The 53047-nt window shown below is 65.4% G+C and carries 69 protein-coding genes and 4 pseudogenes (2 of these 73 cut by a window edge); 50 read left to right on the top strand and 23 right to left on the bottom strand.

From position 1 onward, the window contains the following. The 32 genes and pseudogenes from FOB47_RS26065 to FOB47_RS02750 form a co-directional block, all read left to right on the top strand. Positions 1–911, top strand: the 3' portion of a protein-coding gene (locus FOB47_RS26065; RefSeq protein ID WP_244959260.1) for a DUF551 domain-containing protein. 385 nt of this gene lie to the left of the window's left edge; only the last 911 of its 1296 coding nucleotides appear in the window; its start codon lies off the left edge, out of view; the stop codon is at positions 909–911. Then, on the top strand, positions 908–1180 hold the full coding sequence (locus FOB47_RS02605) for a hypothetical protein (RefSeq protein ID WP_151023581.1): 273 nt from the start codon (positions 908–910) through the stop codon (positions 1178–1180). Before FOB47_RS26065 ends, FOB47_RS02605 begins: the two co-directional genes overlap by 4 nt. Further along, positions 1173–1370, top strand: a complete 198-nt coding sequence (locus FOB47_RS02610) for a hypothetical protein (RefSeq protein ID WP_144425985.1) — start codon at positions 1173–1175, stop codon at positions 1368–1370. The genes FOB47_RS02605 and FOB47_RS02610 overlap by 8 nt, the downstream gene beginning before the upstream one ends. Further along, positions 1363–1782, top strand: a complete 420-nt coding sequence (locus FOB47_RS02615) for a hypothetical protein (protein WP_174779856.1) — start codon at positions 1363–1365, stop codon at positions 1780–1782. The genes FOB47_RS02610 and FOB47_RS02615 overlap by 8 nt, the downstream gene beginning before the upstream one ends. After that, positions 1775–2029 carry a Lar family restriction alleviation protein gene (locus tag FOB47_RS02620; protein WP_174779857.1) on the top strand — a complete coding sequence of 85 codons (255 nt, stop codon included), beginning with the start codon at positions 1775–1777 and terminating at the stop codon, positions 2027–2029. Before FOB47_RS02615 ends, FOB47_RS02620 begins: the two co-directional genes overlap by 8 nt. Before the next feature lie 56 nt (positions 2030–2085). Further along, a complete protein-coding gene (locus tag FOB47_RS02625; protein ID WP_174779858.1) occupies positions 2086–2697 on the top strand; it encodes a helix-turn-helix domain-containing protein in 612 nt (203 codons plus the stop codon). 139 nt (positions 2698–2836) lie between these two features. Further along, positions 2837–3115 carry a hypothetical protein gene (locus FOB47_RS02630; RefSeq protein ID WP_174779859.1) on the top strand — a complete coding sequence of 93 codons (279 nt, stop codon included), beginning with the start codon at positions 2837–2839 and terminating at the stop codon, positions 3113–3115. Beyond that, on the top strand, positions 3105–3536 hold the full coding sequence (locus FOB47_RS02635; protein ID WP_174779860.1) for a hypothetical protein: 432 nt from the start codon (positions 3105–3107) through the stop codon (positions 3534–3536). The genes FOB47_RS02630 and FOB47_RS02635 overlap by 11 nt, the downstream gene beginning before the upstream one ends. 51 nt (positions 3537–3587) lie before the next feature. Further along, the gene (locus FOB47_RS02640) at positions 3588–4016 is read left to right on the top strand and encodes a hypothetical protein (RefSeq protein WP_053824302.1); all 429 of its coding nucleotides are present in this window, start codon (positions 3588–3590) and stop codon (positions 4014–4016) included. Between the two features lie 332 nt (positions 4017–4348). Beyond that, entirely contained in the window at positions 4349–4789 is a 441-nt protein-coding gene (locus tag FOB47_RS02645; RefSeq protein ID WP_174779861.1) for a terminase small subunit-like protein, read from the top strand. Continuing rightward, positions 4740–4907: pseudogene (locus FOB47_RS26400) on the top strand (phage terminase large subunit); the annotation flags it as partial. The gene FOB47_RS02645 and the pseudogene FOB47_RS26400, both read left to right, overlap by 50 nt. Positions 4908–4962: 55 nt before the next feature. Next, entirely contained in the window at positions 4963–6051 is a 1089-nt protein-coding gene (locus FOB47_RS02650; RefSeq protein ID WP_244959261.1) for a DUF1073 domain-containing protein, read from the top strand. Beyond that, positions 5993–6634 carry a phage head morphogenesis protein gene (locus FOB47_RS02655; RefSeq protein WP_244959262.1) on the top strand — a complete coding sequence of 214 codons (642 nt, stop codon included), beginning with the start codon at positions 5993–5995 and terminating at the stop codon, positions 6632–6634. Before FOB47_RS02650 ends, FOB47_RS02655 begins: the two co-directional genes overlap by 59 nt. A 1-nt stretch (position 6635) precedes the next feature. Further along, positions 6636–6815 (top strand): hypothetical protein, encoded by a 180-nt coding sequence (locus tag FOB47_RS02660; protein ID WP_174779863.1) that lies wholly within the window; start codon positions 6636–6638, stop codon positions 6813–6815. Beyond that, entirely contained in the window at positions 6812–8128 is a 1317-nt protein-coding gene (locus FOB47_RS02665; protein WP_174779864.1) for a DUF2213 domain-containing protein, read from the top strand. Before FOB47_RS02660 ends, FOB47_RS02665 begins: the two co-directional genes overlap by 4 nt. Before the next feature lie 10 nt (positions 8129–8138). Beyond that, the gene (locus FOB47_RS02670) at positions 8139–8633 is read left to right on the top strand and encodes a structural cement protein Gp24 (RefSeq protein ID WP_151023563.1); all 495 of its coding nucleotides are present in this window, start codon (positions 8139–8141) and stop codon (positions 8631–8633) included. A 13-nt stretch (positions 8634–8646) separates the two neighbouring features. Continuing rightward, positions 8647–9681: a DUF2184 domain-containing protein gene (locus FOB47_RS02675; RefSeq protein WP_053824297.1), complete on the top strand. Its 1035-nt coding sequence runs from the start codon at positions 8647–8649 to the stop codon at positions 9679–9681. Positions 9682–9690: 9 nt separating this feature from the next. Further along, positions 9691–10065, top strand: a complete 375-nt coding sequence (locus FOB47_RS02680) for an STY1053 family phage-associated protein (RefSeq protein ID WP_053824296.1) — start codon at positions 9691–9693, stop codon at positions 10063–10065. An 8-nt stretch (positions 10066–10073) separates the two neighbouring features. Next, positions 10074–10460, top strand: coding sequence for a DUF4054 domain-containing protein (locus FOB47_RS02685; RefSeq protein WP_174779865.1), 387 nt, complete (start codon positions 10074–10076; stop codon positions 10458–10460). Beyond that, entirely contained in the window at positions 10457–11110 is a 654-nt protein-coding gene (locus FOB47_RS02690) for an LEM-3-like GIY-YIG domain-containing protein (RefSeq protein ID WP_174779866.1), read from the top strand. Before FOB47_RS02685 ends, FOB47_RS02690 begins: the two co-directional genes overlap by 4 nt. A 4-nt stretch (positions 11111–11114) precedes the next feature. After that, entirely contained in the window at positions 11115–11594 is a 480-nt protein-coding gene (locus tag FOB47_RS02695) for a phage virion morphogenesis protein (protein ID WP_151023561.1), read from the top strand. Between the two features lie 2 nt (positions 11595–11596). Then, on the top strand, positions 11597–11968 hold the full coding sequence (locus FOB47_RS02700; RefSeq protein ID WP_174779867.1) for a hypothetical protein: 372 nt from the start codon (positions 11597–11599) through the stop codon (positions 11966–11968). A gap of 3 nt (positions 11969–11971) precedes the next feature. Continuing rightward, a complete protein-coding gene (locus tag FOB47_RS02705) occupies positions 11972–12565 on the top strand; it encodes a phage neck terminator protein (RefSeq protein ID WP_174779868.1) in 594 nt (197 codons plus the stop codon). 9 nt (positions 12566–12574) lie between these two features. Further along, the gene (locus FOB47_RS02710) at positions 12575–14050 is read left to right on the top strand and encodes a DUF3383 domain-containing protein (RefSeq protein ID WP_174779869.1); all 1476 of its coding nucleotides are present in this window, start codon (positions 12575–12577) and stop codon (positions 14048–14050) included. Positions 14051–14052: 2 nt separating this feature from the next. Continuing rightward, a complete protein-coding gene (locus tag FOB47_RS02715) occupies positions 14053–14589 on the top strand; it encodes an HNH endonuclease (RefSeq protein ID WP_174779870.1) in 537 nt (178 codons plus the stop codon). A gap of 11 nt (positions 14590–14600) precedes the next feature. Beyond that, positions 14601–15044: a tail tube family protein gene (locus tag FOB47_RS02720; RefSeq protein ID WP_174779871.1), complete on the top strand. Its 444-nt coding sequence runs from the start codon at positions 14601–14603 to the stop codon at positions 15042–15044. 2 nt (positions 15045–15046) lie between these two features. After that, a complete protein-coding gene (locus FOB47_RS02725) occupies positions 15047–15487 on the top strand; it encodes a phage tail assembly chaperone (RefSeq protein ID WP_174779872.1) in 441 nt (146 codons plus the stop codon). 38 nt (positions 15488–15525) lie between these two features. Then, entirely contained in the window at positions 15526–15669 is a 144-nt protein-coding gene (locus tag FOB47_RS02730; protein ID WP_420839243.1) for a DUF6889 family protein, read from the top strand. Beyond that, a complete protein-coding gene (locus tag FOB47_RS02735) occupies positions 15659–17494 on the top strand; it encodes a mannosyl-glycoprotein endo-beta-N-acetylglucosamidase (protein ID WP_174779873.1) in 1836 nt (611 codons plus the stop codon). Before FOB47_RS02730 ends, FOB47_RS02735 begins: the two co-directional genes overlap by 11 nt. Next, the gene (locus FOB47_RS02740) at positions 17494–18069 is read left to right on the top strand and encodes a phage baseplate protein (protein ID WP_053821600.1); all 576 of its coding nucleotides are present in this window, start codon (positions 17494–17496) and stop codon (positions 18067–18069) included. Before FOB47_RS02735 ends, FOB47_RS02740 begins: the two co-directional genes overlap by 1 nt. Next, positions 18069–18386, top strand: a complete 318-nt coding sequence (locus FOB47_RS02745) for a phage baseplate plug family protein (protein WP_174779874.1) — start codon at positions 18069–18071, stop codon at positions 18384–18386. Before FOB47_RS02740 ends, FOB47_RS02745 begins: the two co-directional genes overlap by 1 nt. Continuing rightward, positions 18383–19351 carry a phage protein gene (locus tag FOB47_RS02750; RefSeq protein ID WP_174779875.1) on the top strand — a complete coding sequence of 323 codons (969 nt, stop codon included), beginning with the start codon at positions 18383–18385 and terminating at the stop codon, positions 19349–19351. The genes FOB47_RS02745 and FOB47_RS02750 overlap by 4 nt, the downstream gene beginning before the upstream one ends. Here the strand turns inward: FOB47_RS02750 and FOB47_RS02755 are convergent. After that, a complete protein-coding gene (locus tag FOB47_RS02755; protein WP_151023616.1) occupies positions 19348–19893 on the bottom strand; it encodes a hypothetical protein in 546 nt (181 codons plus the stop codon). The genes FOB47_RS02750 and FOB47_RS02755 overlap by 4 nt on opposite strands. Positions 19894–19902: 9 nt before the next feature. On the opposite strand from FOB47_RS02755, the gene FOB47_RS02760 reads away from it, so the two are divergent. Further along, positions 19903–20649 (top strand): Gp138 family membrane-puncturing spike protein, encoded by a 747-nt coding sequence (locus tag FOB47_RS02760; protein WP_174779876.1) that lies wholly within the window; start codon positions 19903–19905, stop codon positions 20647–20649. Here the strand turns inward: FOB47_RS02760 and FOB47_RS26350 are convergent. After that, positions 20646–21110, bottom strand: coding sequence for an AP2 domain-containing protein (locus FOB47_RS26350; protein ID WP_174779877.1), 465 nt, complete (start codon positions 21108–21110; stop codon positions 20646–20648). The genes FOB47_RS02760 and FOB47_RS26350 overlap by 4 nt on opposite strands. Positions 21111–21135: 25 nt before the next feature. On the opposite strand from FOB47_RS26350, the gene FOB47_RS02770 reads away from it, so the two are divergent. The 7 genes and pseudogenes from FOB47_RS02770 to FOB47_RS02790 all read left to right on the top strand — a co-directional run bounded on the left by FOB47_RS02770 (position 21136) and on the right by FOB47_RS02790 (position 25398). Beyond that, the gene (locus FOB47_RS02770) at positions 21136–21489 is read left to right on the top strand and encodes a contractile injection system sheath initiator (RefSeq protein ID WP_174780835.1); all 354 of its coding nucleotides are present in this window, start codon (positions 21136–21138) and stop codon (positions 21487–21489) included. Continuing rightward, positions 21489–22670: a baseplate J/gp47 family protein gene (locus FOB47_RS02775; RefSeq protein WP_174779878.1), complete on the top strand. Its 1182-nt coding sequence runs from the start codon at positions 21489–21491 to the stop codon at positions 22668–22670. Before FOB47_RS02770 ends, FOB47_RS02775 begins: the two co-directional genes overlap by 1 nt. Before the next feature lie 2 nt (positions 22671–22672). Then, positions 22673–23086 (top strand): annotated as a pseudogene (locus FOB47_RS26070) (baseplate wedge 1 family protein); the annotation flags it as partial. Beyond that, positions 23081–23770, top strand: a pseudogene (locus FOB47_RS26355) (phage head spike fiber domain-containing protein); the annotation flags it as partial. The pseudogenes FOB47_RS26070 and FOB47_RS26355, both read left to right, overlap by 6 nt. 168 nt (positions 23771–23938) lie before the next feature. Further along, positions 23939–24178 (top strand): annotated as a pseudogene (locus tag FOB47_RS26075) (baseplate wedge 1 family protein); the annotation flags it as partial. A 9-nt stretch (positions 24179–24187) separates the two neighbouring features. Next, positions 24188–25198 carry a hypothetical protein gene (locus FOB47_RS02785; protein WP_174779880.1) on the top strand — a complete coding sequence of 337 codons (1011 nt, stop codon included), beginning with the start codon at positions 24188–24190 and terminating at the stop codon, positions 25196–25198. Between the two features lie 2 nt (positions 25199–25200). Beyond that, entirely contained in the window at positions 25201–25398 is a 198-nt protein-coding gene (locus tag FOB47_RS02790; RefSeq protein WP_174779881.1) for a hypothetical protein, read from the top strand. Here the strand turns inward: FOB47_RS02790 and FOB47_RS02795 are convergent. The 3 genes from FOB47_RS02795 to FOB47_RS02805 form a co-directional block, all read right to left on the bottom strand. Beyond that, positions 25395–26384: a class I SAM-dependent methyltransferase gene (locus FOB47_RS02795; RefSeq protein WP_174779882.1), complete on the bottom strand. Its 990-nt coding sequence runs from the start codon at positions 26382–26384 to the stop codon at positions 25395–25397. The genes FOB47_RS02790 and FOB47_RS02795 overlap by 4 nt on opposite strands. A 68-nt stretch (positions 26385–26452) precedes the next feature. Then, on the bottom strand, positions 26453–27091 hold the full coding sequence (locus FOB47_RS02800) for a hypothetical protein (protein WP_174779883.1): 639 nt from the start codon (positions 27089–27091) through the stop codon (positions 26453–26455). 65 nt (positions 27092–27156) lie between these two features. After that, positions 27157–27450, bottom strand: coding sequence for a hypothetical protein (locus FOB47_RS02805; RefSeq protein WP_053824277.1), 294 nt, complete (start codon positions 27448–27450; stop codon positions 27157–27159). A 99-nt stretch (positions 27451–27549) separates the two neighbouring features. Between FOB47_RS02805 and FOB47_RS02810 the strand changes: the two genes are divergently transcribed. Genes FOB47_RS02810 through FOB47_RS02825 form a run of 4 tightly spaced genes read left to right on the top strand, consistent with a single transcriptional unit; the run spans position 27550 to position 29027 of the window. Then, complete coding sequence (locus FOB47_RS02810) at positions 27550–27855, top strand: phage holin family protein (protein ID WP_226994974.1); 306 nt, start codon at positions 27550–27552, stop codon at positions 27853–27855. Continuing rightward, positions 27845–28300 (top strand): lysozyme, encoded by a 456-nt coding sequence (locus FOB47_RS02815; RefSeq protein ID WP_174779884.1) that lies wholly within the window; start codon positions 27845–27847, stop codon positions 28298–28300. The genes FOB47_RS02810 and FOB47_RS02815 overlap by 11 nt, the downstream gene beginning before the upstream one ends. Then, positions 28288–28785, top strand: coding sequence for a DUF2514 family protein (locus FOB47_RS02820; RefSeq protein ID WP_174779885.1), 498 nt, complete (start codon positions 28288–28290; stop codon positions 28783–28785). The genes FOB47_RS02815 and FOB47_RS02820 overlap by 13 nt, the downstream gene beginning before the upstream one ends. 20 nt (positions 28786–28805) lie before the next feature. Further along, the gene (locus tag FOB47_RS02825) at positions 28806–29027 is read left to right on the top strand and encodes a hypothetical protein (protein WP_174779886.1); all 222 of its coding nucleotides are present in this window, start codon (positions 28806–28808) and stop codon (positions 29025–29027) included. Between the two features lie 7 nt (positions 29028–29034). On the opposite strand, the gene FOB47_RS02830 is transcribed toward FOB47_RS02825, so the two are convergent. Continuing rightward, positions 29035–29967 carry a DUF72 domain-containing protein gene (locus tag FOB47_RS02830; RefSeq protein ID WP_244959264.1) on the bottom strand — a complete coding sequence of 311 codons (933 nt, stop codon included), beginning with the start codon at positions 29965–29967 and terminating at the stop codon, positions 29035–29037. A 253-nt stretch (positions 29968–30220) separates the two neighbouring features. Between FOB47_RS02830 and FOB47_RS02835 the strand changes: the two genes are divergently transcribed. Continuing rightward, positions 30221–30391, top strand: coding sequence for a hypothetical protein (locus tag FOB47_RS02835; RefSeq protein WP_006576660.1), 171 nt, complete (start codon positions 30221–30223; stop codon positions 30389–30391). A gap of 60 nt (positions 30392–30451) precedes the next feature. Here the strand turns inward: FOB47_RS02835 and FOB47_RS02840 are convergent, their stop codons facing one another. Then, a complete protein-coding gene (locus FOB47_RS02840) occupies positions 30452–31333 on the bottom strand; it encodes an EamA family transporter (protein ID WP_174779887.1) in 882 nt (293 codons plus the stop codon). A 10-nt stretch (positions 31334–31343) separates the two neighbouring features. Further along, the gene (locus FOB47_RS02845; RefSeq protein ID WP_174779888.1) at positions 31344–31961 is read right to left on the bottom strand and encodes a nitroreductase family protein; all 618 of its coding nucleotides are present in this window, start codon (positions 31959–31961) and stop codon (positions 31344–31346) included. Positions 31962–32157: 196 nt separating this feature from the next. On the opposite strand from FOB47_RS02845, the gene FOB47_RS02850 reads away from it, so the two are divergent. Then, positions 32158–33054: a LysR family transcriptional regulator gene (locus FOB47_RS02850; RefSeq protein ID WP_174779889.1), complete on the top strand. Its 897-nt coding sequence runs from the start codon at positions 32158–32160 to the stop codon at positions 33052–33054. Positions 33055–33071: 17 nt separating this feature from the next. Here FOB47_RS02850 and FOB47_RS02855 read toward each other — a convergent pair whose 3' ends face one another. Next, entirely contained in the window at positions 33072–33458 is a 387-nt protein-coding gene (locus FOB47_RS02855) for a VOC family protein (RefSeq protein ID WP_174779890.1), read from the bottom strand. 555 nt (positions 33459–34013) lie between these two features. On the opposite strand from FOB47_RS02855, the gene FOB47_RS02860 reads away from it, so the two are divergent. The 3 genes from FOB47_RS02860 (at position 34014) to FOB47_RS02870 (ending at position 36935) form a co-directional block, all read left to right on the top strand. Further along, positions 34014–35009, top strand: a complete 996-nt coding sequence (locus FOB47_RS02860; RefSeq protein WP_053824269.1) for a phosphotransferase enzyme family protein — start codon at positions 34014–34016, stop codon at positions 35007–35009. Between the two features lie 13 nt (positions 35010–35022). After that, the gene (locus FOB47_RS02865; RefSeq protein ID WP_174779891.1) at positions 35023–35850 is read left to right on the top strand and encodes an AraC family transcriptional regulator; all 828 of its coding nucleotides are present in this window, start codon (positions 35023–35025) and stop codon (positions 35848–35850) included. 101 nt (positions 35851–35951) lie between these two features. After that, on the top strand, positions 35952–36935 hold the full coding sequence (locus FOB47_RS02870) for a DMT family transporter (protein ID WP_174779892.1): 984 nt from the start codon (positions 35952–35954) through the stop codon (positions 36933–36935). On the opposite strand, the gene FOB47_RS02875 is transcribed toward FOB47_RS02870, so the two are convergent. After that, positions 36918–37676 (bottom strand): AraC family transcriptional regulator, encoded by a 759-nt coding sequence (locus FOB47_RS02875; protein WP_174779893.1) that lies wholly within the window; start codon positions 37674–37676, stop codon positions 36918–36920. The two genes, FOB47_RS02870 and FOB47_RS02875, sit on opposite strands and share 18 nt — an antisense overlap. Positions 37677–37838: 162 nt before the next feature. Between FOB47_RS02875 and FOB47_RS02880 the strand changes: the two genes are divergently transcribed. Further along, positions 37839–38102, top strand: coding sequence for a hypothetical protein (locus FOB47_RS02880; protein ID WP_174779894.1), 264 nt, complete (start codon positions 37839–37841; stop codon positions 38100–38102). Between the two features lie 47 nt (positions 38103–38149). Here FOB47_RS02880 and FOB47_RS02885 read toward each other — a convergent pair whose 3' ends face one another. The 13 genes from FOB47_RS02885 to nirB form a co-directional block, all read right to left on the bottom strand. Next, a complete protein-coding gene (locus FOB47_RS02885) occupies positions 38150–38575 on the bottom strand; it encodes an organic hydroperoxide resistance protein (protein ID WP_053824264.1) in 426 nt (141 codons plus the stop codon). Positions 38576–38685: 110 nt separating this feature from the next. Further along, complete coding sequence (locus FOB47_RS02890) at positions 38686–39156, bottom strand: MarR family winged helix-turn-helix transcriptional regulator (RefSeq protein WP_174779895.1); 471 nt, start codon at positions 39154–39156, stop codon at positions 38686–38688. 85 nt (positions 39157–39241) lie between these two features. Next, positions 39242–41338, bottom strand: a complete 2097-nt coding sequence (locus FOB47_RS02895) for an acetate--CoA ligase family protein (protein ID WP_174779896.1) — start codon at positions 41336–41338, stop codon at positions 39242–39244. 54 nt (positions 41339–41392) lie between these two features. Further along, a complete protein-coding gene (locus FOB47_RS02900; RefSeq protein WP_232963433.1) occupies positions 41393–42343 on the bottom strand; it encodes a tripartite tricarboxylate transporter substrate binding protein in 951 nt (316 codons plus the stop codon). Positions 42344–42528: 185 nt separating this feature from the next. Continuing rightward, on the bottom strand, positions 42529–42936 hold the full coding sequence (locus FOB47_RS02905) for a Zn-ribbon domain-containing OB-fold protein (RefSeq protein WP_174779897.1): 408 nt from the start codon (positions 42934–42936) through the stop codon (positions 42529–42531). Continuing rightward, positions 42936–44090, bottom strand: a complete 1155-nt coding sequence (locus FOB47_RS02910) for a thiolase family protein (RefSeq protein ID WP_174779898.1) — start codon at positions 44088–44090, stop codon at positions 42936–42938. The genes FOB47_RS02905 and FOB47_RS02910 overlap by 1 nt, the downstream gene beginning before the upstream one ends. A gap of 12 nt (positions 44091–44102) precedes the next feature. After that, complete coding sequence (locus FOB47_RS02915; RefSeq protein ID WP_174780837.1) at positions 44103–45311, bottom strand: ABC transporter substrate-binding protein; 1209 nt, start codon at positions 45309–45311, stop codon at positions 44103–44105. Between the two features lie 95 nt (positions 45312–45406). Further along, complete coding sequence (locus FOB47_RS02920) at positions 45407–46459, bottom strand: cyclase family protein (RefSeq protein WP_053824259.1); 1053 nt, start codon at positions 46457–46459, stop codon at positions 45407–45409. 105 nt (positions 46460–46564) lie between these two features. After that, positions 46565–47401: an IclR family transcriptional regulator gene (locus tag FOB47_RS02925; protein ID WP_174779899.1), complete on the bottom strand. Its 837-nt coding sequence runs from the start codon at positions 47399–47401 to the stop codon at positions 46565–46567. Positions 47402–47675: 274 nt separating this feature from the next. Beyond that, positions 47676–50456: a molybdopterin-dependent oxidoreductase gene (locus tag FOB47_RS02930; RefSeq protein ID WP_390884823.1), complete on the bottom strand. Its 2781-nt coding sequence runs from the start codon at positions 50454–50456 to the stop codon at positions 47676–47678. Between the two features lie 95 nt (positions 50457–50551). Next, positions 50552–51781, bottom strand: a complete 1230-nt coding sequence (locus tag FOB47_RS02935; protein WP_174779900.1) for an NAD(P)/FAD-dependent oxidoreductase — start codon at positions 51779–51781, stop codon at positions 50552–50554. Further along, complete coding sequence (nirD, locus tag FOB47_RS02940; protein WP_053824691.1) at positions 51778–52131, bottom strand: nitrite reductase small subunit NirD; 354 nt, start codon at positions 52129–52131, stop codon at positions 51778–51780. Before nirD ends, FOB47_RS02935 begins: the two co-directional genes overlap by 4 nt. Before the next feature lie 75 nt (positions 52132–52206). Beyond that, positions 52207–53047 carry the final stretch of a nitrite reductase large subunit NirB gene (gene nirB / locus FOB47_RS02945; RefSeq protein WP_174779901.1) on the bottom strand. Its footprint extends 1766 nt past the window's final position, so the window shows 841 of its 2607 coding nt (coding positions 1767–2607); its start codon lies beyond the right edge, outside the window — the gene reads right to left on this strand; it ends in the stop codon at positions 52207–52209.

Genomic DNA, 53047 nt, shown 5'->3' on the forward strand with positions numbered 1-53047 from the left:
TTGGGCCGGAGCCGGCTGGTATTTCTGCACAGCGAGAAAGCGATTTCGTCGCCGGGTGGAACGCGGCCATCGCCCGCGCCGCGTCGAGCGGGGAGCTTCGACAGAAACTGCACCACTTCCTGAATGCGGCTGCTGGCGAGGGACTTCAAATGGACGGGGTTGACGCCGATGACCTGTATATCGCTCTGTTCCCTGCCGAGTATGCGCGCGCTGTTGCTTCCCTCGACGGTGACTCCGCCCCGCAGCCGAGCGCGCAGCAGGCCGAGCCGATGATCCACTACGGCGGCGGATTGGCCGGCAATGTCAGTTTCGAGCAGCCCGCCGAGGAAGCGCTAGGCCCGTTCAATACCGCAGATGAAGCTATTGCAGCATTGCGTGTCGAGGAAGCGCGCGGGGTGGATGGTGGCCTGATGGAGGCCATTCGACGCTATGCCTTCCTATTTGCTCTGCACACACAGAACAACACCGACGCAAGCAGAGCCGAGGCTGACGCCGCATTGGCCCGCATTCGGTCCCTACTCGCCGCGCCCGCCGCAGGGGCGGCGCAAGATGAGCCGTTCGGATGGGCCAGCGCCAGTAACGGCAACTATTTCACTCGCACCGAGCGGATTGCCAAGCGTATCGGCGGGCTGATCCCGGTCTACACCAAGCCGCAAGCCGCTACCGGGGCGCAGGGGCTGACGTGGATATCCGTGAATGACCGCCTGCCGCCGATTGGCACCGGCGAGCGCGTGCTCATCTACACAGAAGGAGCGGATTTCGCGGGCGAGCAGTTCTTCGACATCAAGGCCGATGACCTGTATCCGACCCCGGATGGCGAGCAGGATGCGCGCACCGAAGTCGCAGCCGCTGCTACGCACTGGATGCCGCTGCCATATCCTGGCATCACACCCAACCAAAAGGACGCATGATGAAAGAGTTGAAGCCACACGACCCGAATCACCCTTACGTGCGCACGATGAAAGGCTGCGGGCATGGCGTGCCATTCACTGAATATTGCGTCGATTGCGAAGTGGTATCCCTGCACGAGCAATACAAACGCGCCGTCCGCACGGTGCAGTCTACGCGCAATAACCTGCGGCGCCTTGGCTATCCGCTTCCAGGCTGCACCAGCACGCCGCACCCCATCAATGGCCAGCACGCCAGCGAGACAGGCAAGGAGAGTGGCAGCCATGAGTGAACACCTGTTGCCGTGCCCGTTCTGGAGGAATTGCTTTGGTGCCGGGCGATGTCTTCGCGCGTGCACGGCGCAGAAGAAGCGCGACGAGGAAAAGCGTGTGGCGGACCTTGAGCAGCGCGTCCGCTGGTTGGAGCAAGCGTACTACCGCTTGACCGGGAAGGCGGCAGAGGGGGAGCGCAATCATGGGTGAGCTGAACCTGGACGAGCTGGGGCGGCTGGCGAAGGCGGCAACGCCGGGGCCGTGGGAATGGTGGACCAGCAATAGCTTCCTGCGCCTTAGTGGCTCGGATGGACGCGATGGCGGCGTGCTGTATGCCTGCAATATCCGGAACGAGTACGCAACCGTCGTGGTGTCCGAGGCGGATCGCCGCTTCATCGCGGAAGCACGTACCGCGTTGCCGGCCCTGATCGCCCGCATCCGCGAGCTGGAGCAGGAGAACGCCGCACTGCGGACCATTGCGGAGCGGTATCGATTCCTGCGGGATGAACATATCGGGGACGACCCCGACATGATTAATCTGGCACGGGGTAAGCGCCGGGGACTAGACGCCGCTATCGACGCCGCTATCGACGCGGCACGCAAGGAGAAAGGACATGGGTGAACTGAAATCCTGCCCGTTCTGTGGGGCAACTCCCATCATTGAGCGGCGCGACGTCGAACCGCAGGGCGATCCTTGGTACGGCGACAAAGTTGTCCGGTTCGTACTGTGCGAATGCGGCGTTTCCCTGTTCGATAGGTACTTTCACGAAGGCTTCGATAGCAACGAAGAAGCCATTGCCGCATGGAATCACCGCGCCCCGGACGGGCAGCGGGCGGGAGTGCCGGAGGAATGCGATGCGCGCGATTGACACGGGGATTTCATGTCGGCATATCACGCAGACCGAACCTGGGGTGGCAAATGACTATGAGCGAACAGATCAAGAACGGTGAGGCGCCCCTTCGTATGGACGCCTACTACTACGGCTTCGATCCGACGGGAGTGCGCGAGATCGATTTGGTCCTGTCGGCGATCGCATGTGCCGGCAAAGCGTACCACCACACCGAATGCTGGAACGACCAATGCGAGTGGCCTCCGCATACCGGAAAGAGCCCGGTGGAGTGGATCCAGAACGCTGCCAATGCGGCCGCGACCGCCATGCTCGCCGCCGCGCCCGCGCCGCCAGCGCGAGTCAGCATCAAGGACCGCCAGGGCTTCAAGGCCGGGCCGCTGGAGCCAGCCGGCGATGCGGGGCAGCAGTCCCCCGAGGATCGAATCGAGGCATTGTTCCGCAACCGCATGACGCCATACGGGATGCTTGTACGTGCCCTGCGCATCGTTGCTGGGTCGACTTTGATGAACATGGCCGAGCGTCTCGGCAAGACACCGGCCGAACTATCCGCAGTCGAAATGGGGCGCAAGCCTGCTACGCCTGAACTCGCATCGCTCACAGCCAAGTTCTTTGCCGACAAGGGTATCTACGGCACGCAGCCGGCGCTCATGGTCGCAGTTGAGGCCAGCAAGGGGGAGAAGGGATGAAGATTGTTTTAGACATCCTTGCCGTCACAGTTGTTTGTGTAATCGTCGGCAATAAGTTGGGCTTTAACGCCATCGAGACATTCATTGTGGCGGCATCCGTATCGTGGATGTATGGGTGCTGCTCGCGGGAGAAGAAGCAATGACCAATGACCATGTGCGCGAGGCGTTCGAGGCCCGCGATGCGTGGATGGCGGAGATCAAGGCGATGGGCCACCCGCCGCCAAGCGTTGCGGAGCGCGCCTGCTTCATCGACGGCTTCGCCCGAGGTCGCGCCGCTGGCATGGAGCGGGCGGCGGGGATTTGCGATCAGAACTCTAAACAGTGGGATACCCCCGCGAATGGAACGGCTGCCTACGCTGCGGGGCGATGCGCCGAAGCCATCCGCGCGGAGATCAAAGGGGCCGACCATGAAGGTTAAGCGCATCCGCAAAGCGGCCGCGCGTCGCAACCGCGTCGTCACCGACACGCTGCGCATCACGCCCGGCTGGGTGCCGTCGGCGAAGAACGTCAATGCACTGCCCCGGCCTCTGCGTGACTACATCATGCGGCTCGTGGCATTCGACCCGCAGCACTACGTCCAGAAGGTGGCCATGCTGCAGGACCACATCCGCATGGTCGAGGCCGACAACAAGCGGTTGCGTCAGATGATCGAATGGGAGCGGGATGCGGTCGCGCGGGAGGTCAAGCCCGCTGCGCCCACCTTCGCCGACTGGCAGGCGTTCCACGATTCCATGTGCCAGGCCGGTGCCGCCCAGCAGGACGTGGCTCGAGCAGCGGCGGAGCGGGATGAGGCCGGGCTGGGGATGTTAGTGGCAGTGACGAGCGGTAGAGCAGGGTAGGGACGGTCAATGACCGGGAAATCGGAAGCAAGAGTGACGACGGGGGCCTCGATGGATCTGGAAAAGCGGTTGGAGAATTGGGCGAAGGCGAACCGAGTGGGAGGGCCGCGGCCCGGGTACTGTGCCCCGTGGGCCAAGCTGGCGGACATCCTCGCGAACGGGCCGCACGTCCCGGAGATCGTCGAGATCGATCAGGCGGACGCTGAACGAGTCACGAGGGCTTGGCGCCTGCTGGATCGCCACCAGCAGCTCCTGCTGAAGCTGTCCTATGTCACCAACATGCCGCCGTGGCTGGTCTGCCGGAAGCTCGGCATCCGCCAGCGCCCCCACAGCGTCTTTGATCTGGAGATGGCCCGGGCCAAACACATGCTGCGGCAACACCTCGCGCGAATCGACGACGAGGGTGTTGTAAACCGGAAAAAGATGCCCTATACTGCGCCGGACAACTTGATTCCGGCCCTTGCCGAGACCGCCGCCTAGTGGGCGGCGCTCGCCCGGAAGAAAGAGAGGCCCGCCAATGAGCGGGCTTTTGCGTTTACTCACGCATGGCACCTCATCCGCTGCGGACCGCGGCGGTGAACTGACCCGGCCGGGTACGAGGTGTCAGCCGTGAGGGAAATGCTGACGCAGCGCTGAGAATACTCGCGCCGAGCGTCGCAGGAGATCAGCGCCTGCCCCTCAACCAGTCTCCTCTCGCGCCCACCGCGAGTTCGCCCAGCCATCCGCTGGGCTTTTTCTTTTCCACAGCGCCGATGTCGAACGAGACGCCTAACCTCCGCTCCGACGACGGATCGTGGGATAGGGTTGCCGTCATGGCCGTCGTCTGCGAGCGAATCGCAGGCGGCGATAGCGTTCGGAAGATCTGCTCCGATCCCGATATGCCGGATCGCCGGCTCATCAACCGGTGGATCGGCACCGACCCTGATCTGCAGTCGCAGTACCGCGCTGCATGCGTGGCGCGGACCTTCCATCATCTCGAGGAAATCATCGAGATCGCCGACGACGGGCTCAACGATACCTACATCGATCCGGAGACCGGAGAAAAGAAGACCGATCACGATGTGATCGCGCGCTCTCGCCTTCGCATCGATGCCCGCAAATGGGTGATGGCCCGCATGAATCGCGTGGACTTCGGCGACCGGGTAACCCAGGAGCACGTCGGTAAGGACGGCGGTCCAATCGAACAGAAGACGACGGTGGTCGATGAACGCGAAGTCCGAGACATCGTCGACCGAATCGAGGGCGAATACTGACCTCGAGCTGGCGGTCATCAGAGCGAAGTGCGAGCGGGATCATCTGTTCTTTAGCCGCTACTTCTTCAAGCACCGCCAGGGGATCAAGTTCCGGGTCAACTGGCACCATGCGCTGATCGACGCCGCTGAACCCCGAGAGCATCGGTCCGGGGCAGTTCAAGGGCCTGTTCGTCATGGATCGGTGGCTGGTGCAGCCGACCCTGACGGACCTGGTCAAGGAAATGGGCCCGGACATGGGCATGCCGCGCTACTACGACGTGGTGGCGGACAGCATGGCCCTGTCGCGGCAGCGGATCCACTACAGCCGCGTGCTGCGGATCGATGGGGTCGAGCTGCCGTACTGGCAGAAGATCGCTGAGAACCTGTGGGGCCAATCGGTCATCGAGCGGTTGATTGACCGCCTGGTGGCGTTCGATAGCACCACCGTGGGCGCTTCGCAGCTGGTCTACAAAGCCCACCTGCGCACGCTCAGCGTCGACAAGCTGCGCGAGATCATCGCGGCCGGCGGTCCGGCGATGGAAGGGCTGCTGAAGAACGTCGACATGATCCGTCGGTTCCAGTCGAACGAGGGCATGACCCTGATCGACGCCGCGGACAAGTTCGAGGCGCACCAGTACAGCTTCTCGGGGCTGGACAACGTCCTGATGCAGTTCGGACAGCAGTTGTCCGGTGCGCTGGGCATCCCGCTGGTGCGGCTGTTCGGCCAATCGCCTGCGGGTCTGAACTCCAGCGGCGAGTCTGACCTGCGGACCTACTACGACAACATCAAGCAGCAGCAGGAGCGCCGACTGCGTGCGCCCCTGACGCGGCTGTTTGATGTGCTGATCCGGTCCGAGATCGGTACCGAGCCGCCGGAAGGCTTCGCTTACAGCTTCACGTCGCTGTGGCAGCTCTCCGACACCGAGAAGGCGAACAACGCCAAGACGACGACGGAAGCGGTGGTAGCCGCCTACGACGCCGACCTGATCGACCGGCCCACCGCCATGAAGGAGCTGCGGCAAGCAAGCCACAGCACTGGCGTGTTCACCAGCATCTCGGACGAAGCGATCGAGGAAGCGGAGAACGAGCCGCCGCCCGCGCCTGAACTGGAACTGCCCAATGCTGATGACCCGAACAAACGACAGGAAGCGTCGGAAGAATCCGGTGAGGCTCAGCGGGCCGGAAAGGCTGTACAGGACGCGGCTACGGCAAGTCGCCCAGCAGGTGGGCGCGCTCGTCAATGGCTTTCCGCCTGGCGATCCAAGCGCCACGCCGACGATTGAGCAGCTACTGCGGCGGTATGCCGAGGCCCTGACACCGTGGGCCGAAGCGACCGCCGCTCAGATGCTGGCGGACGTCAACCGACGGGACGAACAGGCGTGGATGACCCACGCCAAGGAACTGTCCCGGGCGCTGCAGCAGGAGATCCGCTCGGCGCCGACCGGCGAGACGATGCGCGCGCTCATGGCCGAACAGGTTGGGCTCATCAAGTCCATCCCGATCGAGGCCGCAGAGCGCGTCCACAAGCTGACGATCGAGGGGCTGGAGAGCAGCTCCCGGGCGTCGGAGATATCGAAGGCCATCCAGGCATCGGGCGAGGTGGCCAAGAGCCGCGCCGACCTGATTGCCCGCACCGAGGTTGCCCGGACCGCTTCGGCACTGACCGAGGCGCGTGCTCTGCATGTTGGCTCGCCGGGATACATCTGGAAGACCTCCGGCGACTCGGACGTCCGCGACTCGCACCGAAAGATGAACGGCCAGTTCGTGCGCTGGGACGACCCGCCGACGCTGGACGGGATGACCGGGCACGCCGGGCAGTTTCCGAACTGCCGGTGCTACCCCGAACCAGTGATTCCCGAGGATTGATATGGCGAAAGAAGACGTCACGGTGATCGCCACGATGAGGGTCAAGTTCGCCTGGTGGTTGCCGCTCTATCTGCGGGCTGCGACCCTGGTCGCGTGGCTGACGGCCCAAGAGCCCGACTACGACAAGGTCGCTGGAGTGGTCCGGCACGGCATACGCACCCGAATCGAGGTGGCGAAATGAGGTTCTACACCACCCAGAAGCTGGGCCCGAAGCGCTCGCTCACGCCCGAAGGCTTCCTCCTCTGTGAGGAAGTGCCTGTGGCGCGCACCGGCGAAATGCTGTACGGCCCCGGCGAGGTGCCGGTAGAGCCGGGCCCCGACGGCCTCATCCGCATCAGCCGGACGCCGGATGAGGTGTTCCGTCCCGAGACGCTGGCGAGCTGCATCGGCAAGCCGGTGACGCTGGACCATCCCGACGACTTCGTCACCCCGGCCAACTTCGCCGCGCTAGGGAAGGGCTCGATGCTGAACCTGCGTCGCGGCACCGGGATCGAGGACGACCTGCTGATCGCCGACCTGCTGATTACCGATCAGGCGGCCATCGACGCAATTCAGTCCGACGGCATCGAAGAAGTCAGTCTCGGCTACGAGGCCGACTACGAGCAGGTATCACCCGGCCGCGGGGTACAGCGGAACATCGTTGTCAACCACGTAGCCCTCGTCGAGCGCGGCCGGTGCGGCCCGCGCTGCGCGATCGGCGATAAGGAACCCGAAGACATGAAGACCAAAGACAGCAAGCCGAAGGGCAAGCGAACCTGGCTGGACCGCCTCATGACGGCGATGAAGGCCAAGGACGAAGCGGCCATCGAGGAAGCAATCGAAGAGGGCCAGACGGCCCTCGACGAGGAATCCGAGGGAGAGCGCGAGGCCCGCGAAGCCAAGGAGCGCGAAGCCAAGACCGGCGACGCGCTCGCACAGGAGGTGCTTAAGGCCGTCAAGGCAATCGGCGAGTGCCTGTCCAAGATCGAAGCTCGCGACTCCGAGCGCGAGGAAACGGACGACGAGGACGAAGACCCGGAGAAGAAGGACAAGACCGGCGATAACGGCGACCTGACCGAAGCCGAGACGGCCGGCAAGTTGGATGAGTCCGATGTCGACCTGTACACCGGCGACGCCGCGGCCAGCATCCCGTCGCGCGCCGAGATCCTGGCGCCCGGCATCAAGCTGCCGACCCTCGACGCCAAGATGGCCACCAAGGACCGCGCGGCGGCGCTGTGCAAGTGCCAGCGGAAGGCGCTCGACCTGGCGTACCAGACCGAGGCCGGGAAGAAGGCGATCAGCCCGTTCCTGGGCGGCAAGACGGCCGACTTCGAACGGTTGCCCGCCGCTCTGGTGCATGCCGCCTTCATGGGTGCCAGCGAGCTGGTGAAGGCGCAGAACAACGCCAGCGCCAGCCGCGGCGCCGCGCCAACGCGCGACTTCGGCAAGGTCACGACCGTCGCGGACATCAACGCCGCCAACCGCAAATTCTGGGCCGACCGGTCCGCCAACTAAGGAGTCCCACATGGGCAACGCAATCCTGTATCGCATGCCTTCGGGCATTCCGGGCGACATCTCGCGCCAATCGCAGGCAACCGTCGAGCCGCAGATCTTCGATCCGGCCCTGCCGTTCCCGGGCTACGGCGTGTTCGGCAAGCTGGCCGCCGGCAAGTTCGTGCCGATCGCCAGCGGTGACGCCGCGGCTGTCGTCTACGGCCTGCTGGTGCGTCCGTACCCGACCACCGGCGGCGCCGGTTCGGAGCCGGTTGGCACTGCCACCCCTCCGACGAAGGGCGTCTGCGATGTCCTGCGCCGCGGCTACATGACCGTCAAGAACAACGCTGGCACCCCGGCGCTGGGCGGCCAGGTGTACGTCCGCGTGGCTGCCGCCGCTGCTGGCAAGCCGATCGGGGGCATCGAGGCTGCGGCGGATGGCACCAACACCATCGCGGTGACCGGCGCCATCTTCATGAACGGTGGCGATGCCAACGGCAACGTCGAAATCGCCTTCAACATCTAAGGGGCTACCCAGAATGAGCAAGCACAACAAACTGCTGCTGGCCACCGCTGCCGGCATCGCCATGTCGGCCCCGTCGATCATCCGCGCGCGCACGCGCGACAGCATGCTGACGTTCGACAGCCGCACCATCGACAGCACCGGCGCGTTCCTGATCGGCGAGCTCGAGCGGCTGGACCAGACGCTGCACATGCCGCTGGCGTCGGTCACCTGGTCGCGCGACATCGACCTGCGCGAGGATGTCTCGATCGCCGACGAAACCTCGTCGTTCACCAATTCGACGTTCGCTGCCGCCGGTGGCGCGTCGCCGAACGGCAAGTCGTGGATCGGCAAGGATGCCTCGGCCATCGCCGGCATCGCGCTGGACATCGGCAAGACCGCCAACCCGCTGACCCTGTGGGGCATGCAGATCGGCTGGACCATTCCTGAGCTGGAATCGGCCCAGAAACTCGGCCGTCCGGTGGACCAGCAGAAGTATCAGGGCATGGTCCTGAAGCACAACATGGACGTCGACGAGCAGGTCTACATCGGCGATCCGGTGCTGGGTGTCACCGGCCTGGTGAACAACGCCGCTGTCGGCAACCTGGCCAATGCCAAGGTCGGCAACTGGGCCACGGCGACTCCGGACGAGATCCTGGAGGACGTGAACGAGCTGCTGACCAGCGTCTGGGCGGAATCGGCCTATGCCATCTGCCCGCGCGAACTGCGCCTGCCGCCGGCGAAGTTCGGTATCCTGGTGAGTAAGAAGGTGAGCGACGCGGGCAACATCAGCGTGCTCGAGTACCTGAAGCAGAACACCATCTCGAACTCGATCAACGGCCAGCCGCTGAACATCCAGCCTCTGAAGTGGCTGTATCAGCGCGGCGCCGCCAACGCGGACCGCATGGTGGCGTACACCAAGGAGCAGGACAAGGTCCGCTTCCCGATGGTGCCGCTGCAGCGCACTCCGCTCGAGTACCGCGACATCCGCCAGCTCACGACCTACTTCGGTCGCCTGGGCGTCGTGGAAGTGGTGTATCCCGAGACGGTCGGCTACCGCGACGGCATCTGAGGGGACGACATGGCAAAGGTTAAAATCCATGTCGCCAAGCCCTTCAAGCTCCTGACCGAGAAGGGCGAGCCGATGCACTTCGGCGTCGGCAACCACACCGTCGATCAGGCGGTGGCCGACCACTGGTTTGTCAAGGCGCACCTCGACGGCGAGAGCGCCGGCGGCGACACCGAGGCTGCGGCCGACGAGTTGCTGGCCGAGCTGGAGGCGAAAGCCAAGGCAGTGCAGGCAGCCGAGGCGACGTTGGCCGCGCGCGAAGCCGAACTGGTCGAGCGCGAGAAGGCCGTAGCAGCGCGCGAGCAAGCGCTCGACGCGAAGCAGGAAGCGGAAGCGAAAGCCAAGGCGGAAGCCGAGGCCAAGCCGGCCGCCAAGACCTCCAAGTAAGGTGAGCCGTGGTTGACGTTGCCCAGTTCAGACAGGACTTTCCCGAGTTCTCGGATACGACCAAGTACCCGGATGCCGTCGTCCAATTTTGGCTGACGGTGTCCGTGTCGCTGGTCGATCCGTGCCGCTGGGGCGACCTGACGAATCAGGGCATCGAGCTTTGCACCGCTCACCACCTCGTCCTGGCGGCCCGCGATGAGCAGGCTGCCGCGGTCGGAGGCATCCCGGGCCAGATGACCGGCCCGCTCTCTTCAAAGTCCGTCGACAAGGTCAGCGCCGTCTATGACACCGGCGCCGCGACCTTGGATGGTGCGGGGTTCTGGGCCTTATCGTCGTACGGAATTCGCTATCTCACGCTGGCTCGCATGTTTGGCGCCGGAGGGATTCAGCTTTGATTCTTGATTCGCCGAACAGTGAAGAGCGTCGCGACTTCTATGTCTACATGCTCTTGCGCCCCGGATCCAGCGTACCGTTTTATGTCGGAAAAGGCCGTGGGCGCCGCATGTACGCCCATATGCATGACGAACGCGGAAATAGCCACAAGGCCAACATCATCAGAAAGATCAAGGCCGACGGCGGTCGGGTGGTCGGCATCAAGATCGAGACTGCCTTGACTGAGGCAGAGGCCTTCGCGGAGGAAATGGCGTGGATTGCTTGGATTGGCAGGTATCCGAACGGCCCGCTTGTCAACAAGACGCCGGGCGGTGAAGGTGTAAGCGGCCCACGAAGTGTCAGTGAACGCGAACGGCTGATTGCCTTGCACACGGGCAGGAAGCGCTCCGAGGCCACGAAGGCGGCCATCTCGGCGGCACTGAAGGGCAGGAAAAAGAGTGCGGAGCATGTCGCGGCCCACGCAGCATCGCTCCGAGGAAGGAGCCTCTCTGCCGAGAATCGAGCCGCCATAAGTGCGGCGCTCAAAGGCAGGCCGTGCCCCGAAGGCACGCGCTTGGCGCTAATCGAGTCAAACAAGCGTCGCGCTGGACGCAAGTGGTCAGCCGAAGAGCGGGCGAAGCAAATGGCTTTGAGGGCGGCCAAGAAGGGGTAACCACATGGGCACCATCAAGGTTGATCGGCTGAAGGAAGTCCTGCAGTCGATCAATGGACTCGTCCAGAAGCAAGTTCTGGTCGGGATTCCCGACAGCGCACCCGAGCGCGACGACGATGCGCCTCTCAGCAACGCGGCCATCGGCTACATCCAAGAAACCGGCTCTCCAGCCAACAACATCCCGCCACGGCCGTTCCTCGTGCCCGGCGTGGAAGACGCTACGGCGAAAGTAACGCCCCACCTGCAGAAGAGCGTGGAGGCGGCGCTTGACGGCGACCTGAGCGGCGCCGAGCGTCGGATGGGTTCGGCTGGGCTGGTAGCCCAGAACAGCGTGCGAGCCAAGATCAACAGCGGTATCAAGCCTGAACTGAAGGAATCGACTCTGGCCGCGCGACGGAGCCGAGGTCGCACGGGCACGGTGCCGCTGATTGACACCGGCCAGCTGCGCAACTCGATCACCTATGTGATCAGACGGAAGAAATAGCCATGGCGCTTCTCGACGTCGTCGACGTGATCCTCGACCCGGACTTCATGGACACCGGGCTCGTGTGCAACCGGATGACGCAGACGGTGGACGAGCGTGGCCGCGCAGTCAATGCGGTCACGGCCATCCCGTTTTCCGCCGTGGTCACCAGCGATCAGGGCGACATCCTGCAACGCCTCGCCGAGGGAAGCCGGATCGTCGGCTCGATTCTCGTGCACACGACGCTGCGCCTGCGCGACGGTGAAGATGGCGCCGATGCCGACGAAATTGTCTGGCGCGGCCGAACCTACACCGTGGCGAAGGTCAACGACTACAGCCACTTCGGGCGCGGATTCGTCTGCGCGACCTGTGACATCAAGCCTCTCGCGGGGTAACGCATGGCAAACGACAGCTCGACTGGCGGGTATCTCTCGCCGGCCGTCGCGTCGCCGCCGCTCGAAGACGATGCACTGGACGACCTGCTGCACGACCTGGTCGCTGGCGTGACGGGGTTGCCCGGCAATATGGTCCGGCCGCGCTGGCAGCCGACGGTGCCGAAGCAGCCCGAGCCGTCGGTGAACTGGTGCGCGATCGGCGTCACGGTGCAGACCAACGATGCCGGGCCGGCGATTCAGCATGACCCGACAGGCGACGGCAGCGACGTCTACCAGCGGCATCAGGACATCGAGTTGCTGTGCACGTTCTACGGGCCGGCAGCGAAGGGCTACGCCCAGATGCTGGTCGATGGCCTGGCCATCCCGCAGAACAGCGAGCAGCTTGGCCTGAACGACATGAAGTTCGTGTCGGCAGGGACCATCCGCGCCGCGCCCGATCTGGTCAACCAGCAATGGGTGCGGCGATACGACGTCACCGTGGCGCTGCGCCGCAAGATTACCCGGACCTACCCGGTCCTCAACCTCCTGTCCGCCCAGGTGAAGACCGAGACTGACTCGGTGCCGCCGATGGACGGAACCATCGATATCCACCAGTAGAGGACGACCATGCCCAACGGATTGCCGGTGTCGCGGCTGATCGACGTCACCATCAACATGTCGCCGCTGGCGGCGCAGGGTGCGAACCTGAACTCGGCGCTGATCCTTGGCGCTTCGGCCGTGATCGACACCGGCGAGCGGATGCGCTCGTACGGCACGATCGACGCTGTGGCCTCGGACTTCGGCACCTCGGCGCCCGAGTACAAAGCCGCACTGCTGTACTTCCAGCAGACTCCGCAGCCATCGCAGCTCTATATTGGTCGCTGGGCAAAGACCGCGACGTCCGGTTCGATCCGCGGTGGCGCGCTGTCGGCCGCCCAGAAGGACATCGCCGCCTGGAAGGCAGTGACCAACGGCTCGTTCAAGATCACGATCGACGCCACGGTCAAGACGCTGTCCGCGCTGAACTTCTCGGGTGTGACCAACCTGAACGGCGTCGCCACGATCATCACCACGGCGCTGGCGGGCGCGACCTGCGCCTGGAACGGTACGCAGTTCGTGATCACGTCTCCGACCACGGGTACGACCTCGAAGGTCAGCTATGCCACGCCGACGGGCACCGGTACCGACATCTCGGCCATGCTGGGCCTGACGAGCGGCGTTGCCTCGGTCCCCGTCGACGGCATCGCTCCCGAGACGCCGGATGCGGCCGTCGCGCTGTTCCTGGACCTGTTCTCGAACAAGTTCCTGGGCCTGATGTTCGCCGACACGAGCCTGACGAACGCCCAGCATGTGGCCGTGGCCAGCCTGGTCGAGGCAGATCAGCGCCACCTCTACGGCGCGACGACGCAAGAGCCGCTGGCGCTGTACCCGACGAACACCACCGACCTGCTGTCGACGTTCAAGGCGCTCGGCCTGAAGTACTCCTTCGCGCAGTACTCGAGCTCGAGCCCGTATGCCGCCGCGTCGCTGTTCGGGCGCCTGCTGACGACCGACTTCAACGCGAACAACACCACGATCACGCTGATGTATAAGCAGGAGCCCGGCATCGTGCCGGAGAGCCTGACCAGCAGCCAGGCCGACGCGCTCCAGGCGAAGAACGGCAACGTGTTCGTGGAGTACAGCAACGACACGGCCATCATCCAGTACGGCGTGACGCCGAGCGGCATTTTCATCGACTCGGTCTACAACTCGATCTGGTTCCAGAACCGCATCCAGACCGACGTGTTCAACCTGCTGTACCAGAGCCAGACCAAGATCCCGCAGACCGACGCCGGCAACGCGCTGATCGCCGCGGTCATCGAGGCTGCCTGCGATGCCGCGGTGAACAACGGCTATCTGGCCCCGGGCGTCTGGAACTCGGGCGGCTTCGGTGCACTGCGCCAAGGCGACATGCTGCCCAAGGGCTACTACGTCTACGCACCGCCGATCGCGCTGCAGTCCCAGGCTGACCGGGAGGCTCGCAAGTCGGTGTCGTTCCAGGTCGCCGCCAAGGAAGCCGGAGCGATCCACACCGTGGACATCCTGGTGAATGTGAACAGGTAGCCATGAACACCGCACCGATAGAGTTCCTTCGGGAGGCGCTGGCCTACGACCCGGAAACTGGCGAACTGGTCTGGAAGGTGCGGCCGCGGTCGCACTTCAACAGTGATCGCGGCCACCGCGTATTCAACACGATGTACGCGGGACGGGCGGCAGGCCATGTGCTTAAGAGCACGGGCTATAGGCTGGTGAACCTAGGTCAGTACGGGTTCATCGGGGCGCACCGCATCGCGATGGCGATAACTACCGGTCAATGGGCCGATGTTGTGGATCACATCAATGGCGACCCGCTGGACAACCGCATCTCCAATCTTCGAGCCTGCACGAAGGCGGAAAACGGCCGAAATCGTCGCAGGAATAAGGGAAACAGGATCGGCCTGAAGGGCGTCTCGTCTCACCCCAACACCAGTCGTTGGGTTGCCCGTATTCAGCACGGCGGAAAGCAGCACTACCTCGGGATGTTCGATACCCCTGAGCTTGCGCATGCCGCCTACGTTGCCGCCGCAAAGAGGCTTCACGGCGAATTCGCCAACGCAGGATAGAAGGAGAAATCATGTCCGGAACGTATTCGTTCATCGACGTACAGGCGTCGCTGGTGGGCCCCGGTGGGTCCTTCCAGCTTGGCTATGGCGAGGCCACGGCCGAGGAAGGCATCACGATCGCCACGGCGAACGACAAGAACACCATGACCGTCGGGTCGGATGGCAGCGTCATGCACAGTCTTCGCGCCGACAACTCCGGCCAGATCACGCTGCGCTACCTTAAGACGGCGCCGATCAACCGCACGCTCATGGCGCTGTACAACGCCCAGAAGATCGACAGCCGCCTGTGGGGCAAGAACGTCATCACGGTCACCCAGTCCGTGTCCGGCGATGTCACCACTGGCATCCAGTGCGCTTTCAAGAAGGTGCCGGACCTGAACTACGCCATGGAAGGTGGCATCGTCGAGTGGGTGTTCGACGCCGGCCGCATCGAAGAAATGCTCGGGACGTACTGACCATGGCGACGCAGATCGAACTCAACGGCCACGAATACTCCCTCGGCCGCATGAGCGCGATGCAGCAGTTCCACGTATCGCGCCGCATCGCCCCGATCATTCCGGCCCTGATCCCGGTGTTCGTTCGCTTCCGCGAAAGCGGGAAGGCACCGACCGAGGATTTGGAAGGGATGGCCGTGGCGCTGCAGCCGCTGGCCGATGGTCTGGCGGCCCTCAAGGACGAGGACGCCGAGTATGTCATCGGCGCGTGTCTGTCGGTCGTACAGCGCAAGCAGCCGACCGGCTGGTCCCGGGTCTGGAACGGCGGCCTCATGTTCGACGATATGGACTTGGCGACCATTCTTCCCTTGGTGGTGCAGGTCATCACGGCCAACCTCGGGCCTTTTATTCAAGGCCTGCCTATCAGCCAGCAGAGCGGGCCGAAGGCGACACAAGCTGGCTGAGAACGCTCCCGGGCGGCGAAGACTGGCTCTTGACGCCGGTGGCCGAGGGCTGGTGCAAGTACGAATCCCTGCTGGACGGCACGCTCGGTCTTGAGGACATCGCCCTCATGAACGATGCGATCGCCGTTCGCAGCGAGAACATAGCGGCCCTTCGCAGGCTGGAGCAGAGCAATGGCAGATAGCGCCGTCATCCGCGAGTTCTTGGTCGCGCTGGGTTTCAAGGTCGACCAGAAAGGGCTCAAGAACTTCAACGCCGGGGTCGAGCAGGCCACCAAAGGCGTCATTCGCCTGGTCAGCACGATCCAGGGCGCGGCGCTGTCGGTGGGTGCCGGCGTCTCGGCCTTCGCCTCTAAGCTCGAGCGCCTGTACTTCGTTTCCCAGCGCACCGGTGCCGCAGCTACCAGCCTGAAGGCGTTTGAGTACGCCGCCCGCAACCTCGGCGTGTCGTCCGAAGCTGCGTTCGGCACCGTCGAGAACCTTGCCAAGTTCCTGCGGAACAACCCGGCCGGCGAGGGCTATCTCGCCACCATCGGGGTCCAGACGCGGGATGCCAATGGCCAGTTGCGGGACACGGTCGACATCCTGGCCGACATCGGCAAGGAACTGGCGCAGAAGCCGACGTGGCTTGCCAGCCAGTATGGCCAGATCCTCGGGATCGACGAGAACCTGCTGCTCGCCATGCGCAATGGCGACTTCGGCAAGTTCATGCAGCAGTACCGCCAGATGTCCAAGACCAACGGTCTGGACAAGGCTGCGGAGGACTCGCACGCCTTCATGATCGCGCTGCGCGATCTCGGGACGACGTTCGAGAACTTCGGCGTACGCGTGCAGGGCGCGCTGCTGCACAAGGTCGGTCCGCAGCTCGAGCGGTTCAAGCGGTGGTTCGACGAGAACTCCCCGGCTATCGCCGATCGGGTGGCCAAGATCGCTGAGGCGGTGATGTCTGCCGCCGCTGCCATGGGCCCGCCGCTGGGCTGGATCCTCGATCGATTCATCGAGCTAGACGCCGCGACGGACGGCTGGTCGACCAAGATCCTGCTGCTGATCGGCGCGTTTAAGGTGCTGGGCGGATTCCAGATCATCTCCGGCATCTGGAAGATGGTCGCGGCTGTTCGCGCGCTTGGCGCTGCGAACGCTGCTGCCGCCGCGGCGGGCGCCGCTGGTGCCGGTGCGGGCGGTGCTGCAGCCGGCGGTGCTGCAGGCATCCTGTCGCGCTTCCTGCCGTGGCTGGCGAAAGCCGGCGGCGCTGCCGCGCTGCTGTTCCATAGCGGCCGCCTGAACGATGGCGAGGAAGCCGAGTTAGCCAGACGCCGGGCCTCGGCACAGGGGCAAGGCAGCCTCGCCGACACGCCGTTCGGCAGGCTAATTGCCAGTGGCGAGGGTGACTACAACAGCGTCAACCGCGGCGCCAAGGGCGGCTACAAGGCTGGCACCGAGAATCTGGAGGGCATGACCGTTGCTGAGGTCATGCGCGCCCAGCAGGAAGGGCAGTTCAACGCCGCCGGCCGGTACCAGATCATCAAGACTACCCTGGCGGATGCAGTCAAGAAGCTGGGGCTGACGGGCTCGGAGAAGTTCGATCGCGGTCTGCAGGACCGGATTTTCAGCGAGTACCTGGTTGGCTCCAAGCGGTCGGCCATCAAGGACTACCTGACCGGCGCCAGCGATAACATCGTCGCCGCCATGCAGGCCGCTGCCCGGGAATGGGCCAGCGTGGCCGACCCGGCGACGGGCAAGAGCTTCTACGATGGCGTCGGCAACAACCGCGCGTCCATCTCGGTCGAGCAGCTGGAGCAGGCGCTGCGCAACACCCGGGCAGCCATGACGGCGACCCCGACGGTGTACGCGCAGCGCGCGCCAGGCGGCAACAGCGTGCAGCTCGAGCAGCGAACCGAGATCAACGTGTACGGCGTCAACGATGCTGCTGCGGCAGGCCGGGAAGTCTCGCGCGAGCAGGGCCGGCTTAACGGCGACCTGGTGCGCAATCTGCAAGGAGCAGTCTCGTAATGCTGGACATCATCTCCTTCCTGTCGCCAAAGATGATCGGCGACATCCGGGTGCCCGTCACGATCGAGGAAGCCTACCAAGACGACCTGCAGATCACCGAGCACCCGGTGGAGAAGGGGGCGGAAATCTCCGATCACGCCTTCAAGCGCCAGCCGGAAGTCGTCATCAAGTGCGGGTGGAGCAATTCGGAGATCAAGGCGCTGACGGACACGCTGCAGGCGATCTTCGAGGGCGGCAGCCTGCCGACTGCGGACTACATCAGTACGGTGTACTCGCAGTTGCTGGCGCTGCAGGAGCTGCGCGAGCCGTTCCAGGTGGTGACGTCGCTGCGCCTGTACGAAAACATGCTGTTCAAGTCCCTGGCGGTGCTCAGGGACCAGAAGACGGGTGCCGCGATGTCGGTGACCGCGACGCTGAAGCAGCTTCGGATCGTCAACACGCAAGCCACGACGCTACCGCCGCGGGAGAACCAAGCCGATCCGGCGGCTACCGCTGAGACGCAGAACGCAGGCGTCAAGGCTGCGACGCCGGCAACGCCAGCGCCTGGCGGATCCGTTCCTCCGACGAGCATGTGATGCCCAACTTCTTCGAGATTCCACTGTCGCCCGAGCCGCAACGCTTCACGATCACGCTCAGCGGCGTGGACTACCGCCTGACGGTCCAGTATCGGAAAGCCGGTGGTGCGGGGTGGGTGCTCGACATCGCGGACGCCAACAATGCGCCTTTGGTCAGAGGCATCCCTCTGGTGACCGGCATCGACCTGCTTGGGCAGTATCGCCATCTTGGCTTCGCTGGCCGGCTGTGGGTGCAAGGCGCCGACGACCCGGACGATGTACCGACGTATGGCGATCTTGGTATCGGTTCTCACGTATTCTGGGTGACAGACGCATGAGCACGCGGCAATTCGGCCGGAAGGTCTCGCTCATCATCGGGCAGGACAGCGGTGATGCGATCGACCTGTCTGAACTGCGGTTCCGGTTCGATGTCCGCCGCGGTGACTTGCAGACGCCGAACTCGGCGAGGATCCGGGTCTACAACGTCTCGAAGCAGACGGCGCAGCGCATCGAGCGCGAGTTCACGCGGGTGGTGCTCCAGGCTGGCTACCCCGGAAACTACGGGATCATCTTCGACGGAACGGTCAAGCAGGTGCGACGCGGCCGCGAGAGCCAGACGGACACGTATCTGGACATCACCGCAGCGGATGGGGATTCGGCCTACAACTTCGCGGTGGTCAACACCACGTTGGCCGCGGGCTCGACGGCAGCCGACCATGTGGCGGCTGCTTGCACGGCCATGAACCCATACGGGGTGTCGCAGGGCTATCTGCCGGAGCTGCCAAAGAATCCACTCCCTCGCGGCAAGGTGATGTTCGGCATGGCTCGGGAGTTCATGCGCTGGACGGCCAGGACATGCCAGACCGTCTGGAGCATCCAAGACGGCAAGGTCGTCATGGTTCCCGAGACGTCGTACATGCCGGGAGAAATCCCGGTCATCACGTCGGAAACCGGGATGGTCGGGCTACCCGAGCAGACGCAGAACGGCATCACGATCAAGATGCTTCTTAATCCGAGCGTCAAGATCGGGCGCCTGATCCAGATAGACAATGCCAGCGTCCAGCGGTATGAGTACAGCCTGAACGTGGGTCAGCAGGCTCAGAATGAGCGCATCGAGGAACAGGCAAAGCTGCAGGACGATGGGTACTACTACGTCATGATCGCCGAGCACCATGGCGATACGCGCGGTAACGAGTACTACACCGATGTCATCTGCCTGGCAGCCGACGTCACAGTGTTGCCCGACAGCTTCAGGACGCAAGCAGCCGTGCCGCCGGACAACGTCATCAAGCGTTTCGGCTAGCGGAGCGCTTTGTGGAAGTCGTCCACGTTTTGCATGAACTGTTCGCGCGAGAACGCCGGTTTCAGGAACTTTCCTGATCCATCCGGCCGGATCTCAACCTCGGCATAGTTCAGCAGCGTTTCCTTCCTTGTGTCGCCGTACTTGGAGACGATCAGTGCATCGTCGCCGGATGGGGTAATCAGTCGTCCCCAGCAAGCAGGGACGAGGGCGCGACCGTAGAGGGATTCGGCTGCGAACATGTCCTTAGCGCCCGAGATTGGAAGTTGGCACGGGGTGTCGCGATAGAGGATGGCGATCATCGACGCGCGCGGTGTCACGTCTTCAATCGGGCGCGCGAATAAGAAGGCGCGCCGTCCTACGGTCGCCGGGTTGAAAGACTTCATCTTGATTGACGCAGTCTCTGCCTCTTCCTTGATCTTCCATGCTGGCTTCTGCGCCTCCCTGGCGGCCAACTCCCGGTTCTTCCGGGTCAGTTCGTCGGGGTCGAAAGCGGTTGCCTGACAAGAAACCGCAAACAGCAACGCTGCGACGAGCACTTTCATAGCAATCCCATGGATAGACGAGAGCGGGTTGACGATCCCGAGGTAGCGCTTCGGGAGGCGTTCGACGGACTGCGCGCGGGCATCTGGACCGCGCTGCCGGGCATCATCCAGTCGTTCGATGCCGCAGCAATGACCTGCGAGGTCCAGCCGTCCATCAAGGTGCCGGTGCGGCAAATCGACGGATCGATCGTCAGCGTCACGATGCCCCTGCTGGTGGACTGCCCGGTGCAGTTTCCGTCTGGCGGCAATTGTACGTTGACATTCCCTGTCAAGCCGGGAGACGAATGCCTGGTCGTGTTCGCCAGCCGTTGTATCGACGCATGGTGGCAGTCCGGCGGCGTTCAGGAGCAGGCGGAGCTGCGGATGCACGACCTGTCGGACGGGTTCGCGCTGCTGGGATTTCGGTCGAAGCCGCGCGCGCTGCCTGCGGTCAGCGGTGCAGCGACGCAACTCAGGTCCGAGGATGGATCGACCTACATCGAAATGAACCCGACCCTGCAGAAGGTGCGGATCGTCGCCCCGGGCGGATTCGACGTGGTCGCCCCCCTGTCGACGTTCTCGGCTGCGGTGACGATCACCGGGCTGCTGACCTTCGTCGGCGGCATGGTAGGAAGCGCCGTGTCGGGCGCCGCCGCGACCCTCAACGGGGTAATCAACTTCGTTGGCCAGATGTTCTCCAACGGCAAGCGCATCGACGACACCCATACGCACAGCGGCGTGCAGCCTGGCGGCGGCAACTCCGGCACGGTCAACTAGCCGAGATTCGCGAAGTCACCGAAGTATGCGCGCGCGGCTGCGGCGTAGGCCATGTGAGCGTCCTCAGGGGTCTTGTGTCGACCTAGATGGATCTTCTTCTTATCGACGCAAATGTATGCCTGCCAACGGTCTCGTGCGGCATCGTAATAAACGCCCTTGATCCGCGACCTGCTATTCGACTTTAGCCGAATGTTTTGCTTGTTTTCTTTCTGAGTGCATAGTCGCAGGTTGGATCGGCAGTTATTCAGTGTGTTTCCGTCGATGTGGTCGACTTGTGTGCGGTATCCTGCTGAGAGTCCCATGATTTGCCGGTGCATAAGGACAGTGGCGCGCTTGGGGCCATGCACGGATCGAGCTGCATAACCATGGCTTCCAACGTGCCACGTGTATTGGCTGAGTTCCTCGTAGTCATGGTCATCTACGAATATTTTTTGGCCCCTACTGGTTTCGATTGTCTTCATGGATGAGCACTCCGAGGCATCAGTTATGCGTTATCGAAAGCTTACAGAGGATGGCGACTATTCGTTTGGAAATCAAGCCGCCGACTTCTACAAGGACACGCCGGACGCAGTCGCCCAGGCCGTAATGACGCGCCTGCGGCTGCTTCGGGGCGAATGGTTCCTCGACACGACTGAAGGGACGCCGTGGGCAACGGAGGTGCTGGGCAAGTACACCGGCGCCACCTATGACGCCGCGATCCGCCAGCGCATCCTAGGGACGCAGGGCGTGACCGAGCTGGTCAACTACTCCAGCAACCTCGACACCGAGCGCCGGCACCTTAGCGTGACGGCGACCATCAACACGATCTACGGCACCACCACAGTGCAGGCGACGCTCTAATGGCCATCACCACGACCGCACCGACGATCGACGCCAGCGGCATCACGGCACCGACCTATGCCGAAGTGCTGGAATACCTCAAGGACCAGTACCGCGCTATCTACGGGCCGGACGTGTATCTGGAGGCTGACAGCCAGGATGGTCAACTGCTGGGCGTCTTTGCCAAGGCGATCAGCGACGCCAACTCGGTCGCCATCGCCATCTACCGGTCTTTCAGCCCGGCCACTGCCCAGGACGACGCGCTGTCCAGCAACGTCAAGATCAACGGCATTGCCCGCAAGGTCGCGTCGTTCTCCACTGCTGACCTGGTCATCGTCGGGCAGGCTGGCACTACGATCACCAACGGCATCGCTAAGGACGCGAACGGCAACCAGTGGGCGCTTCCCGCGTCGGTCGTCATCCCGCCCGCGGGACAGATCACCGTCACGGCCACGTGCCAGACCATTGGAGCGATTTCCGCAGCGGCCGGCACGATCAACCAGATCGGCACGCCGACGCGTGGCTGGCAGACGGTGACGAATCCAGCGGCGGCTGCTGAAGGTGCGCCGGTCGAAACCGATGCTGCGCTGCGGCAGCGGCAGACGGTTTCCACCGCACTGCCATCGCGTACCGTTCTGGACGGGATCATCGGCGCCGTGTCGAACATCACGGGCGTGGCGCGACTCGTTGCCTACGAGAATGACACGAGCGTGACCGACAGCAACGGCATTCCGTCGCACTCGATCTCGCTGGTCGTCGACGGCGGCGATGCGGATGCGATCGCCAATGCCATCGCCGTGAAAAAGACCCCGGGCTCGGGCACCTATGGGACAACCGCGGTTGTCACGACCGACGTCTACGGGCGCCCCATCACGATCCGGTTCTTCCGGCCGACGGACGCACCGGTCACTGTGGCTGTCAACCTGAAGGCGCTGGCTGGCTATACCAGCAACACCGGCGACAGCATCAAGCAGGCGATCGCAGACTACATCAACGGCGTGGCCATCGGTGGCGGCTTGTCGGGCAGCGTGGAATGGGCGGATGCCATTACCGCAGCAAACAGCGTCGGCGGAGGCGTGACGTTCAAGCTGACGGGTCTGACGCTGAGCGGCCCGCGGGGCGCTGGTAACCCCGATGTGGCGCTTCTGTTCAATGAGGCGGCGTCTTGCACGCCGGCGAGCATCACCGTCAACGTGTCCTGACAATGGCAGACCTGAGCGAATACACCGCGCTGATTACCTCGGAGCACAACCAGCGGCCGAAGTTCATGGCGGTCGTGTCGGCGCTGGCGCAGCCGATGGTGGACCTGATGAACGTGCTGGGCAGTATGCCCACGAAGTTCGACTTGGACCAGGCCGTCGGAGTGCAGTTGGACGACGTAGGGCGATGGGTCGGTATCTCGCGAACGATCCGCACGCCACTGTCCGACGTCTACTTCTCGCTGGACATCAGCGGGCTAGGGTTCGATCAGGGCATCTGGAAGGGCCCCTTCGACCCGGACACTGGCCTGACTACCCTGGACGACGACACATACCGTCTGGTGATCCGCGCGAAGATCGGCGCCAACCACTGGGACGGGACGATGGAGGGCTCCGTCGCCATCCTGAACAGCATCTTCTCGCCGGCTGGAGAACTTGAGCCGACGTTGGTCCATGCCGATGCGGAGCCGTTCGGAGTAGGCGACGGCAGCCGCTTTCAGTACCAGATCCTGTACCAAGGCCAGCCGGTCTACAAGGTGGACAGTGCCACGCTGTTGCGCAACGACTGGCAGGGGAATCAGAAGCTGTATCCGACGCCGCGGACGAATCTGATCGCCAGCTCGTCAAACTTCGCCGTTGGGTCTTGGGCTAAGGTCCGCGTTACTGCGGAGCAATCAGTCGCCCTGGCTCCGGACGGGTCGATGACTGCCACCAAACTGGTTGAGAACACGGCAACGTCGACCCATCCTCTCCGACGTTCCATCACGTTTTCGCCCGCGACGCCCTATACCATGTCGTGGATGTTAAAGCGTGGAGAGCGGTCTGCGTGCACTCTGGTAATCGCAGATGGTGGAGGCAGCGCTCACTACCATTTGAACCTCATAACGGGCGAGGTGCAGCCGGGCTCAGTCACGTTAGCATCAAGCGTTACGCTCACGCCGTTGGCTGACGACTGGTATCGATTGTCCATCTCGTTCACTTCCAGCAGCGCGCCGAGCGGTTCATATGTGGATGTGCGCCTTTCTAACGTCTGGCCCATTACGTCGCCGTTCGGGCAATCCTACACGGGGGATGGAGTATCAGGGCTGTACATCTGGGAAACGCAGTTCGAAAGCGGTCTAACGCCGACGAGCCAGATCCCAACCACCACAACAGCCGTCACCCTCACCGACTACACCCTCAGCCCCACCGGCATCGTCGAACTCGGCCAGACGCCTGTTTCTGGCGCCACGCTGACGTGGACGGGCGACGGCTACACCTACCCGTCCGGCACCTACGTCTTCATCCAAGACAACCAGGACATGACGATGACCATCGGCATCGCCGGGAAGATGCCGTCGGCCGTGTTCTTGGCGCTCCTGGAGGGCGGATACATCCCGCTCAAGCCGGAGGGGGTGCGCATGAACTTCACCGTCGTCACGACGGTCGAGGGCTCGCCGCTGTTTGGATTCGATGTGAACAACCCGTATGCCGCAGGCTTCGATGTCGGAGCCTGGGGACGACTTCTGTAAGGACCATCAATGGCAACGAACGACTTCCTCCCATTCGCTACTGGCAGCGGCGCCAATGTCGTGTCGCAGGCCGAGTGGGCCGCGCTGACGCAACGCCTCTCGGGCTTTCAGTCCGGCGTCGCGCAGTCCGCGCAGCTGAACAAGGCGTGGCGTCAGTCGAGCATCATGGCGGCCGTCATCGCGCAGTTCATCTCCGATATCACTGGACAGGACGTCATCGACGACGGCACGACGGCCTCGATTCTGGCGAATCTGAAGGCTGCGGTTGGCTCTCAGTCGCCCGGCGTTGCCGGGACCATGCGCAATGGGCGCATAAGCATTACTGCGGCCTCGGCAACGGCGACCTTCACCGCCGACGAGATCGTCGTGGAATCCACTCTCGGCGGCCTTTCGTATCGGCTGGCGAACTTCAGCAGGGCCATCAATCTGACGACGACCGGCGCGGGGGGCATGAACAGCGGGCAGGCACCTGCCAGTGGGTTCGTCGCAATCTACGCGATCTACAACCCGAGCACTGGCGCAACCGCGCTGCTTGGGAAGGATGCGACGAGCGCGGCGCAACCCGAGGTGTATAGCGGCACGGGTATGCCGAGCGGGTACACCGCGTCGGCCCTTGTGAGCGTCTGGCCAACTAACGCAAGCCGTCAGTTCAGCATCGGATATCAGCGCGACCGTGAGATCTTCACTACCTACAACTCGATGCTGATCACTTCGACCCAGCAGGCGTCGCTTACTGCTTTGTCGGTTGCGGCTTACGTGCCGCCGAATGCGAAGACGCTATCTGGGGACGGCAGCATCTCGTCGACCGTTGACACGACTGGTGACATCTTCTTAGCAGGCGCCACGGCGGGGAATATCGGGCTCAAGCACATTACCCAGACTGCCATTAAGGCCGGCGCGGCGCAGATCGGAACATACTCCTACGTGCCCCTCGTTGAGCCACAGAAGATCTATTACGTCGCCACTGTCTCGGCAGGGACCATGACGGCCACAATCTACATCTCAAGCTACACCTTCTGACTATGATCCACGTCCAATTCGCCGACGAGACGGAGTCGGAGATCGTCTCCTTCTTCGCATGCAGCCAGGACCCGGAAGTCTATGACCATCTGGGGCGAGTCGAGGCCAACGACCCGCGGTGGCATGAGTACTATGCCAAGCTCTCCGCGGCCGGGATGCCCCTATTCGGCATTCCCGAGCCGGCGCAGGAAACGGACTAGCCGATCGGGCGGTAGACAGCAAATACGAAGTCTGGTCCTACCTCGCCATTGCGCTCGAGCCATTCTTCCATGTCTTGCAGGAGGTGGATAAGGGCCAGATCTTCGGCTCTGGCCTCGTCGAAGTTGGTCGCTATGCCTTTGAAGACATGGTTCAGCACCGAGCCGCCGAGCGAATGGAATTCGACGCGCTCAAAGCGCTGATCGAGCGCGGGGAGGATGTCCTGTGAGCGGACAGCTTCGGAGGGGTCCTCTGCGATGACCTGAGTTACAGACTGGCGCGACGCGGCGTTCTTTGTCGTGGTGCCATCCTTCGAAAGCCGATATCGCGCCGGCAGTAGATGCAAAAGCGTTGTGGCGTACCGCAGCTGGTCGTCGGAATACTGCAGCCTGTTTGGGCCTACGTAGTCGACGATCAGCAAAACGCCACCGGGCTTCAAACTGGCACGGACGGCATCGAGGCAGTGTTCTAGGTTTTCGACGTGATGAAGCGAGTGGAAGAAGATCGCGACGTCATAGGACGCCGCAGGAATCTGAAGAGCGTTGAGATCCGCGACCTGGTAGCGCAGGTGGGCGGCGCCTATCTCTGCCGCCTTGGTGTTCGACACTCCGACCAGTTTGGGATTGAGCTCGTAGCCATCAATGGCGGCGCACTCATACCCGAAATTGGAGATTAAGCTCCGCTCAAGGTGCCCGCTCCCCGAGCCGAAGCTCGCCATCCGAACATCGGCGCGTCCCGTGACGTATCTGTCCTTGAAATACTGGAGGAAATGCAGATTCGGGTCGCCTGTCACGAGCCTGTTGTAGTAGGCATGCATCGAGGCGAGCGAGGCGGCGTTGCCCGCAGTAAAACGACGGATGTCCACATCGTCTGCGAGATGGTCCCATGCATTCTCAGCAGTGTTCCGCGCCTTGGCGAATGCCCTGCGCAGCGTGCTGACAATGCCGCGAGCAAGCGAGGTGGCCTGCTGATCTAGGAAGGTCGCCATTCGTTCCAGCTCCGTTCTTGTTGTTGGGGCGACGGTGCGCCCCATTCGCCGGAGGATTCTATCAGGCGTCAGAACCTGTACCCCAGTGTCACCATGTGGGCGCCCTTGTAGCCGAGCGGGATGTTCTTGTTAGTCATGTCGCGCGGCGGAGTGTGGATGTAGGTGTATCGCAGCGTGACGTTGCGATAGGCCACCGACGCGCCGGCGACCCAAGTCCATTCCCACTTCGGGCTGTGGCTCAGGGTTTCGACCGATCCCTTAGGGCCCCATGGGCTGGTGTCGGACACCACGGTCATGTGGGCTTTCCAGGTGCCGCGGTACAGCGCCGGGCCGGCCTCGATGCCGAAGCGCCAGCCGTTGTAGGTGTAATAGGGCTCCAGCGTCAGGGCAACGGCATGAAGGGAGCCCGACGAATTGAAGTGCCGGATGGGTCCGCACTCGCCGTTGCACTGCTTGGTGTGCGGGTTGTAGCCGCCGATGCCGTCGGGGTAGTCGGCTTCGTCCGGCGCAGCATCGGACCACATAGCGGCGCGGCCGAAGTGCATGTAGCTGAGGTTCGCCGAAACGCCGGGAAGCCACGAGCGCGGCTGATGCGGGATCGCGTCGAACGAGCCAGTGAGGCGCGCGGCCGGGAAGCGCAGATTCAGGTTGTGCCGCATCCCGCTTTGGAAGTACATGCCTTCGCCCAGGGGGGTGAAGGACGTCACGCCGATTCCAGGCTCGATGTGGAATCGGTCGAGGACGCCGGATTGCGCGGTTGCGGTTCCTGCGATCAGGAAGACGGCTGATCCAAGTCCGAGAGCGGCGGCAGATCGATGGTAGCGCCGGCTGAGCGCATCCGATCGAGCACGCGATCGACGTCCTCCGGCGCGAGCTCGAGGCGAGCCATGGCGAAGAAAAGCATGTGCATGCCCATGTCGCGCCGATTGTTGGGGTCTTCCGACAGGTACCGGCGCCATTGTCGACCGTTGGCAAGGCCGAACAGATCGGCCATCTTGCCGCTGCTGAAGCCGAGCTCGTCCTTGAGGGCTTCGAGATCCGCCGGTGACGGAGGTGTGTAGGGCATTGATGGATCCAAGAGCGCGAGCAAACGCGCGAAAGAGGACTTTCATTTTCGGCTTTCCTTTCGGAGTGTCGAACCGCACGGGGTGCGCAGCTCAGTGCCATGAATCATAGTACCCAAAGGGTACGTCGTCAAGATATTCATTCACCAGCCCGCCGCAGAGCGGGCTTTTCTTTTTTCGGGGTCTACATGCGGCTGCCTACTCCCGTTGAAGCCACCGGCTACGCCGGATCGGTCGTCTCGATCGGCGCGTCTCTGACGCTGACCGATATCGGAATCATCGTCGGTATCGTCACGGCGCTTCTCACGTTCGGCTTCAACGCCTGGTACATCCGGCGCAAAGACAGGCGAGAGGTGGAGGAACACGCGGCGCGCATGCGAGCGCTTGGAGGCAGTCATGAACTCTGACCTTCGCACGCGGCTGATTGCGGCCGGCATTGCTGCCGCCGTCCCGCTGGTGGCTGCATTCGAGGGTCTACGCCAGACGGCTTACCTCGATCCTGTCGGCATCCCAACGGCTTGCTTCGGGGCGACCAAGGGCGTCCGGCTCGGCCAGGTGTACACGCGCGAGCAGTGCGACGATCTGCTGGCGAAGGACCTGCTGGAGGCGAATGCCGGCGTGAACTCGTGCGTTCGCGTGCCGCTCAGCGAAGGACAGCGGACCGCGCTGGTGTCGTTCGCCTACAACGTCGGGCGGGGCAAGTTCTGCGGCTCGACGCTGGTGCGCAAGCTCAATGCAGGGGACTACGTGGGCGCGTGCAACGAACTGCCGCGGTGGATCTATGCCAAGGGCGTGAAGCTGCCCGGGCTGGTCAACCGCCGGGAGCAGGAGAGGGCGCTATGCCTTGGGTGAAAATCATCGCCGCTGTGGCGGCGCTCGCGCTGGCGTTCCTGGTTGGGTCCGAGTTCACCGCCCGAGGCAAGGACGCCGAGATAGCCGAGATTCGGCGCGCGGCCGCGGTCGATCAGGTCAAGGCCGCTGACCGGGCTCGCGCCGAAGAACAACGCCGCATCGCGGCTCAATCGGAGATTGCCAATGCTGCGAAACAGGAAGCCGACAAGGCGCGCGCTGATGCTCGCGCCGCTGATGCTGTTGCTGGCCAGCTGCGCCAGCGTGTCGCCGAGCTCGTCGCTGCCGGCCGGCCCGCCCGCCATCCCGCCGGTGCCAGCGGAGGCGAGGCAGCCGGCGATACCCTCGGAGTGCTTGCCGACGTGCTCAGCCGCGCTGACCGCCGAGCGGGAATCCTGGCTGAATATGCTGACGCCGCCCGGATCGCCGGGCAAGCCTGTGAACGCGCTTACGACGCGCTGAGCCGGAGCGACGCACTCCATAGGTAGAAGCCAAACGCACTGTATTTTTGTACAGTGCAGTCATGCCGTACGCCCACGACTTCGAATTCCCCCAGCAGCCAGTCTACGATCGCATCCCGGACGGCCCGTGCTACCGCTGCTCGAAGCCGCGCATCTATACCGTCTACGCCTATCGTGCTTGGTACCTGAAGTACGAGTGCCCGATCGAGGAGCTGTGCCCGGGGCTCGTGACCTGCGAGCACTTCAGCCGTGAGCCCGGGGTGGACTGACCGCTGTTCAAAACGTCGCGTAAGTATCTGATTCTATTAGGACGTATCTGGCCGTTTTTGCACCTGGTTTTGGCAGGCCATTTTTCCGGTAAGTCGTTGACTTTAAACGGTAAATTGTTGCTCGACGCCTTATACCGAAAGAGCAGTACACGTCGCGCCGCCCCGCCTTGCGTGCCTTGATCGGCGAGATGCGCTTCGCGTCGTCGGGTTCGCCACCGCCGCCCCATGCGCGCAAGCGATCGGCCCAGCGATCGAGCGCGCGGTCCGAATAGGCGCCGCCATACAGGGTCTCCGTGCCGTGCAGCCGCAGATAGACGAAATCGGCGGTCACGTCCTCGACGTAGGGCCAGTCGGCCACTGCGTCGGAAACCACCAGCGCGACGCGATGCTTGCGCAGCAGCGCGGGAAATTCCGGCGTGCAGAAGCTGGCGTGGCGGATCTCGATGGCATGCCGCAGCCGTCGTTTGCGCGTCGGCTCGAACCAGGGCTGCTTGACGCGGCCATCGTGCTGGCCGGCGAGCTTCCTCGCTTCGTCGGTGGTGCGAGGCAACATTGCCAGAAAGCGCTCCAGCCGTTCGGCCTTGAAGCTGAAATTCGGCGGAAATTGCCACAGGAAGGGGCCCAGCTTTTCCTGCAATGCCAGCACGCCGGAGGCAAAGAAGTTGGCCAGTGCGGGCAGCGCCTTTTCGTCGCGGAAGCGCAGCATATGGGTCAGATAGCGCGGCCCCTTGACGGCGAAGACGAAGCCCGGCGGCGTGGCCTCGTACCAGGCGCGATAGCTGCCGATGGTCTGCAACGAATAGTGCGAGCCGTTGATCTCGATCGTGTCGACGGCGCGCGCAGCGAATTCGAGTTCGCGCGCCTGGGCCAGTCCCTTCGGATAGAAGACGCCACGCCAGCCCTCGTAACGCCATCCCGAGATGCCGATTCGAATAGTCATCGGATTGCGCCGGCGAGGGGCCGATTCGCCTTGCGTCGTGGCGATGGCCTCGCTGGGCGACGAATGATCGATATGGGACGATCATAGGCGAATGCCGGCAAATAACAGGTGTCGCGACATCCACCGCGCGCGTAGGAACCGGCCTACGCGAGTCTCCGTTGCCGACCGATCCCTGCTGTGCGGCATGGCCCCTACATTGCACTTAAGCCGCAGCCGATCACGGCAACGCGCGGCAATTGCCAGGAGCTGGGTTATGTCGTTTGCACTATTCCTGATTGGACTGTTGATCCTCGTCGGCGGCATTGCGTGGGGCCTGATCACGGCCGGCGTGCCGGAGACCTACGTGGCGATCGCCTGTGTGATCGTGCTGGGTCTTGGCATCATGGGCGCGGTGTCGCGCACCCGTACCAAGGACCCGTCATAACGGCGCCAGGCACGCGGCCCATCCAGCCGGATCCCGGCGGTTCGGCCGCTGCGGGCGGGGCTAGGGCGACTGCCGCAGCGGCGGCGCCACCGTCCGGACCGCCGCCGCGCGTTGGCTCAACCACATGCTGGCGAGCACCAGCACCATGCCCGCCAATTGCGGCGCGCTGAGCCACTGATCCAGCAAGACCCATCCCAGCAGCACCGCGCTCAGCGGGCTGAGAAATCCCAGCGGCGCCACCACCGACGGCTCCAGCCGCGCGATGCCGCGAAACCAGAGCACATAGGTCAGCGCGGCGCCGATCAATCCCAGATAGAGAAAGCCGGCCACATTGGCCTGCGTCAGCTGGCCGAGCGGCGGTTCCACCCACAGCGCCACCGGCAGCAGCAGGATGCCGCCGGCCACCAGTTGCCATGCGGTGAAGGTCAGCGCGGAAACGGGCGGCTGCCAACGGCGCGTCAACACGGTGCCGAGCGCCATCGACGCGGCGCCCAGCAGGCCGGCGGCCACGCCGGTGGCGTCGAGCGCGGCCTTCGGCGTCAGCACCAGCAGTGCCACGCCCACCATGCCGCCGATCGCGGCGATCACGGCAACGGGCCGGATCGCGCTGCCGAGCAGCAGCCGGGAGAACAGGATCACGATCAGCGGTTGCACGGCGCCCAGCGTCGCGGCCACGCCGCCCGGCAAGCGATAGGCGCTGACGAACAACATCGCCCAGAACACCGAGAAATTCAGTGCGCCGAGCACCAATACGCGCAGCCACCAGCCGCGCTGCGGCAATTGGCGGACCCACAGCAACAGCAGCAGGCCGGCGGGCAGGGCGCGCAGCATGGCTACCGTCAGCGGATAGCCGTCGGGCAGCAGTCCGGTCGTGACGACATAGGTGCTGCCCCAGATCGCCGGGGCCAGGCCCGTCAGCAGCAGGTCGGTGGTGCGGTTCATGGTGGGCGCCTCAGGCGAAATCCAGCACTTCGGCCAGCGGCCGGCGCGGCTTTTGCGGCCAGTTGCCCGGCGCCGCGTGGCCGACCGCGACCAGAATGGCCGGCACTTCGTCGGGCCGCAGCGCAAATTCGCGGGCCACGCCCTCGGGATCGAAGCCGGTCATCGGCCCGGTCGCCAGGCCCATGCCTTGGGCGCCCAGCATCAACGTCGCGGCGCCCAGCGATGCGCTGCGAATCGCTTCATCGCGCCGGCTCTGCGGCCGCTCCAGATATTGGCCACGCGCCGCGTCGACCCAGGTCTGCACCATGCCGGCGGGCATCAAGCCAGCTTCCACCGAAGGCTGCAGGCGCTGCGCCAGCGCGGCCGGATCGGCCAGCACGCCGCAGACGATAAAGACGACCGCCGCGTCGGTAACCTTGGGCTGGTTCCATGCCACCGCGCGCAGCCGTGCCTTGGCTTCGGCGGTCCGCACCGCGATGAAGCGCCAGTTCTGCAGGTTGTAGGCGGTGGGGGCACGCGTTGCCAGCGCGGTCAGCGCTTCGATCTGCGCGTCGGACAGCGGACGGGCGGCATCGAAGAAATTGGCGGAGATGCGTTGCTCGATGGCATCGATCACGGGATGGCTCATGGTCGTTCTGGTTCCGAAAGTTCGTTGGATGTCGTGGTGCCGCGCTCGGCGCAATGGCCGTTCAGACGGTGTTTTGGGCAGTCATCTGGATGCCGTTTATTCACGCTGCAAGATTAATTGCGCTCCTCGCGCGTTGAAATATGCGATATGCTCACCACAATCTTTACTGCTGGTGAATAATCGAGGCGAGTCGACGGTGGACCATCTGACGGCGCTGCGCGTATTTCGGGAAGTCGTCGAGCGCAACAGCTTTGCCGCGGCGGCACGGCGGCTTTGCCTGTCGCCGGCGGCGGTCAGCAAGAACATTGGCGAGCTGGAAGCGCATCTGTCGACGCGGTTGCTCCATCGGACGACGCGGCGGCTGAGCCTGACCGAGGCCGGCCAGCAGTACTACACGCAGATTGCGCGGATTCTCGACGACCTCGACGAGGCCGACCGCGCGCTCGGTCCGATGCAGGGCGAGCCGACCGGCACGCTGCGCGTCAGCGCGCCGATGTCGCTGACGCTGACGCAACTGGCCGATGCGATCCCGCAGTTCCTGTGCCGCTATCCGCAGTTGTCCCTGGACCTGCGCCTAGACGATCGCCGCGTCGATCTGGTCAAGGAGGGCTTCGACGTCGCCATTCGCGGCAGCGACAAGCTCGAGGATTCCAGCCTGGTCGCGCGCAAGCTGATGTCGATGACACACGTGCTGTGCGGCGCGCCGGCGTACTTTTCGCGGCATGGCGTGCCGGATTCCCCCGAGGCCTTGCGTCAGCACGAATGCGTGCAGTTCAGCTTGTCGGGCCACGCCAGGCTATGGAGCTTTCGAAGGAGCAGCGCGCAGGGAGATGTCCAGGTCGACGTGCCGATCGATGGCCGCTACAAGGTCACGTCGAGTCTCGCGGTGCGCGAGGCGCTGCGGGCGGGCTTCGGCATCAGCCTGATTCCGTGGATCTATGTCCGCGACGACATCGAGCAGGGGCGGTTGGTCACCGTATTGGACGAATGGACCACCGTCGAGACGCATGTCTATGCGGTCTATCCGTCGCGGCGGTATCTCAACGCGAAGGTGCGCGCCTTCGTCGATTTTCTGATCGAGACGCTGGGCTGAAATGTCGAGGACTGGCTTCAGGGCTGGCGCGCGTAGCTGACGGTCAGCATTTCCCATTGATGCCCGTCGGGCTCGTTCCAGTAGACAAGGCGCCCGCCTTGCCAGGTATCGACCGCATGATCGACCGGGCCATGGACTTTGCTTCGGTAGGCAATGCCGGCCGCCTGAATGCGCTCAAGGATGCGGTCGAATTCCTCTTCGCCGACCCGGAAGCAATAGTGGATGCGCGGGAACGGCTCTTCCCATTGATCGAAATCGAGCGTCAGGCCTTCGTTCAGGTAGACCGGGCAGAACGGCCCGATGCCGGTTTCCGACCACGGCACGCCCAGCAGCTGCGCCAATTGCTTCGCCGCCGCGATCTTGTCGCGCGCGGGCACCATCAGGTGATCCAGTTCGATCGTCATCGTCGTCTCCGTTCGGGCGCGACACGATGGCTCGCATCGGGCCTGCGACCCTTAACCTGCGTTCAAGGCAGCCATGCCGCAGGGGGAGGGCAAGCCGTCCTGGACTGGCTTCGTCCTGTCCGACCCCCACCACAGACGGCTGCGCCCCATGACCTGTCTTCTTCCTTGCGCCGGCTTTGCGCCTGCCTGGCGCTGACCGTCGCCGCGCCGCTGGCGAGCGCGCAGTCGGCATCCTCATCGACCGGCAACTACCCGGAACGTCCAATCCGCTTGCTTCTCGGTCAGGCCGGCGGGGAGTGAGCCAGTCCCCTTCATGAAGCGGACCCGAACCATCCAAGGCCAACACAGCGGCTGTCGTGTACGATTGGTGCCGACCATTGGCAGGCGGGCTTTCCGATCATGGAAGTGCGTCTGTCGAAGCAGATCGATTCTGCCACCGCGCATTCGATCACCGAGACGCAGGCGTGCGATCGCCGACCTGATCCTTATCACGCATCGCAGCAAATCACGCCATGCGCACTCCTTGTCATTGGCTAAAGTGGGAGAGCGATCGAAATGCTGGTGCGCGCCGTTTACTCGACAGTCGCTGCCGAGGAAATCGCCCGGATCGTCGAGAGGGCTTATGGCGGCGCTACCGCCGCATGCAGTCTCTTGCGCCGTGGCTTCAATGATGTGTACGAGGTCAGGCTTCACGATGGTCGGCATGGAGTGGCTCGGCTGAGCAGCCGGCGAGCGCGCGGCGAGCCCAATATCGGATATGAAACCGCCTTGCTGTTACATCTTGCGGGCGCCGGGGCGTTGGTATGCGTGCCTTGGCAGACGGTGGAAGGGCAGATGTCGGTGGCCGTCCCGGCAACGGAGGGCGTTCGTCATCTGGTCGCATTCGACTATCTTCAAGGCATTGCCCCATCTCAGGATGCCGCCAACGCCGAATTGCTTGGCAGAGGGCTGGCAATCCTTCATGTCTCGGGCCGCGGCTATCGCGGGCCGGCAAGCCTGTACGACCTGGAACTGCCACATTTGTTGGACCTGCCGCTGAAAGCCATATTGGAAGCGCCGACGATGGACCATGAATTGCGCGGTCATTTCTCGCACATTGCGATTGCCGCGGTCGACAAGTTGGGCGACTTGAGGCGCCTGTCCAAGGTCCATTGCCACGGCGACTGTCACGGAGGCAACAACGTCATCATGGAGCGCGTTCATGGCGTGCCAGAGGCAGCATTCTTCGATTTTGACGACGCGGGCCCCGGTTTCCTGGCGTACGACCTGGCAGTTTACCTGTGGTCCATCCTGCAACGGATGAGCGCCGACAAGCCGCGGCTCGAGGAGAACTGGAAGTCCTACATGCGTGGATACCGCTCGGTTTGTCCAGTCTCCAAGGTCGATTTCGACGCGATCATGGCCTTTGTGGTGGTGCGACATGTCTGGTACATCGGCGAGTATGCGAGTCGAAGCCATGAATGGGGTTCAGAAAGGATCCCGCGTTCCTGGCTCGAGCAGCAAGTGCAATTGATGAAGGCCTGGCTGTCGCTCCGCACGCCGGAGTATTGATCGTTCTTTCGCCATGCCTGCCGGCCAGTTCCAGCCCCTCCCTTGTGCGTTGCCCGGCGTGCTCGCCGTCCAGGCCAGCTCGCGGCACCGCTTCGCCCGCCATACGCACGAACAGTTCGGCATTGGCGTGGTCGAACGTGGCGCGCAGCGCTCGGCCAGCGGGCGAGGCGAGGTTCAGGCGGTGGCGGGGGACATCATTACGGTCAATCCCGGCGAGGTGCACGACGGCATGCCGCTGGACGAGGCCGGGCGTTCCTGGCGCATCCTGTATTTCGACCCCGAGGTCGTTGCCCCGGTCTGTCACGATGTGAGCGAAGGGGCCGCGCGGCTTGGGGAATTTCGGCTTCCAGTGCTCAGCGATCGGACCTCGGCCGCCGTCTTCCTGCAATTGTTCGATGCGATGACAAGCGGCGATGCAGCGGATGCTGCCTTGCGTCGCGACAGCCTTCTGATGCTGCTGCTGGCGCGGACGATGGATTGCCGGCACGGCTTGCGGGAGGGCGAGGGCACGCCCGCGGCGATCGCCCATGCGTTGGCGCGTATCGACGACGATCCTTCGGTTCCCGTGTCGCTGGACGATCTCGCCAAGGCCAGCGGCCTGAGCCGCTTCCAGGTGCTGCGCGCCTTTAACCGTGCCACCGGGCTGACGCCGCATGCCTATCTAGTACAGCGGCGGATCGATCTCGCGCGCCGCCTGATCGCGTGCGGCCGGCCGCTGGCCGAGGCGGCGATCGGCAGCGGGTTTGCCGATCAGAGCCATATGACGCGCATCTTCGTGCGGAAATACGGCCTGTCGCCCAGCGCCTATGCCGCCATCGCCACCGGGCGGTCGTTGCGCTGACGGGCACCGCCTGAAGACGGCCTCCCCGCCGCTGCAATTTCGTTCAAGACGCCTGCCATGCCGCGGCCTAGCCTTAGGCATCCAACGATGCGGAGGCGGCCATGTCCGACAAGACCGAAGGTTATTTCTATCTGGCGCTGGCCATGATCCTGGTCGGCAGTACCGTCATTGCCAGCAAGGTCATCGCCGCGGGGCTGCCGCCGTTTACCGCGACGGCGCTGCGGTTTGCCATCGCATTGCCCGGCTTTCTGCTGCTGATGAAGCTGACCGGGACGCGCCTGCCGGCCATCGGCCGTGGCGACCGGTTGCTGCTGGTCCTGCAGGCGGTGGCGGGCAGCGTCGGCTATACCACCTTGCTGATCTCGGGCCTGCGGATGACATCCGCCGCTGACGCCGGCGTGATCATCGGCACGCTGCCGGTGGTATCGGCGCTGGTCTCGATCGTCGTGCTGAAGGAGCGCCCTGGCGTGGCCTTGCTGCTGGCCATTGGACTGGCGACCGCGGGCGTGGTCGCGGTGGCGGTGCCGGGAGAGGGTGCCGATGGCGGTCGGGGAACGTGGCTTGGCAACGCGTTGGTGATGGGCGCGGTGGTCTGCGAGAGCCTGTTCATTCTGCTGAACAAGCGGCTGCGCCAACCGCTGCAACCGCTGGCCCTGTCGACCGTGATGACGGCGATCGGCCTCGCGGCGTCGATCGTTCCGGCACTGCTGTTCGAGGCGCCATGGCGGCATGGGCTGCCAAGCGGCGCGCTGACGGCCGTGCTGTACTACGCGCTGGTGCCGACCGTGGCGGGCTTCGTGCTCTGGTATGCGGGCTCGGCGCGCACCAGCGGCACCGAGGCGTCGCTGTTCACCGCGCTGGCGCCGATATCGGCCGTCGCGATGGCGTTTCTGCTGCTGGGCGAGCCGGTCGGCTTCAGCCAACTGGTCGGCATCGGCTGTGTGGTGGTGGCCGTGCTGAGCCTGGTGCTGGCCGGCAGGCGCAATTCCGGGGCGCCACGCGCGGCGGGGCGCCGGCAGCGCAGGTGCGACCGCACTTGCAACCGCAGTGGCGGCCGCAAGTGCGGGCTAGCGCAGCGGCCGTGAGCGCGCGGCGCCGTCCACGGGCATATACGCCCGCGGCGTCGTGCCGAGGTAGCGGCGGAACATCGCGATAAAGCTGCTGACGCTGGCATAGCCAAGATCGATCGCAATCGCCGTGACGCTGTCGCCGGCGGCCAGGCGCTCCATCGCCGCCAGCAACCGCATCTGCTGCCGCCACTGGACGATGGTCCAGCCGGTCTCGGACTGGAAGCGCCGCGTCAGCGTGCGGCGGCTCATACCGATGCGTGCGGCCCAGCCATCGAGATCGGTGTTGTCGTCCGGCGCGGCTACCATTCGCGCCGCCATCCGCGCGAGGCGAGGCTCGCGCGGCATCGGCAGGAACAGCGTCTGCGCCGGCTCGCGCGCGAACGCATCGGCGAACACGGCCAGGTAGTGCTCGAGGGCGGTGCCGGTGGGCGCCGCATCGCCGGTCAGCGCCGCGAGCAGCGCGTCCAGCAGCGGCGACAGCCTTGCCACCTTGACCGTGTCCGGCATCGCGGCACGGCTCCACGCGCCGTCGAAATACAGGCCGGTGCCGGTCATGCCCGCCTGCACGCTCGCGCCATGCATCATTCCCGGTGGGATCCATGCGATGCAGCCGGTCGGCATGACCCAGCGGCCGCCCTCGGCCTCGATGGCGACCACGCCGGACTGGATCGTGAACAACTGTCCTAGTTCATGCCGATGCCGACGGCGCTCGCGGATGCCGGCATGCGACAGCTGGCGGATTTGCTTCAGCGACACGATCGATCGAATGGTGGCCCGATTGGAATATCACCTGGCATTCTAGCGTTAGCGGGCAAGATGGAGCGGCTCTAGACTGGCTGTATCGCCAATACCACGGAGCCATTCGATGTCATCTGCCACGCCATCCCGATCGTTTGTGCGCAACAGCCGAGGCCGCGCATGAAGCCGGAAACCATGCTGCCGGACCATATCGATACCGTGCAGGCAAACGGCATCACCGTACGCAAGGGCAGTGTCGGCGCGTTCCTCGCGAGCTGGCGCGTGCTGTCCGATCCGGCGCAGTCCGACAAGAGCCGTGCCGCGGCGAAAGAAGACCTGATCGCGCTGATCCCGGCGCTGAACGCGCTGGGTCTGTTCGACGTGCTCGAGCCGCGCGATCCCCAACTGCGCGAGCTGATCGCACAAGGCCGCGGCGGCGCGTGAGCGCACGCCGCGGCCCTGTGCCGGCTGGATGCGGCTGCGGGTGTAGATCAGACCAGCGTCAGCCGCACGTCGATGTTGCCGCGCGTCGCGTTCGAATACGGGCAGACGACGTGAGCCTTGTCCACCAGCGCCTGTGCGGTGTCGCGCGCGACGCCGGGAATCGAGATCTGCAACTCGACCTCGATGCCGAAGCCGGTGGGAATCTGACCGATGCCGACGTTGCCGGTGATCGTGGTGTCCGCGGGCAGCGCGATCTTCTCGCGGCCGGCGACGAACTTCAGGGCGCCGAGGAAACAGGCCGAGTAGCCGGCGGCGAACAGTTGCTCGGGGTTGGTGCCGGGACCGCCAGCGCCGCCCAGTTCGCGCGGCGTGCTCAGCTTGACCTCGAGCGCACCATCGGACGAGACGGCACGGCCGTCACGGCCACCGGTGGCTTGGGCTTGGGCGCGGTACAGGACTTTTTCGATCGACATGGTTGGCTCCTTCAGGGTTGTACTTCGGGGTTCCACTTCAATATAGTGCGCTATTACATAGCGCGCGATATAAATCCGCCAAGGCAAGACGGCGTCGTCGCCCTTGCGGCTCAGTCGGCCGCGTTCTGGGCAATCCTCGCCGTCACGCTATCGAGCTTGCGCTTCAGGCTGGTCAGTTCCTCGACGCTGCACGCCGACGCGCACAACACCGACTCCGGCACCTTGCCGGCCTGCGTCTTCAGCGCGCGGCCGGCCTTGGTCAGACTGACGATGACCTGCCGCTCGTCCGCCGCCGCACGGGCCCGCGACACCAGTTCCTGCGTCTCGAGGCGCTTGAGCAGCGGCGTCAGCGTGGCCGAGTCCAGATTCAACCGGGCCCCGATCTCCGACACCGTCAGCCCGTCCTGTTCCCACAGCACCATCATCACCAGGTATTGCGGATAGGTCAGGCCCAGCGGGCGCAGCAGTTTGCGGTACAGCTTGTTCAGCGCCAGCGAGGCCGAATAGACCGAGAAGCAGAACTGCCGGTCCAGCAACAGCGCGGTGGCAGGGTCGATTCGGGCGTTCGATGCGGCGTTCATGAAACGGAATATAGATCGTGCGCGATTGAATAGCAAGAAATTTATTTGTGCGACGGAATTCGTTCGAGAATCCCGCCGCCACCATTCAGCCCGCCACCTCCATCAACGCATCGACCACCACCACGCCGTCCGGGCTTGCCATCACCGGGTTCAGGTCGACCGAACGGATCGCGCCGGCGGCGGCGTGGACCATCCTGCCGACCGCCACCGCGGTGCGGCACAGGCCGGGCAGGTCCACGGCCGCATCGCCCCGCACGCCGGCCAACAGCGGGGCGATGCGCAGCGTCCGCAGCGCGCGGGCGACATCGTCTTCCTCGCAGGTGGCCAGCAGTACCGCGGTGTCGCGCAGCACCTCGACATACTTGCCGCCGTCGCCGACCACCAGCACGGCGCCGAACACAGGGTCCCAGTGCGCGCCGATCATGCATTCGCGCTGGCCGCGCACCATCGCCGCGACGATGACGCCCTCGGCCTCGACGCCCATGCCGGCCAGCGTGGCCATCTGGCGATCGAATGCCGCGACGATCGAAGCGGCGTCATTGCAGCCGAGTGCCACCAGCCCGTGTTCGCTCTTGTGCGGCACCGCGGCGGCGCAGGCCTTGACCGCGACCGGCCCGCCGAGCGCACGCCAGGCCGCCACCGCCTCTTCGGCGCTGCGGCACAGGCGATGTGCGACGACGGGAACGCCGGCCTGCGCCAGCCTCGCAAGGCTGGCCGCTTCGCTCAACGTGGCCGACGGCGACGAGACATCGGGCGCGGCCGCGGCCGGCGGTGCCGGCGGACGCGCGACCAGCTCCGCCAGCCGCAACCGGTGCCTGCGCCACTGGCTCAGCGCCGGCAGCGCCTCGCCGGCATTGGCATAGACTGGTACGCCGCGCTGCCGGAACGGGGCGGCCACGCTCTGCTGCCACGCCGCGACCACGATCGGCTTGCCGCTGGTATCGGCAAAGGCCGCGGCATCGGCGGCAAAGCGTTCGATGTCGTAGCCCATGCCCGCCACCGGAATATCGAGCAGCACCATATCGGCCGCCGCGTCGCCGGCGATCACCGGCAACACATCGCCAAACAACGCGCTGTTGGTCAGCAGGGCGGCGGTCACGTCGACCGGATTGGCGGTGGCGGCGAAGCCGGGCAGGCGCTCTGCCAGCGCGGACTGGGTCTGCGCCGCCAGCGGGGCCATCGACAGTCCGCACGATTCGGCGGCATCGGCCGCCATCACGCAACTGGCGCCGGAATTGCTGACCACCACCAGGCCACGGCCCTGCGGGCGCCAATCGCGCAGATACAGCGGCGCGCAGCGCGCCAGGGCATGGGCGTCGTCGACGCGCCAGATGCCGTGATGGGCGAGGAAGGCATCGACGGCGCGGTCCTCGTTGGCGAGCGCCCCGGTGTGCGAGGCGGCCGCGCGCTGGCCCGCGCTGGTGCGCCCGGCCTTGACCGCGACGATCGGCACGCCGCGCGCCCGCGCCACCGCGGCGGCCTGCGCCAGCGTGGCCGGATCGTTCAGCGTCTCCAGATACAGCAGCATCAGCCGCACGTCATCATCGTGCGCGACGGCCAGTGCCAGGTCGCTGACGGTGACGTCCGCCTGATTGCCGGTCGCATGCATATGGCGCACGCCGATGCCCTGGTGCCGCAGCAGGCCGTAGACCATCGCGCCCATGCCGCCGCTCTGGCTGATCACCGCGACCGGGCCATCCTGCGGCGGTACTTCGATGAACATCGTCGAGAAGCTGGCGATCGCGCCGCTGCCGAAATTGGCCAGGCCCTGGCTGTTCGGTCCGACCATGCGCAGGCCCCCCGCGCGCGCGATATCGACCATCTTCTGTTGCTGGCGCCGGCCTTCCTCGCCCGCTTCGCCGAAGCCCGAGGCGATCACGATGGCTGCCGCCACGCCGAGCCGCGCGCAGTCGCTGACAGCCTGCACCGCAGCCTCGCCGGCCACCACGACGATGGCCAGTTCCGGCGCTTCGGGCAGCGCGTCCAGCGAGGCGTAGCTGCGCAGGCTCTGGATCGTGTCGCGCTGCGGATTGATCGGATACAGCGTGCCGCGGTAGCCGTGCTGCTGCATGTAGTGGATCGGCCGGCCGCCGATCTTGTGGATATGGTCCGATGCACCGATCACCGCGATCGAGCGCGGCGTCAGCAGGGCCTGCAGGCCGCGGGGGAGAGAAGCCGGCATGTCGTTGTCCTTTGTCCTTGTCCTGAATATCGGTCGGTTGCGTAATGCGAGCGGTCAGTCGATCGTCGCCCCGGACGTCTTGACCACGCCTGCCCATTTGTCGATCTCGGCGCCGAGGAAACGGCCCGTGGCGTCGGGCGACGTCCATTCCGCGCCGAAGCCCTGCGTGGCGAAACGCGAGCGGACCTCGGCATCGTCGAGTACGGTCCGCAGCGCCTTGCCGAGCGCTTCGATCACCGGGGCCGGCGTGCCGGCCGGCGCCAGCAGCGCGTTCCACGCGGTGGCCTCGTAGCCGGCCAGGCCGGACTCGGCAATCGTCGGCACATCGGGCGCCGCGGGCGAGCGTTTGCCGCTCGTCACGGCCAGCGCCTTGAGCTTGCCGTCGCGCACGAACGGCATCGCCGACAGCATCGTGTCGAACATCACCGTGGCCTGGCCGCCGATCACATCGGTCAGCGCTGGCGCGCTGCCCTTGTACGGCACGTGGGTCATGCGCACGCCGGCCATCGCGTTGAACAGCTCCGCCGACAGATGGGTCGATTGGCCATTGCCGGAACTGGCAAAGGTCACCTGACCGGGCTTGGCCTTGGCAAGCGCGATCAATTCGGCGACATTGCGCGCCGGCGTCGACGGCGCGGTGACCAGCACCAGGGGACCGCGCGTCAGCAGGCTGACCGGCGCGAAGTCGCGACGCGTGTCGTAGCCAGGCTTGCGAAACAGCGTCATGTTGATTGCATGCGCGGTGGTGGCGACCAGCACGGTGTAGCCGTCCGGCGCTGCCTTGGCGACGGCCTCCGCGCCGATATTGCCGCCGGCACCCGGCCGATTCTCGACGACCACCGGTTGCCCGAGCCGCTCGCCAAGCTTCTGCCCCACCACGCGCGCGACGATGTCGGTGGGACCGCCGGGCGGATAGGGCACGACCATCCGGATCGGTTTTGCGGGCCAGGTTTCCGCATGGCCAGGCCGCGGCAACACGGCGCACAGGGTGCCCAGCGCGAGCATCGGCAGCAGCGCGCGCAGGACCGGCCGCCTGGTAGAGGAAAACGGACGGGCGAGCGCGGCCCGCCGATGCTGTTGATTCGGCTGCATAGGTGTCTCCATCTGGTTGTTGTCGTGCTTGGGCAGCGCCTTCTTGCAGGCAAGCCGCAGCGCCGCATTTCCGCCGCCGCTCTGCGCTGCTCTTGCCGCTATTCCCGCCGCTGCTCCTGCTGAAATCGCAACAGCGTCCGTTCCCCATGCCGGAAGAACCCGGCGCGCACGCGGTCGCCGATCGCAACGCCCGGCTCGGCATGGCCCATCACCCGCGGCCCTTCGTCGAGCGTGGCCAGCACCAGCGTGTAGGGAACCAGTGCGCGGAAGGTGTCGTCCGGCGCCCGCGCGACCTCGGTCACCGCGTAGACGGTGGCACTTCCGGCGGCGTCGCGCCACGCGAGCCGGACACTGCCGCAGCGCTGGCAGGCATGGCGCTCCAGCGATTGCGCCGTGCCACAGTCGCCGCAGGACTGATAGCGAACGCGGCCCGCTTCCAGACCCTCGGCATAGGGATGACGCCCCTGGGGCAGGACGTCATCGGCGGAATTGGCTGAGCTCGGCATTACAGGGCCTCCAGCACCAGGCTGACATGGGAAGACAGCACGCCGCCATCGGCATGGAACAGCGCGCGGCGACGCGGACCGATCTGGCGGTCCCCGGCACGCCCCGCGAGTTGCCGCGTCGCCTCGGCCAGATGCATCAGCCCGCCCGCGACGCCCGAATGGCCGAACGCCAGCAGGCCGCCATGGGTATTGAGCGGCAGCGCGCCATCGATATCGAAGTGCCCGGCCAGCAGCCGCGCATGCGCACCACCGCGCGGCGCCACGCCGATTTCTTCGAGCAGCATCAGCAGCGTGATGGTGAACGAGTCGTAGATCGCCAGATAGTCGAGCCGGTCGACACCGATGCCGGCCTCCGCGAGCGCACGCGTGGCCGCGTCCCCGGCGCCGGTCGTCATCACGCTGTCGATGGCGCACAGATGCTGATGGCGGTGCGCCTGCCCCGCGCCGGCGATCCGCACCTGCCGACCGGATCCCGGCTCCGCCGACACCACCAGCGCCACCGCGCCATCGGAGATCGGGCAGCAGTCCGACAGCAGCAGCGGCGTCGCCACCGGCTTGGCGGCGCAGGCGGCGGCCGCGGTCAGCGGTTCGCGCAGATGCGCGTCGGGATGCGTGGCCGCATGCTTGCGCATCAGCACCGCGAAGTCCGCCAGGGCGTCGCGCGGCAGGCCGGTTTCCATCAGATAACGCGAGGCCAGCAGTGCGTAGTACGCCGGCACCGAGGCGCCGTTCGGCACCTCGACCTGCGGCTCGCCGACCTGGGCCAGCGTCTGCACCGACTGGTCGCGGCTCTGTCCGCTCAGGCGGTTTTCGCCGGCCACCACCAGCACATGGCGGCAGCGGCCGGAGCGCACCAGCTCGCGCGCCAGCATCGCCATCGCTCCGCCGGTGGCCCCGCCGGCGGCCATGCCGTGCGCATAGGCGGGTTGCAGAGAGGCATATTCGCACAAGCGGTCGGCCAGCATCAGATGCGGCAACGTGGTCGCGTAACCGCACAGCACGCCGTCGATGTCGCCGCGCGACAGCTCGGCTTCCGCCAGCGCGGCATCGGCGGCCTGTGCCATCAGCGTCAGCGGCGTGCTGCCGGGCAGCCTGCCGAAGCGGGTATTGCCGGTGCCGCGCAACCAGGCGGCGCGTTGCGTCGATTCGCTCATGTCCGGCCCATGTCAGCGCTTCAGCAGCGGGCACTTCGACTTCGACGGCGGGATGAACGCCTGGTCGCCGGGCACCGTCGCAAGCACCTTGTAGTAGTCCCACGGGTACTTCGACTCGGCCTGCGTCTTCACCTCGAACAGGTACATGTCATGCACCATGCGTCCGTCCTCGCGGATACGGCCGTTGGATGTGAAGAAGTCCTGTATCGGCATCGCCTTCATCTGCTTCATCACCGCGGCGGTTTCGTCGGTGCCGGCGGCCTGCACGGCCTTCAGATAGTGCATTACCGACGAGTAGACGCCCGCCTGGCTCATGTTCGGCATCTTCCTGAGCTTGTCGAAATACCGGCGCGACCATTTGCGGGTGGCGTCGTTCATGTCCCAATAGAACGCCTCGGTCAGCACCAGGCCCGCCGCGGTCTTCAGGCCGATTGCATGGATGTCGTTGATATACAGCAGCAGGCCGGCCAGCTTCTGCTTGTTGTCGCGCGTCAGGCCGAACTCGTGTGCGGCCTTGATCGCGTTGACGGAGTCCCCGCCCGCGTTGGCAAGGCCCACGACCTGCGCCTTGCTGGCCTGCGCCTGCAGCAGATAGGAGGCGAAGTCGCTGGCGCCGATCGGATGGCGCGCGGCGCCGAGCACCTTGCCGCCCGTTTCGTTGACCACGGTGGTGGCCGAGTCCTGCAGCGTGTGACCGAACGCGTAGTCGGCAGTCAGGAAATACCAGCTCTTGCCGCCGCGCTGGACCATCGCGCGGGCGGTGGTGTTGGCGAGCGCATAGGTATCGTAGGCGTAATGCACCGAGATCGGCGTGCACAGATCGTTGGTCAGCCGCTCGGTGCCGGGGCCCGAGAACACCACGATCCGGTTCTTCTGTTTGGCGACTTCGAGCACGGCGAGCGCGGGCGCGGACGCCGCGACATCGAGGATCGCGTCGACGCGGTCCGTGTCGAACCATTCGCGCGCCTTGTTGGCGGCGATGTCGGCCTTGTTCTGATGATCGGCGACCACCAGCTCGATCTTGCGGCCCAGCACCTTGCCGCCGAAGTCGTCGATCGCCATCTGCGCGGCGGTGGCGCTGCCGCGGCCGGTCACGTCGGCATACAGGCCGCTCATGTCGAGAATCAGGCCAACCTTGACCAGATCGTCGGAGACGGTGGCCTTTGTCTGCGTCTGGGCGTAGGCAGTGCCGCCGAGCGACAGCGCGCATGCGCCCAGCATGCCGGCAAATGCGCGCGAAACAGGGCCGGCAATGCGCCGGCGTGCGGAAAACGGCTTCATATCGTGTGTCTCCTCCGGATCGTTGGTGTCGCCGCTCAGACGGTGGCGATCGGTGTGGTGGGCGAACCGACCGCCCCGGGCAGGCGTAGCGGCGGCGCCGTCAGCATGAAGCGGGTGCGGCCGTGCTCGCGCAGCCATTGCGCCAGTTCGCGCAGATACCAGAGCTCGCCCAGCGGCAGGCCAAGCTTGAACAGGCAGTGGTGGTGCAGCGGCAGCAGCGGATGCGGACCCGGACCGCTGGCGGGCTGCGCCGGATAGCGCTCGACCGCGTAGTTGTCGGCGATCAGCGCGGCGATGCCGGCATCGGTGATCCACTGCAGCAGCTTGTCGTCGCGTCCGTTCAGCGCGCTGCAGCTGTGGTGCAGCACGTTCTCGTCGGGCTCGCGCCGCATCGACAGCACCACCTCGGCGAAGCCGGTGCGCAGCAGCAGCATGTCGCCGCGCTCGACCTCGACGCGGTCCGCTTCCATCGCCCGCATCAGCTCGTCGTAGCCGATATCGCGGAAGTCGGTGCCATAGCAGTGCGCCAGATCGACCAGCACGCCGCGGCCCTGCATGCCCTTGACGGCGAAGTTCTCGATGCCGAGCGCGCGCGCCTCGCTGTGTTCGTGATTGCAGCCGTGGGCGGCGAAGTGATCGTCGTCGGCATAGTCGACCGGTCCGACAATATGTTCGTTGGCGCGATAGCCGTTGTAGTAGACCCGCTCGGGGCGGCCGTCGCCGTCGGCATCGAACAGCGCGCCGACGTGGGCCAGCGAATCCCATTGCGTCGAGTACTGCAGCGACAGCAGCACCTGGTCGTCGCTGATCACGTCGGTGGCCTTGGGGTCGACCTTGGCGAGCGGGAAATTGACGTAGGGCAGGTCGTCGCGGAAGGTGGGACGCAGCACCGGCGGATGGCGGCGCGGATTGAGCTTGTTGCCGCCGGGATAGTCCAGCGGCAGCGACAGGCAGAAGCTCAGGCCCGCCTGGACCTCCTGCGCAGCCTTGCGTACCTGCTCGGCGCCGATCAGATTGAGCCGCCCGATCTGGTCGTCGGGGCCGAAGTCGCCCCAGGTCGAACCGTCGGGACGTTGTTTCCAGCGCATGCCTGATGTCTCCATGTCGGTGGTCCTCCTTGTTGTTGTTCGGGATGTCCTTTGCGTGGCCGGCGTTTGCGGCGGCAGCCCGCCGGCATTGCGGGGCGGACTCGATTACGGCGTATCGGCTGGCGACAGCGCGGCAGCCGCCGTGCGCGCGGCGGCGCCACGGTGCGGCCAGCGGTCGGGCTGCGACGCCTCGATGGCGCCCAGATGGGCGACGATGCCGTCGGCCTCGCGCCGCAGCGCCTTGGCCATCGCGGCCTCCCGTTCGGTGATGCGCTCGTTCAGCGCGGCGATGCTCAGTGCCCCGAGCGGATAGCCGTCGGGGCCCGGCAACGCGATCGCGATGCCGCCCATGCGCTCGACCACCACATCGAGCAGCACCGCGTAGCCGCGCTCGCGCGTCGCCTCGACATGGCGCAGCAGCGCCGCCGTGCTCAGCCGCGGATAACGCTTCAGTGCCGGCGCCCCGCAGCGCAGTACCGCCTCGATTTCGTCGTCGGGAAGGGCGGCCAGCAAGGCCAGGCTGCCGGCGCCCACGCCGAGCGGGCGGCGGCTGCCGATATCGAGATAGTTGGCGCGGATCGGAAAATTGCCGAAGCGCAGCTCGGTGCAGACCGATTCCCAGCCGCTCGGCACCGACAGGATCGCGGTGTCCTCGAACGCGCAGGCGAGGCGGATCAGCGCCGGACGGGCCATGGGCCGCATGTCGAGGCGCCGCAGCGCGGCCGCGCGCAGCACCAGCCATTCGGGGCCGGGACTGAAGGCCTTGGTAGCGGGGTCGCGCGAAACCAGCCCTTCGGCCGCCAGCGTGTCGAGCAACCGCAGCGCCGACGCCTTGTCGACGCCCGACGCGTGCGCCAGGTCGGTCAGCCGCGTATTACGCGGATCCGACAGCGCCCGTAGCAGCTGGCAAGCCTTGCGCAGCGACGATCCCTGCGTCGTCATCCGGCCGTCTCCCTGTTCTGGTCATTTTGCGGAATGAAACCGCAGATGCCGTTATAGGGCGACCACAGGGCTGCGTCATTTTGCGACGCATCAAAGTTTCGCCGCGTGAAACTCGATTGGCGGACTCGCAACGACGCTCGGCCGATGTGTCGGCCGTGTTCGCTTTACCGGACATTCGCCGGCAGGGGCGGAGAAATGTCCGGAATTCCGGATCCGAAGAAAGCTGGCTGGAATCATCAGGCGCGACAACGGGCCGCGGGTTCGACGGCAACACCTATCCCGAAAACACCGGCTCATCCCGATCGACCTTCGCCGCGGCCAGCAGCGCGTTCAGTTCGGGCACGCACGAACCGCAATTGCCGCCGGCCTTGACGCAGGCGGTGATCTCGGCCGCGCTGCGCAGGCCGTGCTGGCGGATCGCGTCGCAGATGGTATTGCGCCCGACGCCGAAGCAGGAGCAGACCGTCGGGCCGGCATCGGCGCCGGGTTGGGCCGCCTGGCCGATCAGCAGGCCGATGCGGTCCTCGTCATCCAGCAGGTCCTTGGCGAACAGGCTGCCGAGCCAGGCCCGTGCCGGCAGCACGTCGGGCCGCGTCGAGACATAGACGCAGGCCTGGAGCCGGTCGTCGACCACCAGGGCGGCATGGTAGATGCCGGCGGAGCGGTCCTCGTATTCGATCCAGTCCGCTTCCGGGTCGGCCGCGCCGAGCAGTTGGCGCGCCCAGGCGGCGCGATCGGCCACCGACTCGCGGCCGGCGAATTCGTAGCGCTGGAATTGCCGGCCCGTCACGCGCGTCCACCAGGTCAGCGCACCGCAGTCCAGCGTGTCGCGCGCCAGCGCGAAGCCGTGCCACGAGACCGGGAAAGGATCGATACGGACCGGGGTGTGCTTGAACTCGGGTTCGCCGGACACCGGATCGACCACCGGATTGACCAGCGCGCCGACGCGCGCATCGGAGCTGAACCGCCCATTCCAGTGGATCGGCACGAACACGCTGCCGCGCGGAATGCCGCCGCCATGGCGCACGCGCACCACCATCGCACCCCAGCGCGTCGACACCCGCGCGAGGCGGCCCTCGCCGACGCCGCACAGCAGTGCATCCTGCGGGTGCATGTCGACGAAGGGTTCGGGCAGGTGTTCGGCCAGGCGCGCCGACTTGCCGGTGCGGGTCATCGTGTGCCACTGGTCGCGCACGCGGCCGGTGTTCAGGATCAGCGGATAGTCCTCGTCGGTCGCGTGCACCGGTTTGCGCGGCGCGGTGGCGACAAAGCGCGCGCGCCGATCCGGATGCGAGAAGCCGCCGTCGGCGAACAGGCGTGCCGTGCCGGCGCCTTCCGCCCGCACCGGCCATTGCACCGGTTGCAGCGCGTCGTAGCCCTGCGCGTCGAGGCCGGCGAGGCCGCCGATGTCGAAGGCGCGCGGGACCGTGCCTTCGCTGCCGCCCTGATTTCGGTACGCCGACAGCCGCGCATGCTCGTCGAAGATCTCGCGCGGCGAACCATAGTCGAAGCCGGCAAAGCCCATGCGGCGCGCCACCTGGCAGACGATCCACCAGTCGGCGCGGGCCTCGCCGGGCGCGGCAAGAAATGCGCGCTGGCGCGAGATGCGCCGCTCCGAATTGGTCACCGTGCCGTCCTTTTCGCCCCAACCCAGCGCCGGCAGCAGGATATGCGCGCTGTCGTTGGTATCGGTGCGGGTGACGATGTCCGACGCGATCACCAGTTCGCAGCGCTGCAGCGCGCGGCGGGCCTGGTCGGCGTCGGGCAGGCTGACTACCGGATTGGTGGCCATCACCCACACCGCCTTGATGCGGCCCTGCTCGATCGCCTCGAACAGTTCGACGGCCTTCAGGCCGGGACGATCGGCGATGGCCGGTGCGTCCCAGAAGGTCTGCACCAGCTCGCGATGGCGTGGCTCGGTCAGCTCCAGATGGGCGGCGAGCATGTTGGCCAGGCCGCCGACCTCGCGCCCGCCCATCGCGTTCGGCTGGCCGGTCAGCGAGAACGGGCCCATGCCCGGCTTGCCGATGCGGCCGGTCAACAGGTGGCAATTGATGATGCTGTTGACCTTGTCGGTGCCCGCGGACGATTGGTTGACGCCCTGCGAGTACGCGGTGACCACGCGCGGCGTGCCGGCAAACCACTGATAGAAGGTCAGCAGATCGGCCGGATCGATCTTGCAGGCACGGGCGACGGCAGCCAGATCGGCCTCGCCCGCGGCGGCCTGCAATGCGGCCGCCAGCGCGTCGTCACCATCGGTATGCGCCTGCACGAACTGCGCATCGATGGCGCCTTGGCGATGCAGATGATGCAGCAGGCCGTTGAACAGCCAGACGTCGGTGCCCGGTTTTACCGGCAGGTGCAGGTCGGCCAGATCGCAGGTGGCGGTGCGGCGCGGATCGATCACGACCAGCTTCATCTGCGGGCGTTCGGCCTTGGCCCTGGCCAGCCGCTGGAACAGGATCGGGTGGCACCACGCGGTGTTCGAGCCGACCAGCACCACCAGATCGGCCAGATCGAGATCCTCGTAGCAGCCGGGCACGATGTCCTCGCCGAACGCGCGCTTGTGGCCGGCCACGGCCGACGACATGCACAGCCGCGAGTTGGTGTCGATATTGGCCGTGCCGATGAAGCCCTTCATCAGCTTGTTGGCGACGTAGTAGTCCTCGGTCAGCAGTTGCCCGGAAACATAGAGGGCGACAGATTCGGGGCCATGGCGCGCGATGATGTCGCGCAGGCCCGAGGCTGCACGGTCGAGCGCCTCGTCCCATGACGCCTGCCGCAGCGTGCCGTCGGCCGCGCGCAATTGCGGATGCAGCAGGCGGTCGTTCAGGTCGACGGTTTCGGCCAGTGCCGAACCCTTGACGCACAGCCGTCCCGCATTGGCGGGATGCGACGGATCGCCGGCGACCTCGACGGTGCCGTCGGCGTGCCGCTGCGCGCGAACGCCGCAGCCGACGCCGCAGTAGGGGCAGGTCGTCTGCACGCTCGCCACCGGCTTGGACCGCGCCGCGGCGTCTTCGGCGATAGCGACTGGAATATCGGAGAGTTTCACACCTTGCCCCTTGCTACTGGATTCCATGTTGGCGCCGTGATGTCACATTCGTCCCCGCGCACGCGGGGACGACGACGGTATCGCCCACCATGTCGTCACGCGGCCACCGCCTCGCACTGCGCCTTGCCGAACAGCAGCCGATTGCGGATCGCGCCGATCGGCGTGCCGTTCTGGATCAACTCGAAATACCAGGGACCGTCCTGCACGTCGCCATACAGCACCGCGCCGGCCAGGCGGCCCTGTTGCAGCACCAGGCGCTTGTAGACGCCGCGGCGCGGATCACGCAGCACCAGGTCCTCGCTGTCCTCGCCGCCGACGATATCGCCGGCCGAGTACAGCTCGACGCCGCTGACCTTCAGCCGCGTGGCGGTGGCCTGCTGGACATAGCGCCGGTGCCCGGCGCCGGCCAGATGCGCCGCGCAGACGCGCGCCTGATCCCAGATCGGTGCGACCAGTCCGAAGGTGGCCTGGCGGTGCTGCACGCATTCGCCGACGGCATAGATGCGCGGATCGTAGGTCTGCAGCGTGTCGTCGACGACGATCGCGCGCTCGCAATGCAGGCCGGCGGCGCGGGCCAGTTCGGCGTTCGGGCGCACGCCGGCGGCCATCACGACGAGATCGGCCGGGATCTGCGTGCCGTCTGCCAGGCGCACGCCGGTAACCCGCGTCTCGCCGAGAATCTCGCTGGTATTGGCGCCGAGCAGGATACGCAGGCCGCGCCGTTCCAGCGTGCGCTTGAGCAGGGCGGCGGCGTTGGCGTCCAGCTGGCGATCCATCAGCGCGTCGCCCAGATGCAGCACGGTGACGTCCATGCCCCGGCGCAACAGGCCGTTGGCGGCCTCCAGCCCGAGCAGCCCGCCGCCGATCACCACGGCATGGCGATGCGCGCGCGCCGCGGCCAGCATCGTTTCGACATCCTGGATGTCGCGGAACGCGATCACGCCGCCGAGTTCGTGTCCGGGGACCGGGACGATGAAGGGCCGCGAGCCCGTGGCCAGCAGCAGCCGGTCGTAGCGGACCTCCTTGCCGGACTGCGAACGTACCAGGCGGCGCGCGCGATCGATTGCCACCACCGGATCGCCGGCCAGCAGCGTGATGCCATGGCGCGCATACCACTCGCGCGGATGCAGCATGATGTCGTCGACCGTCTTCTCCCCGGCCAGCACCGGCGACAGCAGGATGCGGTTGTAGTTGCCATGCGGCTCGGCGCCGAATACGGTGATGTCGTACAGGTCGGGCGCGAGCGCGAGCAGCTCTTCGACGGTGCGCATGCCGGCCATGCCGTTGCCGACCACCACCAGGCGGGGCTTGCCGGTGCGGTTCATGCCGCCACCCATACCTTGCCGTCGTAGACGCGCGCCGGATAGGCCGGCACCGAATGCTCCGGCGCCTCCAGGCATTCCCCGGTGCGCAGGTCGAAATGCTGCTTGTAGATCGGCGAGGCAACCACGAGCCGGTCGCCGAGGTTGCCCACCAGACCGCGCGAGAGCACCGCCGCATCGGCGTTCGGATCGTAGTTGTCGATCGCGAAGACCTGGTTGTCCGGGCCGACGCGGAACACCGCGATCTGACGATGCCCGACCAGCGCGCAGACGCCGGTGTTCGGCACGATGTCGCGGAGCGCGCAGACCGCGGTCCACTGTTCGGATGAAGCGTGCGTGGCAAGCTGGCTCATGATGATTTCCTCGGCTGCGTAGGGCATGGCGGCTGAAGTGGCGGCTGATGTCGTTCGGATGGCGAATGGGTCCGGTTACGCTACCGGGTCCGCCTCGGCGACCCGATCCATGCGGACCAGCGGCACCGCCACCGGGCGCTGCGCCGGCACGCCGCCGCCGGCCACGCGTTGCAAGTTCCGTTCCTCCGGTGTGGCCGGCCGGATCTGGCCGCGCTCCTGCACGAACACGACATGCTCGTCCCCTCGCTCGCTGTTGACGAAATGGTGGAAGCGCTGGCGCGTCTGCGGATCGGTGACGGCCTTCTTCCATTCGCATTGATAGGTATCGACCACCAGCTGCATCTGGGCCTCGAGTTCGGCCGCGATGCCGAGGCTGTCGTCGATGACCACGGCCTTCAGGTAGTCGAGGCCGCCTTCGAGGTTGTCGCGCCAGACGCTGGTGCGCTGCAGGCGGTCGGCGGTGCGCACGTAGAACATCAGCACGCGGTCGATGTAGCGGACCAGCGTGTCGCGATCCAGATCGCTGGCCAGCAGCTCGGCATGGCGCGGCTTCATGCCGCCATTGCCGCAGACATACAGGTTCCAGCCCTTGTCGGTGGCGATCACGCCGATGTCCTTGCCCTGGGCCTCCGCGCATTCGCGCGTGCAGCCCGACACGCCGAACTTGATCTTGTGCGGCGCGCGCAGACCCTTGTAGCGATTCTCCAGCTCGATCGCCAGGCCGACCGAATCGCCGACGCCATAGCGGCACCAGGTCGAGCCGACGCAGGACTTCACCGTGCGCAGCGACTTGCCGTAGGCGTGGCCCGATTCGAAGCCGGCGGCGATCAGCTCTTCCCAGATCAGCGGCAGCTGTTCGACCCGCGCGCCGAACAGGTCCACGCGCTGGCCGCCGGTGATCTTGGTGTAGAGGCCG

This window comes from Cupriavidus gilardii, from assembly GCF_013347325.1.
GTDB classification, from domain to species: domain Bacteria; phylum Pseudomonadota; class Gammaproteobacteria; order Burkholderiales; family Burkholderiaceae; genus Cupriavidus; species Cupriavidus gilardii.

Coding starts and splice junctions, on each gene's coding strand:
- FOB47_RS02900 (WP_232963433.1), bottom strand. CDS start 42,343: ATGCTCGCGCTGGGCACCCTGTGCGCCGTGTTGCCGCGGCCTGGCCAT.
- FOB47_RS02880 (WP_174779894.1), top strand. CDS start 37,839: ATGAAGCCGGAAACCATGCTGCCGGACCATATCGATACCGTGCAGGCA.
- FOB47_RS02795 (WP_174779882.1), bottom strand. CDS start 26,384: ATGGCGACCTTCCTAGATCAGCAGGCCACCTCGCTTGCTCGCGGCATT.
- FOB47_RS02895 (WP_174779896.1), bottom strand. CDS start 41,338: ATGCCGGCTTCTCTCCCCCGCGGCCTGCAGGCCCTGCTGACGCCGCGC.
- nirD (WP_053824691.1), bottom strand. CDS start 52,131: ATGAGCCAGCTTGCCACGCACGCTTCATCCGAACAGTGGACCGCGGTC.
- FOB47_RS02890 (WP_174779895.1), bottom strand. CDS start 39,156: ATGAACGCCGCATCGAACGCCCGAATCGACCCTGCCACCGCGCTGTTG.
- FOB47_RS02815 (WP_174779884.1), top strand. CDS start 27,845: ATGAACTCTGACCTTCGCACGCGGCTGATTGCGGCCGGCATTGCTGCC.
- FOB47_RS02620 (WP_174779857.1), top strand. CDS start 1,775: ATGGGTGAACTGAAATCCTGCCCGTTCTGTGGGGCAACTCCCATCATT.
- FOB47_RS02630 (WP_174779859.1), top strand. CDS start 2,837: ATGACCAATGACCATGTGCGCGAGGCGTTCGAGGCCCGCGATGCGTGG.
- FOB47_RS02650 (WP_244959261.1), top strand. CDS start 4,963: ATGGATCGGTGGCTGGTGCAGCCGACCCTGACGGACCTGGTCAAGGAA.
- FOB47_RS02680 (WP_053824296.1), top strand. CDS start 9,691: ATGGCAAAGGTTAAAATCCATGTCGCCAAGCCCTTCAAGCTCCTGACC.
- FOB47_RS02745 (WP_174779874.1), top strand. CDS start 18,069: ATGCCCAACTTCTTCGAGATTCCACTGTCGCCCGAGCCGCAACGCTTC.
- FOB47_RS02920 (WP_053824259.1), bottom strand. CDS start 46,459: ATGCGCTGGAAACAACGTCCCGACGGTTCGACCTGGGGCGACTTCGGC.
- FOB47_RS02790 (WP_174779881.1), top strand. CDS start 25,201: ATGATCCACGTCCAATTCGCCGACGAGACGGAGTCGGAGATCGTCTCC.
- FOB47_RS02675 (WP_053824297.1), top strand. CDS start 8,647: ATGAGCAAGCACAACAAACTGCTGCTGGCCACCGCTGCCGGCATCGCC.
- FOB47_RS02770 (WP_174780835.1), top strand. CDS start 21,136: ATGCGTTATCGAAAGCTTACAGAGGATGGCGACTATTCGTTTGGAAAT.
- FOB47_RS02870 (WP_174779892.1), top strand. CDS start 35,952: ATGTCCGACAAGACCGAAGGTTATTTCTATCTGGCGCTGGCCATGATC.
- FOB47_RS02725 (WP_174779872.1), top strand. CDS start 15,047: ATGGCGACGCAGATCGAACTCAACGGCCACGAATACTCCCTCGGCCGC.
- FOB47_RS02830 (WP_244959264.1), bottom strand. CDS start 29,967: ATGACTATTCGAATCGGCATCTCGGGATGGCGTTACGAGGGCTGGCGT.
- FOB47_RS02710 (WP_174779869.1), top strand. CDS start 12,575: ATGCCCAACGGATTGCCGGTGTCGCGGCTGATCGACGTCACCATCAAC.
- FOB47_RS02820 (WP_174779885.1), top strand. CDS start 28,288: ATGCCTTGGGTGAAAATCATCGCCGCTGTGGCGGCGCTCGCGCTGGCG.
- FOB47_RS26350 (WP_174779877.1), bottom strand. CDS start 21,110: ATGAAGACAATCGAAACCAGTAGGGGCCAAAAAATATTCGTAGATGAC.
- FOB47_RS02670 (WP_151023563.1), top strand. CDS start 8,139: ATGGGCAACGCAATCCTGTATCGCATGCCTTCGGGCATTCCGGGCGAC.
- FOB47_RS02865 (WP_174779891.1), top strand. CDS start 35,023: ATGCCTGCCGGCCAGTTCCAGCCCCTCCCTTGTGCGTTGCCCGGCGTG.
- FOB47_RS02610 (WP_144425985.1), top strand. CDS start 1,173: ATGAGTGAACACCTGTTGCCGTGCCCGTTCTGGAGGAATTGCTTTGGT.
- FOB47_RS02905 (WP_174779897.1), bottom strand. CDS start 42,936: ATGCCGAGCTCAGCCAATTCCGCCGATGACGTCCTGCCCCAGGGGCGT.
- FOB47_RS02660 (WP_174779863.1), top strand. CDS start 6,636: ATGGCGAAAGAAGACGTCACGGTGATCGCCACGATGAGGGTCAAGTTC.
- FOB47_RS02855 (WP_174779890.1), bottom strand. CDS start 33,458: ATGACGATCGAACTGGATCACCTGATGGTGCCCGCGCGCGACAAGATC.
- FOB47_RS02700 (WP_174779867.1), top strand. CDS start 11,597: ATGGCGCTTCTCGACGTCGTCGACGTGATCCTCGACCCGGACTTCATG.
- FOB47_RS02755 (WP_151023616.1), bottom strand. CDS start 19,893: ATGAAAGTGCTCGTCGCAGCGTTGCTGTTTGCGGTTTCTTGTCAGGCA.
- FOB47_RS02695 (WP_151023561.1), top strand. CDS start 11,115: ATGGGCACCATCAAGGTTGATCGGCTGAAGGAAGTCCTGCAGTCGATC.
- FOB47_RS02735 (WP_174779873.1), top strand. CDS start 15,659: ATGGCAGATAGCGCCGTCATCCGCGAGTTCTTGGTCGCGCTGGGTTTC.
- FOB47_RS02775 (WP_174779878.1), top strand. CDS start 21,489: ATGGCCATCACCACGACCGCACCGACGATCGACGCCAGCGGCATCACG.
- FOB47_RS02810 (WP_226994974.1), top strand. CDS start 27,550: ATGAATCATAGTACCCAAAGGGTACGTCGTCAAGATATTCATTCACCA.
- FOB47_RS02805 (WP_053824277.1), bottom strand. CDS start 27,450: ATGCCCTACACACCTCCGTCACCGGCGGATCTCGAAGCCCTCAAGGAC.
- FOB47_RS02750 (WP_174779875.1), top strand. CDS start 18,383: ATGAGCACGCGGCAATTCGGCCGGAAGGTCTCGCTCATCATCGGGCAG.
- FOB47_RS02885 (WP_053824264.1), bottom strand. CDS start 38,575: ATGTCGATCGAAAAAGTCCTGTACCGCGCCCAAGCCCAAGCCACCGGT.
- FOB47_RS02715 (WP_174779870.1), top strand. CDS start 14,053: ATGAACACCGCACCGATAGAGTTCCTTCGGGAGGCGCTGGCCTACGAC.
- FOB47_RS02925 (WP_174779899.1), bottom strand. CDS start 47,401: ATGACGACGCAGGGATCGTCGCTGCGCAAGGCTTGCCAGCTGCTACGG.
- FOB47_RS02910 (WP_174779898.1), bottom strand. CDS start 44,090: ATGAGCGAATCGACGCAACGCGCCGCCTGGTTGCGCGGCACCGGCAAT.
- FOB47_RS02625 (WP_174779858.1), top strand. CDS start 2,086: ATGAGCGAACAGATCAAGAACGGTGAGGCGCCCCTTCGTATGGACGCC.
- FOB47_RS02845 (WP_174779888.1), bottom strand. CDS start 31,961: ATGAGCCATCCCGTGATCGATGCCATCGAGCAACGCATCTCCGCCAAT.
- FOB47_RS02915 (WP_174780837.1), bottom strand. CDS start 45,311: ATGCTGGGCGCATGCGCGCTGTCGCTCGGCGGCACTGCCTACGCCCAG.
- FOB47_RS02705 (WP_174779868.1), top strand. CDS start 11,972: ATGGCAAACGACAGCTCGACTGGCGGGTATCTCTCGCCGGCCGTCGCG.
- FOB47_RS02785 (WP_174779880.1), top strand. CDS start 24,188: ATGGCAACGAACGACTTCCTCCCATTCGCTACTGGCAGCGGCGCCAAT.
- FOB47_RS02840 (WP_174779887.1), bottom strand. CDS start 31,333: ATGAACCGCACCACCGACCTGCTGCTGACGGGCCTGGCCCCGGCGATC.
- FOB47_RS02635 (WP_174779860.1), top strand. CDS start 3,105: ATGAAGGTTAAGCGCATCCGCAAAGCGGCCGCGCGTCGCAACCGCGTC.
- FOB47_RS02645 (WP_174779861.1), top strand. CDS start 4,349: ATGGCCGTCGTCTGCGAGCGAATCGCAGGCGGCGATAGCGTTCGGAAG.
- FOB47_RS02615 (WP_174779856.1), top strand. CDS start 1,363: ATGGGTGAGCTGAACCTGGACGAGCTGGGGCGGCTGGCGAAGGCGGCA.
- FOB47_RS02605 (WP_151023581.1), top strand. CDS start 908: ATGATGAAAGAGTTGAAGCCACACGACCCGAATCACCCTTACGTGCGC.
- FOB47_RS02835 (WP_006576660.1), top strand. CDS start 30,221: ATGTCGTTTGCACTATTCCTGATTGGACTGTTGATCCTCGTCGGCGGC.
- FOB47_RS02860 (WP_053824269.1), top strand. CDS start 34,014: ATGCTGGTGCGCGCCGTTTACTCGACAGTCGCTGCCGAGGAAATCGCC.
- FOB47_RS02935 (WP_174779900.1), bottom strand. CDS start 51,781: ATGAACCGCACCGGCAAGCCCCGCCTGGTGGTGGTCGGCAACGGCATG.
- FOB47_RS02760 (WP_174779876.1), top strand. CDS start 19,903: ATGGATAGACGAGAGCGGGTTGACGATCCCGAGGTAGCGCTTCGGGAG.
- FOB47_RS02640 (WP_053824302.1), top strand. CDS start 3,588: ATGGATCTGGAAAAGCGGTTGGAGAATTGGGCGAAGGCGAACCGAGTG.
- FOB47_RS02740 (WP_053821600.1), top strand. CDS start 17,494: ATGCTGGACATCATCTCCTTCCTGTCGCCAAAGATGATCGGCGACATC.
- FOB47_RS02720 (WP_174779871.1), top strand. CDS start 14,601: ATGTCCGGAACGTATTCGTTCATCGACGTACAGGCGTCGCTGGTGGGC.
- FOB47_RS02665 (WP_174779864.1), top strand. CDS start 6,812: ATGAGGTTCTACACCACCCAGAAGCTGGGCCCGAAGCGCTCGCTCACG.